42 protein-coding genes are annotated in these 45,541 nt (G+C 70.5%); 22 read left to right on the top strand and 20 right to left on the bottom strand.

All coding sequences use genetic code 11. The annotated features are described in order from the left end of the window. Positions 1–271: 271 nt before the first annotated feature. Positions 272–1,162 (bottom strand): sterol desaturase family protein, encoded by an 891-nt coding sequence (locus GGD88_RS14505; RefSeq protein ID WP_184436688.1) that lies wholly within the window; start codon positions 1,160–1,162, stop codon positions 272–274. A gap of 145 nt (positions 1,163–1,307) precedes the next feature. Between GGD88_RS14505 and coaBC the strand changes: the two genes are divergently transcribed. The 8 genes from coaBC (at position 1,308) to GGD88_RS14465 (ending at position 10,660) form a co-directional block, all read left to right on the top strand. Next, complete coding sequence (coaBC, locus tag GGD88_RS14500; protein ID WP_184436686.1) at positions 1,308–2,519, top strand: bifunctional phosphopantothenoylcysteine decarboxylase/phosphopantothenate--cysteine ligase CoaBC; 1,212 nt, start codon at positions 1,308–1,310, stop codon at positions 2,517–2,519. Then, positions 2,516–2,974, top strand: a complete 459-nt coding sequence (gene dut / locus GGD88_RS14495; protein ID WP_343056380.1) for a dUTP diphosphatase — start codon at positions 2,516–2,518, stop codon at positions 2,972–2,974. Before coaBC ends, dut begins: the two co-directional genes overlap by 4 nt. A 96-nt stretch (positions 2,975–3,070) precedes the next feature. Next, complete coding sequence (locus tag GGD88_RS14490; protein WP_184436684.1) at positions 3,071–3,841, top strand: TetR/AcrR family transcriptional regulator; 771 nt, start codon at positions 3,071–3,073, stop codon at positions 3,839–3,841. A gap of 176 nt (positions 3,842–4,017) precedes the next feature. Continuing rightward, complete coding sequence (locus GGD88_RS14485) at positions 4,018–4,491, top strand: phasin family protein (RefSeq protein ID WP_184436682.1); 474 nt, start codon at positions 4,018–4,020, stop codon at positions 4,489–4,491. Between the two features lie 285 nt (positions 4,492–4,776). After that, complete coding sequence (locus GGD88_RS14480) at positions 4,777–6,081, top strand: threonine ammonia-lyase (protein ID WP_184436680.1); 1,305 nt, start codon at positions 4,777–4,779, stop codon at positions 6,079–6,081. Between the two features lie 132 nt (positions 6,082–6,213). Then, positions 6,214–6,648 (top strand): tellurite resistance TerB family protein, encoded by a 435-nt coding sequence (locus GGD88_RS14475; RefSeq protein ID WP_184436678.1) that lies wholly within the window; start codon positions 6,214–6,216, stop codon positions 6,646–6,648. 5 nt (positions 6,649–6,653) lie between these two features. Next, complete coding sequence (locus GGD88_RS14470; RefSeq protein ID WP_343056379.1) at positions 6,654–7,571, top strand: NAD(P)-dependent oxidoreductase; 918 nt, start codon at positions 6,654–6,656, stop codon at positions 7,569–7,571. 455 nt (positions 7,572–8,026) lie between these two features. Then, positions 8,027–10,660 carry a sensor domain-containing protein gene (locus tag GGD88_RS14465; protein ID WP_221237165.1) on the top strand — a complete coding sequence of 878 codons (2,634 nt, stop codon included), beginning with the start codon at positions 8,027–8,029 and terminating at the stop codon, positions 10,658–10,660. Positions 10,661–10,676: 16 nt separating this feature from the next. Here GGD88_RS14465 and rnd read toward each other — a convergent pair whose 3' ends face one another. From rnd to GGD88_RS14450, 3 genes are all read right to left on the bottom strand, one after another. Next, complete coding sequence (gene rnd / locus GGD88_RS14460) at positions 10,677–11,993, bottom strand: ribonuclease D (RefSeq protein WP_184436674.1); 1,317 nt, start codon at positions 11,991–11,993, stop codon at positions 10,677–10,679. 137 nt (positions 11,994–12,130) lie between these two features. After that, positions 12,131–12,883 (bottom strand): substrate-binding periplasmic protein, encoded by a 753-nt coding sequence (locus GGD88_RS14455; RefSeq protein ID WP_184436672.1) that lies wholly within the window; start codon positions 12,881–12,883, stop codon positions 12,131–12,133. Between the two features lie 235 nt (positions 12,884–13,118). After that, on the bottom strand, positions 13,119–13,901 hold the full coding sequence (locus GGD88_RS14450; RefSeq protein ID WP_184436670.1) for a substrate-binding periplasmic protein: 783 nt from the start codon (positions 13,899–13,901) through the stop codon (positions 13,119–13,121). 365 nt (positions 13,902–14,266) lie between these two features. Between GGD88_RS14450 and GGD88_RS14445 the strand changes: the two genes are divergently transcribed. Next, positions 14,267–15,091 carry an NAD-dependent epimerase/dehydratase family protein gene (locus GGD88_RS14445; RefSeq protein WP_184436668.1) on the top strand — a complete coding sequence of 275 codons (825 nt, stop codon included), beginning with the start codon at positions 14,267–14,269 and terminating at the stop codon, positions 15,089–15,091. Positions 15,092–15,110: 19 nt separating this feature from the next. Here GGD88_RS14445 and GGD88_RS14440 read toward each other — a convergent pair whose 3' ends face one another. After that, positions 15,111–15,560: a MarR family winged helix-turn-helix transcriptional regulator gene (locus tag GGD88_RS14440; RefSeq protein ID WP_184436666.1), complete on the bottom strand. Its 450-nt coding sequence runs from the start codon at positions 15,558–15,560 to the stop codon at positions 15,111–15,113. A 450-nt stretch (positions 15,561–16,010) separates the two neighbouring features. Here GGD88_RS14440 and GGD88_RS14435 point away from each other — a divergent pair, with 450 nt between their 5' ends. Next, entirely contained in the window at positions 16,011–17,297 is a 1,287-nt protein-coding gene (locus tag GGD88_RS14435; protein WP_221237164.1) for an ATP-grasp domain-containing protein, read from the top strand. Continuing rightward, a complete protein-coding gene (locus tag GGD88_RS14430) occupies positions 17,294–19,327 on the top strand; it encodes a CocE/NonD family hydrolase (RefSeq protein WP_184436662.1) in 2,034 nt (677 codons plus the stop codon). Before GGD88_RS14435 ends, GGD88_RS14430 begins: the two co-directional genes overlap by 4 nt. 179 nt (positions 19,328–19,506) lie before the next feature. Here GGD88_RS14430 and GGD88_RS14425 read toward each other — a convergent pair whose 3' ends face one another. The 4 genes from GGD88_RS14425 to coxB all read right to left on the bottom strand — a co-directional run bounded on the left by GGD88_RS14425 (position 19,507) and on the right by coxB (position 23,492). Then, on the bottom strand, positions 19,507–20,319 hold the full coding sequence (locus GGD88_RS14425; RefSeq protein ID WP_184436660.1) for a cytochrome c oxidase subunit 3: 813 nt from the start codon (positions 20,317–20,319) through the stop codon (positions 19,507–19,509). A 72-nt stretch (positions 20,320–20,391) separates the two neighbouring features. Further along, a complete protein-coding gene (locus GGD88_RS14420) occupies positions 20,392–20,961 on the bottom strand; it encodes a cytochrome c oxidase assembly protein (RefSeq protein WP_184436658.1) in 570 nt (189 codons plus the stop codon). Positions 20,962–20,992: 31 nt separating this feature from the next. Continuing rightward, positions 20,993–22,624, bottom strand: coding sequence for a cytochrome c oxidase subunit I (ctaD, locus tag GGD88_RS14415; RefSeq protein ID WP_184436656.1), 1,632 nt, complete (start codon positions 22,622–22,624; stop codon positions 20,993–20,995). 34 nt (positions 22,625–22,658) lie between these two features. Then, positions 22,659–23,492 carry a cytochrome c oxidase subunit II gene (gene coxB / locus GGD88_RS14410; protein WP_184436654.1) on the bottom strand — a complete coding sequence of 278 codons (834 nt, stop codon included), beginning with the start codon at positions 23,490–23,492 and terminating at the stop codon, positions 22,659–22,661. 889 nt (positions 23,493–24,381) lie between these two features. On the opposite strand from coxB, the gene GGD88_RS14405 reads away from it, so the two are divergent. The 4 genes from GGD88_RS14405 to bchE all read left to right on the top strand — a co-directional run bounded on the left by GGD88_RS14405 (position 24,382) and on the right by bchE (position 28,984). Then, positions 24,382–24,813 carry a DUF420 domain-containing protein gene (locus tag GGD88_RS14405; RefSeq protein WP_184436652.1) on the top strand — a complete coding sequence of 144 codons (432 nt, stop codon included), beginning with the start codon at positions 24,382–24,384 and terminating at the stop codon, positions 24,811–24,813. Positions 24,814–24,928: 115 nt separating this feature from the next. After that, on the top strand, positions 24,929–25,807 hold the full coding sequence (gene cyoE / locus GGD88_RS14400) for a heme o synthase (protein WP_184436650.1): 879 nt from the start codon (positions 24,929–24,931) through the stop codon (positions 25,805–25,807). 4 nt (positions 25,808–25,811) lie between these two features. Further along, positions 25,812–26,921, top strand: coding sequence for a COX15/CtaA family protein (locus tag GGD88_RS14395; protein ID WP_343056378.1), 1,110 nt, complete (start codon positions 25,812–25,814; stop codon positions 26,919–26,921). A gap of 263 nt (positions 26,922–27,184) precedes the next feature. Further along, on the top strand, positions 27,185–28,984 hold the full coding sequence (bchE, locus tag GGD88_RS14390; RefSeq protein WP_184436648.1) for a magnesium-protoporphyrin IX monomethyl ester anaerobic oxidative cyclase: 1,800 nt from the start codon (positions 27,185–27,187) through the stop codon (positions 28,982–28,984). 84 nt (positions 28,985–29,068) lie between these two features. On the opposite strand, the gene GGD88_RS14385 is transcribed toward bchE, so the two are convergent. From GGD88_RS14385 to GGD88_RS14360, 6 genes are all read right to left on the bottom strand, one after another. Beyond that, complete coding sequence (locus tag GGD88_RS14385; RefSeq protein WP_184436647.1) at positions 29,069–29,275, bottom strand: hypothetical protein; 207 nt, start codon at positions 29,273–29,275, stop codon at positions 29,069–29,071. Between the two features lie 224 nt (positions 29,276–29,499). Beyond that, positions 29,500–30,222 carry an ABC transporter ATP-binding protein gene (locus tag GGD88_RS14380; protein ID WP_184436645.1) on the bottom strand — a complete coding sequence of 241 codons (723 nt, stop codon included), beginning with the start codon at positions 30,220–30,222 and terminating at the stop codon, positions 29,500–29,502. Then, a complete protein-coding gene (locus tag GGD88_RS14375; RefSeq protein WP_184436643.1) occupies positions 30,219–30,971 on the bottom strand; it encodes an ABC transporter ATP-binding protein in 753 nt (250 codons plus the stop codon). The genes GGD88_RS14380 and GGD88_RS14375 overlap by 4 nt, the downstream gene beginning before the upstream one ends. Then, a complete protein-coding gene (locus tag GGD88_RS14370) occupies positions 30,968–31,993 on the bottom strand; it encodes a branched-chain amino acid ABC transporter permease (protein ID WP_184436641.1) in 1,026 nt (341 codons plus the stop codon). Before GGD88_RS14370 ends, GGD88_RS14375 begins: the two co-directional genes overlap by 4 nt. Next, positions 31,986–32,900, bottom strand: coding sequence for a branched-chain amino acid ABC transporter permease (locus GGD88_RS14365; RefSeq protein WP_184436639.1), 915 nt, complete (start codon positions 32,898–32,900; stop codon positions 31,986–31,988). Before GGD88_RS14365 ends, GGD88_RS14370 begins: the two co-directional genes overlap by 8 nt. A 49-nt stretch (positions 32,901–32,949) precedes the next feature. Next, a complete protein-coding gene (locus GGD88_RS14360) occupies positions 32,950–34,170 on the bottom strand; it encodes an ABC transporter substrate-binding protein (protein WP_184436638.1) in 1,221 nt (406 codons plus the stop codon). A gap of 341 nt (positions 34,171–34,511) precedes the next feature. Between GGD88_RS14360 and GGD88_RS14355 the strand changes: the two genes are divergently transcribed. Then, entirely contained in the window at positions 34,512–34,961 is a 450-nt protein-coding gene (locus GGD88_RS14355) for a host attachment protein (RefSeq protein ID WP_184436637.1), read from the top strand. Positions 34,962–34,977: 16 nt separating this feature from the next. Here GGD88_RS14355 and GGD88_RS14350 read toward each other — a convergent pair whose 3' ends face one another. The 3 genes from GGD88_RS14350 to GGD88_RS14340 form a co-directional block, all read right to left on the bottom strand. After that, the gene (locus GGD88_RS14350) at positions 34,978–35,409 is read right to left on the bottom strand and encodes a hypothetical protein (protein WP_184436636.1); all 432 of its coding nucleotides are present in this window, start codon (positions 35,407–35,409) and stop codon (positions 34,978–34,980) included. A 69-nt stretch (positions 35,410–35,478) separates the two neighbouring features. After that, on the bottom strand, positions 35,479–36,288 hold the full coding sequence (locus GGD88_RS14345; protein ID WP_184436635.1) for an SDR family NAD(P)-dependent oxidoreductase: 810 nt from the start codon (positions 36,286–36,288) through the stop codon (positions 35,479–35,481). Positions 36,289–36,480: 192 nt separating this feature from the next. Then, positions 36,481–37,269 (bottom strand): alpha/beta fold hydrolase, encoded by a 789-nt coding sequence (locus GGD88_RS14340; protein WP_184436634.1) that lies wholly within the window; start codon positions 37,267–37,269, stop codon positions 36,481–36,483. A gap of 74 nt (positions 37,270–37,343) precedes the next feature. On the opposite strand from GGD88_RS14340, the gene GGD88_RS14335 reads away from it, so the two are divergent. Continuing rightward, positions 37,344–38,573, top strand: coding sequence for a glycosyltransferase (locus GGD88_RS14335; RefSeq protein ID WP_184436633.1), 1,230 nt, complete (start codon positions 37,344–37,346; stop codon positions 38,571–38,573). A 144-nt stretch (positions 38,574–38,717) separates the two neighbouring features. Here the strand turns inward: GGD88_RS14335 and GGD88_RS14330 are convergent, their stop codons facing one another. Beyond that, positions 38,718–39,467: a FadR/GntR family transcriptional regulator gene (locus GGD88_RS14330; protein WP_184436632.1), complete on the bottom strand. Its 750-nt coding sequence runs from the start codon at positions 39,465–39,467 to the stop codon at positions 38,718–38,720. A gap of 147 nt (positions 39,468–39,614) precedes the next feature. Between GGD88_RS14330 and acuI the strand changes: the two genes are divergently transcribed. Then, entirely contained in the window at positions 39,615–40,601 is a 987-nt protein-coding gene (gene acuI, locus GGD88_RS14325) for an acrylyl-CoA reductase (NADPH) (RefSeq protein WP_184436631.1), read from the top strand. Positions 40,602–40,669: 68 nt separating this feature from the next. Here acuI and GGD88_RS14320 read toward each other — a convergent pair whose 3' ends face one another. Next, positions 40,670–42,256 (bottom strand): sensor histidine kinase, encoded by a 1,587-nt coding sequence (locus GGD88_RS14320; RefSeq protein WP_184436629.1) that lies wholly within the window; start codon positions 42,254–42,256, stop codon positions 40,670–40,672. 394 nt (positions 42,257–42,650) lie between these two features. On the opposite strand from GGD88_RS14320, the gene GGD88_RS14315 reads away from it, so the two are divergent. From GGD88_RS14315 to GGD88_RS14300, 4 genes are all read left to right on the top strand, one after another. Continuing rightward, positions 42,651–42,911 (top strand): BufA1 family periplasmic bufferin-type metallophore, encoded by a 261-nt coding sequence (locus GGD88_RS14315; protein WP_184436627.1) that lies wholly within the window; start codon positions 42,651–42,653, stop codon positions 42,909–42,911. Between the two features lie 211 nt (positions 42,912–43,122). Continuing rightward, positions 43,123–44,010 carry an MNIO family bufferin maturase gene (gene bufB / locus GGD88_RS14310; protein WP_184436625.1) on the top strand — a complete coding sequence of 296 codons (888 nt, stop codon included), beginning with the start codon at positions 43,123–43,125 and terminating at the stop codon, positions 44,008–44,010. Then, positions 44,010–44,894, top strand: a complete 885-nt coding sequence (locus tag GGD88_RS14305) for an HvfC/BufC N-terminal domain-containing protein (RefSeq protein WP_184436623.1) — start codon at positions 44,010–44,012, stop codon at positions 44,892–44,894. Before bufB ends, GGD88_RS14305 begins: the two co-directional genes overlap by 1 nt. Continuing rightward, positions 44,891–45,409 carry a DoxX family protein gene (locus tag GGD88_RS14300; RefSeq protein WP_184436621.1) on the top strand — a complete coding sequence of 173 codons (519 nt, stop codon included), beginning with the start codon at positions 44,891–44,893 and terminating at the stop codon, positions 45,407–45,409. The genes GGD88_RS14305 and GGD88_RS14300 overlap by 4 nt, the downstream gene beginning before the upstream one ends. Positions 45,410–45,541: the final 132 nt, after the last annotated feature.

The raw sequence follows: 45,541 nt of genomic DNA, 5'->3' as shown, positions 1-45,541 counted from the left end.
AACGGGGCCTCCCTGGCAGTCTGTGTCGTGTCGCAACTACCAGTGTGTCAGACCGTCCCGTTGTCCGCCCCTCCCCGATTTTCCGTCATGAACCACTTTTTTCCCAATGAAGGAATGGTGCAAGCAGGACTCGCGGCCGGCCGTCACAGACGGCGACCGCGCCCCGACCGAGCGGGCAGATGAACGCGCAAAGAGCGTCGCACCGCTGCGGCGTCGCCGTCTTGGCGCCGGTTTTCCCGGGCGGGGACGCGCCCGCGCGGCCCCTCGGTCCTCATCTGTCCCGGTCGGGATCCGCATCGGCGCGACGACCCAACGCCCCCGGCGCGGCGGCCGTCACCCGCGGGGTCACGTCGGCGCGCGGGGCCGAACGCCACGGCTGGATCAGCAGGCGGTCGAGCCACTGCTCGCGCACATGGCGAAAGATGGGCAGCCCGATGGTCATGCCGTCGTGACCCTCCGCCGGCTGGGCGCGATAGGTCCCCAGCAGGCGGTCCCACCAGGGCAGGTTGAAGCCGAAGTTGCTGTGGGTCTCCTCCGGCCGGATCGAGTGGTGCACCCGGTGCATGTCCGGCGTCACCACGACCCAGCGCAGCACCCGGTCCACCCGCGCGGGCAGGCGCAGGTTGGCGTGGTTGAACAGGGCGGTGGCGTTCAGCAGCACCTCGAACAGCAGCACCGCCACCGCCGGCGGCCCCAGGGCCGCCACCACCGCCAGCTTCAGGACCATGGACAGCACGATCTCGACCGGATGGAAGCGCAGGCCGGTGCTGACGTCGATTTCGGTATCGGCGTGGTGCATGCGGTGCACGCGCCACAGCGCCGGCACGGCGTGGAACATGACGTGCTGAAGGTAGACCACCAGATCCAGGAGCAGAATCGACAGCACGACCGCCAGCGCCTCCGGCACCACCAGCACGTTGAGCAGCCCCCAGCCGCGCGCTTCGGCCTCCAGCGCCAGCCCGACCGCCAGCACCGGCAGAAGCAGGCGCAGCGCCAGCGTGTCCACCGCCACCAGCGCCAGGTTGTTGCCCCAGCGCAGCCAGCGCGGTTGCCGGCGCGGCCGGCGCGGCCGCACGGCCTCCCACAGCGCGACGCTCAGCAGGACACCGAGGAAGGCACTCAGGCGGACCAGCGGTTCCTGGCCCAGAAGCATGTCGGACATGGCTCTTCCGGCAACGAGTCGGGTCTGCGGGGCATATGAGCGCGGTCCGCGTCCGGGCAAGGGGCGGCGCGCCCAAGGCACCTTGCGCCGCACCCGCCGCCCCCCTACCCTGCGCGCCCACGGCCCCCCCATCCGGAGCCCCGCCATGCTGGACGGCCGACGCGTTCTTCTGATCGTCACCGGCGGCATCGCCGCCTACAAGACGCTGGAGCTGATCCGCCGCCTGCGCGAGCGCGGCGCCCGCGTGCGCTGCGTCATGACCGAGGCGGCGAAGCAGTTCGTCACCCCGCTGTCGCTGTCGGCGCTCAGCGAGGACAAGGTCTACGACGCCCTGTTCTCGCTCACCGACGAGCACGAGATGGGCCACATCGAGCTGTCGCGGGACGCCGACCTGCTGGTGGTGGCGCCGGCGACCGCCAACATGCTGGCCAAGATGGCGCACGGCCTGGCCGACGACCTGGCATCCACGGTGCTGCTGGCCACCGACACGCCGGTGCTGGTCGCCCCGGCCATGAACGTGCGCATGTGGCAGCACCCGGCGACGCAGGACAACATGGCGCGGCTGCGCCGGCGCGGGGTCGCGGTGGTCGGGCCGGACAGCGGCGACATGGCCTGCGGCGAGTACGGCCCCGGGCGCATGGCCGAGCCGGCCGCCATCCTGGAGGCCATCGCGCGCCGGCTCGGCACCGCCGACGGCCCGCTGGCCGGCCGCCGCGTGCTGGTCACCAGCGGGCCGACGCACGAACCCATCGACCCGGTGCGCTACATCGCCAACCGCAGTTCGGGCAAGCAGGGTCACGCCATCGCCGCCGCGCTGGCGGCGCTGGGCGCCGAGGTCACGCTGGTGACCGGCCCGGTCACACAGCCCGATCCGGCCGGCGTGCGGGTGGTGCCGGTCGAGAGCGCCCGCGACATGCTGGACGCCTGCCGCGCCGCGCTGCCGGTCGACGTCGCCGTCTGCGCGGCCGCGGTAGCCGACTGGCGGGTCGCCAGCAGCGCCGCCCAGAAGCTCAAGAAAGCTCCCGACGGCGACAGCCCCACCCTCACCCTGGCCGAGAACCCGGACATCCTGGCCACCCTGTCCGCCCCGGGACCGGACCGGCCGGCCCTGATGGTCGGCTTCGCCGCCGAGACCGAACACGTGATCGCCCACGCCCGCGACAAACGCGCCCGCAAGGGCTGCGACTGGATCGTCGCCAACGACGTCGGCGCGGCCGCTGGCACCTTCGGCGGCGACGCCAACACGGTCACCCTCCTCACCGGCGACGGCGAGGAGGGCTGGCCGCCGCTGGACAAGACGGAGGTGGCGGAGCGGCTGGCCCGGCGCATCGCCGAGACCCTGGGACCGGCGCCGTGACGGACACATCCCTGACGGTGCCGGTCGTGCGGCTGCCGCACGCTGCGGACCTGGCGCTGCCGACCTACGCGACCGCCGGGGCGGCCGGCGTCGACCTGCTGGCGGCGGTGACCGAGCCGCTGACGCTGGCGCCGGGCGCCTTCGCCACCGTCCCGACCGGGCTGGCCCTGGCCCTGCCGCCCGACCACGAGGCCCAGGTGCGGCCCCGGTCCGGGCTGGCCGCCCGCCACGGCGTCACGGTGCTGAACGCGCCGGGCACCATCGACGCCGACTATCGCGGCGAGGTCGGGGTCATCCTCATCAACCATGGGCCCGCGCCCGTGACCCTCGTGCGCGGTCAGCGCATCGCCCAGCTCGTCGTCGCCCCGATCGCGCGCCTCGCCTGGGCGCCGGTGGAGCGCCTGCCGGACAGCCCGCGCGGCGCCGGCGGCTTCGGCTCCACCGGGACCGGGTAACCCGGCCGGCGGTTGCGGCGCCCGGCCTTTGTCCCCAGATTCTCCCGCACTACGGCACGCGTGCCGAACCAAAGGCAGAAAACACGGAAGGCGAGCATGGCCGAGCACGACACCTCCCATCCGGAGTCTGCGGGCAGCGCGCCCGCCCCGGTTTCCGACCGTCTCATCGACGCCGCTCTGGGTCTGGCCGGCGAACGCGGCTGGCGCGGGCTGACCATGGCCGCGATCGCGGACCGGGCCGGCATCCCGCTGAACGAGGCGCTGAAGGTGCACGGCTCGCGCAACGCCGTGCTGCGCGCCATGGGGGAGCATGTCGACGCCGCGATGCTCGACGAGGCGCTGAGCTTCACCGAAGAGGACGGCGCCCGCGACCGCCTGTTCGACATGCTGATGCGCCGCTACGACGCCCTGGCGCGCTGGAAGCCAGGCCTGGCAGCGATCATCAAGGATCTGCCCTTCGACCCGGGCACCTTCGTTGTCTCCATGCAGGGCGTGCAGCATTCCATGGGCCTGGCGCTGGAGGCGGCCAGCCTGTCGGGGGATGGCCTCGGCGGCCTGGCCACGCGCCAGGGCCTGGCGGCGGTCTATCTGGCGACCATGCGGGTGTGGATCAACGACGACACCGCCGACCTGTCACAGACCATGGCGGCCCTGGACAAGAACCTGGACCGCGCCGACAGCGTCGCCAGCACGGTCTGTCGCGTGGTGCCGTGCCGGGAGCGACGCCGGCGCGACGACGGCGGCCGCGTCGAACCGGCCCCGGACGCGGATCCGGCCTGGACGGCGGGCGACGACGGCCCGGCCCCCGGCAGCGCGGAGGGCGGCGACGGCAAGGCAGGCCCGGGACCGGGCACCGCCCCCGCTTAGGTTCAGGGCCGCTCCGGGTTCCCGTGTGACGCTATTGTGCACTGCACAAAAAGCCGTTGACAGGCCGGATCGCTCTTTCTATCGTGAAGGCGGAACGAGAGGTCCGCCGCCCGCATGCCAGGGGTTGGGACGGACGTCGGACCGCCCTGCGCTCGCGCCACAGTTGGAGAGAGACCATGGCCAAGCAGCCCGAGTTTTTCGATTTCGATTTCACGAAGTACCTGCACGACATGAAGATCCCGGGCGTGGACCTGGACGCTATCGTGGAGAGCCAGAAGAAGAACGTCGAAGCCCTGACCAACGCCAACAAGCTGGCGTTCGAGGGCATGCAGGCGGTGATGCAGCGCCAGGCCGAGTTGCTGCGTCAGAGCATTGAGGAGTACGCCAAGACCGCGCAGTCCATGGGCGACATGAAGGACCCGCAGGAGGCCATGGCGCGCCAGACCGACCTGGCCAAGCATGCGTTCGAGCGCATGATCTCCAACATGCGCGAGATGTCCGAGTTGATGGCGAAGTCCAACAACGAGGTCTTCGAGCTGCTCAACAAGCGCTTCAGCGAGACGCTGGAAGAGATGAAGGGCATGATGGAGAAGGCCGAGGCCGCGCCGAAGACCGGCGCCGCGAAGAAGCCGGCCGGCTCCGCCTCCTGACCGCGCGCCGCGCGCCCGGGTCATCCCGCGCCGGAGCCCATCACGGATTCGGCGCCCGCCACGGCCGTCGTCCCCTTCCGGGGGCGGCGGCCGTTGGCGTCTCGGGGCGGCGGTGCCAGGCGACGGCCGGTGCGCAGGGCGGAGACGCCGCGCAAAAAACCGACTCGGGCGCTCGGAGTCTGCGGTCTCCCCCACCTGACCGCTTTTCAAACCGCGGGCCGCGTCCGTAAGGTGACGGGTGCGGTTCGTCCGTGCCCGCATCCGTCCCGACCGAGAGGCTCCGCCATGCCCCCCGCCATACCCCGCGCCGTGCCAGAGGCCGCCGTGTCCGAGGCCACCGCGCCCGCCGGCGCGCCCGCGCCGCCCTGGACCATCACCCTGGATGACGTGCGCAGCGCCGCCGCCCGCATTGCCGACGCGGTGCCGCCGACGCCGTTCCTGCACTCGCGCACCCTGTCCGACGTCACCGGCGCGGAGATCTTCGTCAAGTTCGAGAACCTCCAGTTCACGGCCTCGTTCAAGGACCGCGGCGCGCTCAACCGGCTGCTCGATCTGACGGAGGAGCAGCGCCGGGCCGGCGTTCTGGCGGTCTCGGCCGGCAACCACGCCCAGGGCGTGGCCTACCACGCCCACCGCCTCGGCATCCCGGCGGTCATCGTGATGCCGGTCAACACCCCGTTCGTGAAGGTCAACAACACCCGCACCCTGGGCGCCCGCGTCGAACTGGCGGGCGAGACGCTGGCCGAGTCCATGCCGCGGGGACAGGAGATCATGGCGCGCGAGGGCCTGACCTTCATCCATCCCTACGACGACCCCCGCATCATGGCCGGCCAGGGCACCACCGCCCTGGAGATGCTGGCGCAGGAGCCGAGCCTGGAGGCGCTGGTGGTGCCCATCGGCGGCGGCGGCCTGATCGGCGGCATGACGGTGGCGGCCCGCGCCCTGCGGCCCGATATCGACATCCTCGGCGTGCAGACGGAGTACTACCCCGCGATGGCCGACGCGCTCAGCGGGCGCAGCTCCCCCCTGGGCGGGCTGACGGTGGCCGAAGGCATCGCCGTCAAGGCCCCGGGACCGACCGCGCGCCACATCCTGGCCACCCAGGGTGTCGACGTGGCGGTGGTCAGCGAAGCCGCCATCGAGCGGGCCATCAACCTGTACCTGAACGTCGAGAAGACCGTGGCCGAGGGGGCGGGCGCCGCCAGCCTGGCCGCCGTGCTGTGCCAGCCGGAGCGGTTCCGCGGCCGGCGCGTCGGCCTGGTGCTCTCCGGCGGCAACATCGACCCGCGCATCCTGGCGTCCGTGATCCTGCGCGGCCTGACCCGCCAGGGCCGGCTCGGCACGCTGTCGGTGGAAGCCTCCGACACGCCCGGTCAGCTCGCCGCCGTGGCCGCCATCATCGCCGCCAAGGACGGCAACGTCATCGAACTGGCCCACAACCGGCTGCTGCCGACCATGTCGGCCAAGTGCACGGACCTGTCGTTCACGGTCGAGACCCAGGGGCGCGCCCACCTGGAGGACATCGCCCAGGCTATCCGCGATGCCGGCTACCGGGTGTGGCAGATCAGCGAGGCACCGGACCTGGGCTGACCCGGCCGACCCCGCGCATGCCGCGTTTCGCTTGAGCCCGTGTGCACGCCAAGGGTAAAGTCCGATCAGGCGCATGGCCCGAACCCGGCCGTTCGGGTGGCGGCGCCGACGGAATGCGGAGTAAGGCGGGTCATGACCATCGCAAGCGGCCTTGAGGTTACGTTGTCTCCCCAGGAAGCCCTCATCTACACCATGGTGCTGGCCTCGGCCGTCGACACCAGCGTCAAGGACGAGGAACTGCGCACGATGAGCGGCATCGTGCGCGGACTGCCGGCCTTCGACGGCTTCGACCCGGACGGCGTGCCCGGCGCCGTCGAGAGCTGCATGCAGCTCATCTCCTCGGGCGAACACGGGGTCGAGGAAGCCATCGCGGTGATTCGCAACAGCCTCCCGCCGAAGCTGCGCGAGACCGCCTACGCGCTGGCGCTGGACGTCATCGCGGCGGACGGCAAGGCCGAGCAGGAGGAACTGCGCCTGCTGGAGATGCTGCGTCACCGCCTGGACATCGACCGTCTGGTGGCCGCCGGCATCGAACGCGGCGCCCGCGCCCGTTGGACCCGGGCCTGACGCACGTGACCGACCCGGACGCCGCGGCGCGCCCGTCACTGGCGGGCCAGCGCCTGGGACTGATCGGCCTTGGCCTGATGGGGCGCCCGATGGCGCGCCACCTGAAGGCCGCCGGGGCCACCGTCACGGTCCACAACCGCAGCCCCGGGCCGGTCGCCGCGCTGGTGGCGGCGGGCTGCGCCGCGGCGCAGACGCCGGCCGCTGTCGCCGCCGCCGCCGACGTCATCGTTCTGATGGTGACCGATACCCCGGCGGTCGAAGCCGTGGTCGGCGGCCCCGACGGGCTGTTGGCGGCGCTGCGGCCCGGCACCGTGATCGTCGACATGGGCACCACCGCCGTGCTGGAAACGCGCGCGCTGGCCGAGCGGGTGGGCGCCGCCGGCGGGGCCTGGGTGGACGCCCCGGTGTCCGGCGGCCAGGCCGGCGCCGAAGCCGCCGACCTGACCATCATGGCGGGCGGGACGGCCGCGGACGTGGCGCGGGTGCGGCCCGTGCTGGCGGTGCTGGGCCGGCACCTCACCCACGTTGGCGGTGTCGGCGCGGGACAGGTCGCGAAGGCCGCCAACCAGGTCATCGTCGGACTCACCATCGGCGCCGTGGCCGAGGGACTGGCCCTGGCCCGGCGCGCCGGCGTCGACCCGGCCCGCGTGCGCGAGGCGTTGATGGGGGGCTTCGCCGCCTCGCGGATCCTGGAGGTGCACGGCCGGCGCATGGTGGAGGGCGCGTTCACGCCGGGAGGCCGCGCCACCACCCAGCGCAAGGACATGGACCAGGCGCTGGCATTGGCGGCGGCCCTGGACCTGGACCTGCCCGCCACGGCCCTGAACCGGGCGCTGTACGACCGCCTGATCGCGGCCGGCGATGGGGCGCTCGACCACGCCGCGCTGATCCGGGTGCTCGACCCCGACCCGCAGGCGGGCTGATCCGGTCGCCGCACGCGTCGCTCCGGCGAGCCGGCGCGCAATCGCACCAAAAAGGCGCATACTGGCACCGACTTTCTTATAGTGTGTGGGGTCCGGGGTCGGTCCGACGGCAATTGCGGACGAATGCAAGCTGAAATTATTTACGTTTTTCAGCAATTTATCCTATTGTTCGCAACAACTCCGCATGGACTACCTCGTAGGGCAATGAATTCGATTGATTTTTTCGGCAAGCTGGATGAAGTTTCATGGTTAGGGGCGTCGGCGTGACCCGCCCGCCGCGCCTCCACGAACCCGGCAGCATTCCGGATCCGGCAAGAATGCCAGAATACTAAAAGACTGGTCCTTGGGGGGACGCCGACACCCGCCGGCCGCGTGGGCGGAGGCAACCGGCGCGGTGGCCCGTGCGTCGCGTGACGACGGTCCGATCGGCGCCGAAGAGGATGGAGGAGTGTGCCGTGAAGCCGTGGGGCTGGCTCTTGGCGAGGTTCCTGCCGCCCAAGGGACCCGGGGACGGGGCCTCCGCCGCCCAGGACGGGCGCCGCGAGGTGCCGGGCCCGTCGCCGTCGTCGTTGCTGCCCCCGGACATCTCCCACCGCGACATCGTCGATCACCTTCACGCCGGCCTGGTCGTGCTGCGCGGCGGGACCATCGTCTACATCAACCGTGGGTTCTCCCGCCTAACGGGCCGCCGGCCCGACCGGCTGCTCGGCAGCGACCTGACCAGCCTGTTCGTGGATGACGACCGGGCCAGCGTGCAGGGTTGCCTCGACGACCCGACCAATTGCCACGACGACCGCGTGCGGCCGTCCGTCGTCTACCGCCTGCGCCGCCTGGACCGGACCGAGCCGATCAGCGTCACCCTGCGCGCGGTGCCGCTGAGCGGCAGCGCGGCCGACAGGGAGGCCGACAGCGGCGCCGGGGCGGTCGGGACCGCCGGGCTGCCGGAGCGGGCCAACGGCGAGCGGTTGTTGCAGGTCACCGTCAGCGACGCCACGCACGAGGCCGAAATGGCCCGCGCCCTGCGGGAGAGCGAGGCGCGCTATCGGGGGCTGTTCGAGAACGCCCTGGAGGGCATCTACCAGACCACCCCCTCGGGGCGCTACGTCAACGTCAACCCGGCCCTGGCGCGCATCTACGGCTTCGACAGCCCGGAGGCGCTGATCGCCGCCCGCACGGACATCGCGCGCCAGACCTACGTCGATCCCGAAACGCGCCTGACCTTCACCCAGCTCATGGACCAGGACGGCGTGGTCGAGAACTTCGAGGCCCAGGTGTTCCGCAAGGACGGCTCGGTGATCTGGATCACCGAGAACGCCCGCAGCATCCGCGACCAGGACGGCGAGATCCTGCTGTACGAAGGCACGGTCGAGGACATCACCGAACGCAAGCAGGCAGAGGCCGACCTGCGCCTGATGGCCAAGGTCGTCAACAGCGTGCACGAGGGCATCGTCATCATCGACCGCAACCGCCTGGTCTGGGGCGCCAACGAGGCCTACCAGCGCATGACCGGGCGCGACGCCGCCGACCTGCTGAGCCGGCCGGCGCGGCTGACCACGCCGGAACTGCACGAACCGAACTTCGAGGAGACCGTGCTGGCCCGGGTGGAGCGCGAGGGCCACTGGCTGGGCGAGGCGTGGGGACCGCGCCGCAACGCGCCCCCCTTCCCCATGGAAATGTCGGTGACCGCGGTGCGCGACCGCGACGGTGCGCTGACCCACTACGTGGCCGCCTGCACCGACATCACCAAGCGCAAGCGCGACGAGGAGCACATCCGCTTCCAGGCCAACTACGACATGCTCACCCACCTGCCCAACCGGTACCTCATCATGGACCGGCTGGAACAGGCCATCCTCAAGGCCCGGCGCGACGGCACCCGGGTGTGCGTGCTGTTCCTCGATCTCGACCGGTTCAAGAACATCAACGATTCGTACGGTCACGCCGCCGGCGACGAACTTCTGAAGCTGGTGGCGCGGCGCCTGCGTCAGGTGGTGCGCATGTCCGATACCGTCGGCCGCCTCGCGGGCGACGAGTTCATCATCGTGCTGTCGGACGTGGCCGACGGCAACGTCGGCGACCAGGTGGCGGAAAAGATCATCGACGTGCTGTCGGAGGCGTTCCAGATCCTCGATGCCGAACTGTTCTGTCTGCCGTCGATCGGCATCACCTATTTCCCGGACCAGGCCGAGTCCGTCGAGGAGCTGCTGCGCAACGCGGATGTGGCGATGTACCACGCCAAGCACTCCGGCGATCGCAGGTTCCTGACCTTCTCGGAGAGCATGGCGCATCGCTCGGTCGAGATGATGAACCTGGAGAACGATCTGCGCCACGCGCTCAATCGCGACGAGCTGGAGCTGCACTATCAGCCCAAGGTGGCGCACGACGGCCGCACCCTGGTCGGCGCCGAAGCCCTGATCCGCTGGCGCCATCCCCGCCTCGGGCTGGTGGGGCCCGGCGATTTCATCCCGCTGGCGGAGGAGTCGGGGCTCATCATCCCCATCGGGCGCTGGACCCTCGCCACCGCCTGTCAGCAGTTCATGGAATGGCGCGCCCAGGGCATCGCCCCGCCCAGCGTCTCGGTCAACGTCTCGGTGCGCCAGTTCAACGACTCCGCGCTCCTGGAGACGGTCCGGGAGGTGCTGGACCGCACCGGCGTGCCGGCCGGCTGCCTGGATCTGGAGATCACCGAAAGCGTGATGACCGGCGACGTCGAGCGCGCGGTGGCGACCCTTGGCGCGCTCAAGGCCATGGGGGTGACCCTGTCCATCGACGACTTCGGGACCGGGTACTCATCCCTGAACTACCTGAAGACCTTCCCGATCGACACCCTGAAGATCGACCAGACGTTCGTGCGCGACGTCAGCCGCGACAGCAAGGACGCCGCCATCATCGCCACCATCGTGTCGCTGGCCCGCAACCTCGGATTCAAGGTGGTCGCGGAAGGCGTCGAATCCCTGGAGCAGATGGAGTTCCTGCGCGACAACGAATGCTCGCTGTTCCAGGGCTACTGGGTCAGCCGCCCCCTTCCCGTCGCCGATTTCTGCATCTATCTCAGAGAGAACCACACCGTCGGCCCCGCCGAGCCGATCTGACGGCGCCGGCCGGAGGTTACGGATCGGCATCGGCGACGGGGATCGCCACGGACACACCGCCGGCACGCTCACCCGCGGCGTCACCGCCCACGTCGGGACCGTCACCGGTGGTCCCGGTGCCGGCGCGGCTGTCGTCCGTGTGGTCGCTGTTGTCGCTGTCGTCGCTGTCGTCGCTGACCTCGACCGCCAGAGTCTCCACGTGGCGGCCGTCCTCCGAGACCGCCAAGGCCAGCCGGCCGTGTTTGAGGGCCAGCGCGGCCTCGCCGAACAGCTCGCGGCGCCAGCCCTCCAGGGCGGGGACGGCGGCCCGGTCGTCCGCGGCAATGCGTTCCAGGTCGGCGCTGGAGGCCACCAGCTTCTGCGCCACGCCGGCGGCCTCGCACTTCATCTTCAGCAGCACCTTGAGCAGGTCAATGATGGGACCGAGCCCCTGCGGCAGGTCCTCCCGCATCGGCGGCCGGGGCAGGCTGTCGAGCGGCCGTGCCCGGGCCCGCTCCAGGGACTCCAGGATCTCGCGGCCGTAGCGTCCCTCCGCCTGGCCCCGCGACATGGAGCGGACCTGCGACAATGTCTCCACCGTCTCCGGGTTCTGGACCGCGATATCCAGCACCGCCTCGTCGCGCATCACCCGCTGGCGCGGCAGGTCGCGGGCCTGGGCCTCGCGCTCGCGCCACGCCGCCAGCTCGATGACGGCGGCCAGCACGCGCTGGGAACGGCCGCGCACCTTCAGCCGACGCCAGGCGTCCTCGGGATCGGTCTCATAGGACGACGCGTCGGTCAGCGCCGCCATCTCCTCGTCCAGCCAGCCGGCGCGCCCGTTGGCCGCCAGCATGGCGGCCAGCTTTTCGTAGACCACGCGCAGATGGGTGACGTCCGACAGGGCGTAGGACAGATGCTTCTGCGACAGGGGGCGACGCGACCAGTCGGTGAAGCGCATGGTCTTGTCGATGCGCGCCTTGGCCAGCTTGCTCGCCAGGGTCTCGTAGCCGACCTGCTCGCCGAAGCCGCACACCATGGCCGCCACCTGGGTGTCGAACAGCGGGCGCGGCAGCTCGCCGAGCATCTGATGGAAGATCTCCAGGTCCTGGCGGGCGGCGTGGAAGACCTTCAAGGTGCCGGTATCGCGCATCAGGTCCTTCAGCGGCTCCAGGTCGATGCCGGGGGCCAGGGGATCAATGCACCGCGCCTCCTCCGCGCCCGCGACCTGCACGAGGCAGAGTTGGGGCCAGTAGGTCTTCTCGCGCATGAATTCTGTGTCGACGGCGACGAAGCGCTCGCCATGCAACCGCTCGCGAAAGGCGGTCAACTCTTCCGATGTCTGGATCAGGGCCATGGTCGCCTTCTATCCTTCCGCGCCGGGGAAGGCAAGAACGGCGCGCCGGCGCCGGTCGGGCGCGGTGCTGGCACGCGTCCGCCCCCGCGCCCCGCCGGGGTCGATTGACCGACCCCGACCCCGGTCGGCTCAGCGCCCTACTTCAGGTAGGAATCGAGGATGTCCGTGTACGCGTCCGTCTCGCGAAAGGCTTTCAGCGTCTCGTCGAAGCGGGTCACGAACGCGTCATCGACCACCTGCGGAGAGAAAAACGCGAAGTACTCGGTCTCGGCGATCGGCTTGTCGATGTAGGCGTGGACCTGATCCTGAATACCTTGCTGCTTCATGATGTGCAGGCCGTTGATGAGGTCGCAGACAACATAGTCCACGCGGCCGGCCATCAGTTTCTTGAAGTTGGTCTCGTTGTCGTCCGCTTCGGCGAACTCGGCGTTCTCCTTGTAGAAGGCATCGAACTCCGGATCATAGGCGTAACCGCGCACCACGCCCACGATGCCCGTCTTGAGGTCGTCCCAGCTCGCGAACGGCGTTGCATCGCGGTCGGCCGCCCGCACGAACACCGCCCAGCTCGACTCCACCAGCGGCGTCTCGGGGTACAGCAGAATGGCCGCGCGCTTCTCGTTGTAGGCGCCGCTGTAGACGCCGGCGACCCGCCCCGCGTTGATCAGCTTGATGGCCCGGGTCCAGGGCACGGCGTCGATCGAGTCGATGGTCACGCCCATCTCGGCCATCACCGCCCGGATCACATCGGTTGACAGGCCGGTAACCTCACCGTCCTGCGTGTACTCGTAGGGGGGCCATTCGTCCGTGGCGAAGGAGACGGATGCGGTCTGGGCCGACGCCGCGACCGCGAAGGGAATGCTTAGGGCAATCGCAAGGATCAGCGCTCTCATAGGGGACCTCCGACAGAGTCCGTGGAAACACGAGAGGTGAGATCACGAAATCGGCGAGCGGATCCGCGCCTCACATCCGGCCCTCACTGACCGCCATACGCGAATAATATGCGAGACATTCATCTCATATTTCGCATTGGCTACACTGGCCAGTCGAAACGCCGAACAAACCTTGCGAAGTAGCAGTTAATATTTTGCGAAGGTCCGCGCCCGCTCGATCGGTTACGATCGCGGGTCAGGGGCCGACGGCATCGAACCGGGGAAAGTTCATGGCGATCCGCACCAGCCGGCGATAGCGCTCGGAGTCCTGAAACGCGCGCAATGCGGCATCGAAGCGAGCCACGAAATCCTGCCCGATGGTCCGCTTCGAGAACATCGCGTAGTAGCGCGTTTCCTGGATCGGCCGGTCGGCATAGACATGGACCTCATCCTCAAGGCCCATCACACGGAGCAGGAACAAACCGTTGCGATGGTCCGCGACGACGTAGTCGACACGCCCAGAGACGAGCTTGAGAAAATTGTGCCGGTTCTCGTTGACCACCTCGAAGTCGAGGTGGCGCTTGTAGAACAGATCAAAGTCGTCGTCGTAGCGGTAGCCCCGGACCACGCCCAGGCGGCCCTTGGTCATGTCGGCCCACGACTCGAAGCGCAGCCGCTCCTTGTCGGCCGCCCGGACGAACACGACCCACTGCGACGTCACGAGCGGCGTCTGCGGATACCACAGCGTCTCTTCGCGCGACCGGATGTGAGCGCCGCTGAACACCACATCGGTCCGGCCGGCCTCGGTCATGGTCACCGCGCGAGACCACGGGTAGACCGACAGGCTGGCGATCTCGACACCCATGGAGTCCAGGACCGCCTTGAGAATCGCGACCGACACGCCCTCGATCTTGCCGTTGACGGTATACTCGTAGGGTGGCCATTCGTCCGTGGCCACCCGCAGCGCGGTGCCGGAGGCTCCGGCCTGTGCCGTCGCGACCAGGATCAGACTGAACACAAGTGCAACGACCCAGCGCATTTAGAGCACTCCCTGGCTGTACGGCCATACCGCAAAAAGTCAGGCTTCCGTAATACTATCCTCGGACCAGAAATACCCTCAAACCGAAATGGCGCCGATTCTCCAGAACTTCGTGGCGCGGTTGAATGGTCATCCCAAGGCGCTCTTCGGCACCCTCGTGTCTAACGTCGACAGGTGAACAAAGCGTTGCCTGGCCTTTTCCGGAGCGTCGGCGAGGTTCGCCGCCGACCCGACTGCCGGCGACGACCCGGCGTGCCCTTGCCATGCCCGCCCACGCGCGGCCGGCCGGCCCGAAACCCTTGGTCGGATCAAACAGGTCCCAGTACCCTCCGTCATTTCGTTCAACCGCGACCGGAGGCCGCGCCATGAAACCCATCCACCGCATCCTGCTGACCGGGGCCGCCGGGGCGCTGGGCCGTCAGATGCGCCCGGCCCTGCGCCGGCACTGTACCCACCTGCGGGTGACCGACATCGCCCCGCTGGACCCGCCGGAGGCCGACGCCGCCGACCGCGAGGAGGTCGTCCAGGCCGATCTGGCCGATCCCGCCCCGGTGCGCGACCTGACGCGGGACGTGGACGCCGTGGTCCACCTCGCCGGCAAGGGCATGGAGGCCCCGTTCCAGGAGATCCTGCGCGGCCACATGCTGGGACTCTACAACGTGTTCGAGGGCGCGCGGCAGAACGGCGTGCGCCGGGTGATCTGGGCCAGCTCTATCCACGCCGTCGGCTACTACCCCTTCAGCCAGGTGCTGGACACCCGCACCCCGCCGCGCCCGGACACGAACTACGGCGTCGCCAAGGCGTATGGCGAGGGCCTGGCCCAGTACTACTGGGACAAGTACGGCATCGAGGCCGTCTCGATGCGGATCTGCTCCTGCTTCCCGGAGCCGCGCGACCGCCGCATGCTGTCCACATGGCTCAGCTACGCCGACCTGGAGCGCCTGATCGGCGCGGCCCTGACCTGCACGCGCCCCGATCACTCGATCATCTACGGCGTGTCGGCCAACACCCATGCGCCCTACGACAACCGCACCGCCGCCCACATCGGGTTCCGGCCGCAGGACAACGCCGAACTCTACCGCGAGGCCGTCGAGGCGGCCAACCCGCCGTACGGTCCGGGCGCCCCGGAGATCGCCACCCACGGCGGCGCCTTCGCCACCTTCGGCCACTTCGACGACGGAGACGATTGAGGGGCGCGGGGGCCTTCCGTCACGCCCGGCCGCCGTCGCCGGCCCGCATCGTCGCCAGCACACGGCGCATGAGGTCGAGGAACTGGCCCTGTTCGGCCGCCGACAGGCCCGCGAGGGCCTGCCGGTTCTGCGCCTGCGCGGCGTCGGTGGCGGGCGCCTGGAGCGCCCGCGCGGCGTCCGTCAGCCACACCTGCTGGGCGCGCGCATCCTGGGGGTGCGGCGTGCGCACCACCAGCCCGTCGCGCTCCATGCGCGCCAGCGTGTTGGCCATCGTGGCCTGTTCCACATCCAGGCGCTCCAGAAGCTGCTTCTGGGTCAACCCGTCCTCGGCCCACAGTTCCAGCAGGGTCATGAACTGGGCCGGCGCCAGGCCGAGCGGCCGGATGCGCCGGTGCAGGCCCTGGGCGAACAGGCGCGCCAGGTGGTTGGCGAGGTAGCCGGCGGACTGGGTCTTGTCGAAGGCGGACATCGGGGATGGCGGCGGACGGATGACGGCGCCCATCCTGGCCCACCGGGTCCCGCCGCTCCAGCCCCAAAAAAGGGTTCATCACGGAAAATCGGGGCCCGCGTCGATCACCGGCCGGACGCCTTCCCCCTTTATGGAGGAGACTGGGAGGGGGTCGGGCGGCACAGCGCCCCATGGACGGCGCCCGCCATGAACGCATCGGGTGTGCGGGCTGCGCCCTATGCACGGCTCCGGCAACACCGGGACTCGCCTCGCGCGTCGACCTCTGTCACCATGAAAGGGATGGGTGCACGACCGGCACCCGGCCCCGACGGGGTGTTATGGCGGCGGGACCAACCGGATGCCGGTCCGCGTGGTGCAGGGACACGCCGACCGATGACACACCAATCGCCGACACGCCAATCCGCGGCAGACGACCGCACGCCGAGACGACGCAAGACGAACGTCTTCGTCATGGGTCTGGACCCCTTCAACCTGAAGCTCCTGCGCGCGGTCCGCAATGCCGACGCCTACGCCTTCCACGAGCTTCTGACCCTCGACGAGATCGTGTCGTCGCCACGCTTCGACGTGCCGGCCCTGCTCGACAAGGCGCGGGCCACCCTGCGCGCGTTTCCGGACCCGGTCGACGCCATCGTCGGCTACTGGGATTTCCCCAGCGTGCTGATGATGCCGATCCTGCGCCGGGAATGGGGCCTGCGGGGGCCGAGCCTGGAGAGCGTGCTGCGCTGCGAGCACAAGTACTGGAGCCGGCTGGCACAGGCCGAAGCCGTGCCCGACCTGGTGCCCCCCTTCGCCCTGGTCGATCCGTTCGCGGTCTCCCGGCGCGATCCACCGCCGCTGGACTATCCGTTCTGGCTCAAGCCGGTGACCGCGCATTCCTCGCTGCTCGGCTACCGCATCCGTACCCGCGGTGACTTCGCCCAGGCGCTCGACGCCATCCGCGCCGGCATCCACCGGTTCACCGACCCGCTCGACGCGCTGATGGGGTACGCCGACCTGCCCGACGCGGTGGCCGGCCTCGACGGCCCCCAGTGCATCGCCGAAGCCATCATCTCCCAGGGCCGGCAGTGCACCCTTGAGGGCTACGTCTTCGACGGCACGGTGGAGATCTACGGCATCGTGGATTCGATCCGCGGCCGCAACCGCTCCAGCCTGGAGCGGTACGAGTACCCCTCCAGCCTGCCGGAGCGCATCAAGGGGCGCATGCGGGACGCGGCAACACGGGTGGTCGCGCATATCGGCCTGACCGATACCCCCTTCAACATGGAGTTCTTCTACGACCGCGACCGCGACGCCATCGCCCTGCTGGAGATCAACGCCCGCATCTCGAAGTCCCACAGTCCGCTGTTCGACAAGGTGGAGGGCGTGCCCCACAAGGAAGTGATGATCGACGTGGCGCTGGGCCGGCGGCCGGACTATCCGGCCCGGCGCGGCCGCTTCCGCTATGCCGCCAAGTTCATGCCCCGGCTGTACGGGAACCACGACGACTGGGTGGTCTCGCATGCGCCCGATGAAGCCACGCTGCGGCGCCTGGAGGCGCGCGTCCCCGGGGCCGAGATCGAACTGCACGTGAAGCCGGGGATGCGGTTGGCGGACATGACCATGCGCGACCCGTACAGCTACGAGCTGGCGACCCTCTTCCTGGGTGCCGACAGCCGCACGGCCCTCAAGCGCGACTTCGCGCGGCTATGGCGCCTGATCGACCTGCGCTTCGACGGACAGGAGGGAGTCGCGGCATGACCCCCCGCCTGCATCACCGCACCGACCTGCCGCACCGGGTCCGGGCCATCGAGACGGTCTGGATCCCGATGCGCGACGGCGCCCGCCTCGCCGGCCGCCTGTGGCGGCCCGACGACGCCGACGATCATCCGGTCCCGGCCATCCTGGAGTACATCCCCTACCGCCGGCGCGACCTGACGCGGCATCGCGATTCCATGATGCACCCCTACGTCGCCGGCCACGGCTACGCCTGTCTGCGCGTCGACCTGCGCGGCAGCGGCGACTCCGACGGGGTGCTGACCGACGAATACCTGCCGCAGGAGCTGGACGACGGCTGCGACGTGATCGCCTGGCTGGCCGCGCAGCCCTGGTGCAGCGGCCGGGTCGGCATGATCGGCATCTCCTGGGGCGGTTTCAACGGCCTCCAGATCGCCGCCCTGCGCCCGCCGACCCTGGGCGCCATCATCACCCTGTGCTCGACCGACGACCGCTACGCCGACGACATCCACCACATGGGCGGGTGCCTGCTGGGCGACTCTCTCTCCTGGGCCTCGGTGATGTTCTCCTACACCGCGCTGCCGCCGGACCCGGAGGTCGTGGGCGACCGCTGGCGGAGGATGTGGACCGAGCGTCTGGAGGGCAGCGGGCTGTGGCTGGAGACCTGGTTGCGCCACCAGCGCCGCGATGCCTACTGGCGCCACGGCTCGATCGCCGAGGACTACGGCGCCGTGACCTGCCCGGTGATGGCGGTGAGCGGCTGGGCCGACGGCTATTCCAATGCGGTCTTCCGCCTGCTCGCCAACCTGCGCGTCCCGCGCCAGGGGCTGGTCGGGCCGTGGAGCCACAAGTACCCCCACATCGGGGTGCCGGGCCCCGCCATCGGGTTCCTGCAGGAATCGATCCGCTGGTGGGACCACTGGCTGAAGGACCGCGACACCGGCCTGATGGACGAGCCCATGCTGCGGGTGTGGATGCAGGACAGCGTCCCGCCGACCGCCAGCTACACCCACCGCCCGGGCCGCTGGGTGGCGGAGCCGGTGTGGCCCTCGCCCAATATGCGGGTTCAGCGTCACGCGCTCACCCCCTGCGGCCTCCTGCCCGCCGGGACCAGCGGCGCCGACGTGGCGCTGCCGGTGCAATCACCGCTGACGCTGGGCCTGTTCGCCGGCAAGTGGTGCTCCTACGCCGCCGGCCCCGACCTCGCGCACGACCAGCGCCAGGAGGACGGCGGCGCCCTGGTGTTCGACAGCCCGCCCCTGACGGAGCCGCTGGAGATCCTGGGGGCCCCGGTGGCCACCCTGGAGGTGTCGAGCGACAAGCCCCTGGCCATGGTGGCGGTGCGGCTGTCGGACGTGGCGCCGGACGACAAGGCCACGCGGGTGACGTACGGCATGCTGAACCTGACCCATCGGCAGTCCCGGGAGCATCCCGAGGCGATGCAGCCCGGCCGGCGCGAGACCGTCACGGTCAAGATGAACGACATCGCCCAGACCTTCCCGGCCGGCCACCGGGTGCGGTTGTCGGTGTCCACCTCCTACTGGCCGCTGGCCTGGCCGTCGCCGGAGCCGGTGCGCCTGACCGTCCACACCGGGGGCAGCGCGCTGGCGCTGCCGGTCCGCCCCCCGCGCCCCGAGGACGAAACCCTGCGCGCGTTTCCGCCGCCGGAGTCCGCGCCGCCGGCGCCGCGCCGGGTGCTGGAGCCGGGCCATCACAATTGGATGGTCCACCGCGACCTTGCGGCGGACCGCTCGGTGCTGGAGGTCATCAACGACAACGGGGTGGTGCACCTGGAGGACGTCGACCTCACGGTCGAGAATCGCGCCTTCGAATGGTACGAGTCGGTGGGCGACGACGTGCTGTCGGCGCGCGGCGAGACCCACCTGGTGCGCGGCCTGCGGCGCGGCGGCTGGGCCGTGAAGGCCGACACCCGCACGGTGCTGACGGCGACGCCGACCACGTTCCGCATCACCGCCCAGCTCGACGCCTTCGAGGGCGACGTGCGGATCTTCAGCCGCAACTGGGACGTTACGCTACCGCGCGATTTCGTATAATAGAGCCGATTTCGAACGTGAATCGGCTCTACATTATTGATTTTCCAGCCGATTATCGCGACAAACCGAAGTCGTGCCGCGATTCCGGTTTGTCGCAATCGGCTGTAAGTGTCGGATCTTGCCCTGACCCGTCAGGACAAGATCCACGCCGCTTCGCGGCGCCATCCGGCGCGGCCGCCCTACAGTGCGACGTAGACGTAGAACCAGCCGAACAGGAACAGCCACACGACATCGACGAAATGCCAGTACCACTCGGCCGCCTGGAGCCCCAGGTGCTTCTCGGCCGAGAAGTGACCGGCGCGGGCGCGCACCAGGCACACCAGCAGGAAGCACACGCCAACAAAGACGTGGAAGCCGTGGAACCCGGTCGCCATGAAGAACACCGACGGATAGATGCCGTCGGTGAAGGCAAAGGCGGCATGGGCGTATTCGATGACCTGGAGCACCAGGAAGGCCGCGCCCAGCAGCGCCGCCCCCGCCAGGCCCAGCACCAGCCGGCGGCGGTCGCCGGTGTCCAGACCGCCGCGTCCCCACATCAGCACGCCGCCCGAGGTCACCAGCACGACGGTGTTGATGAGCGGCAGCCCCCAGGGATCGAACACCGCCATGTCGCCCGGCGGCCAGCGTTCCACCACCGGGCTGAACAGGAACGCGTTGTGGAAGTAGGCCCAGAAGAAGGCCACGAAGAACATGACCTCCGAGGCGATGAACAGCCCCATGCCGGTGCGCAGCCCGAACCGGACCGGCCGCGTATGATGCCCGCCGGCGCGCGATTCCCGCACCACGTCGCGCCACCACAGCGCCATGGTGAGCACCACCACCGCCAGCCCCGCCAGCAGGATCCAGGGCGGGCCGTCGTGCATGACCTCGACCCCGCCGTAGGCCATGACGAAGGCCCCGATCGCGCCCAGCACGGGCCACGGGCTGGGATTGACGAGGTGGAACGGATGACCGGGCGCGTGGCCGGCGGAACTGCTCTCGGGGCTGCTCATGGCGGGGTCTCCCTGCGGGCCGGCGGGGCGCGCCCTCGTCAGGTCGCGTCTTGGGTCAGGTCGCGTCTTGGGTCAGGTCGCGCCGTAGAAGGTGTAGGACAGCGTGATGGTGCGCACGTCGCGGGCGCGCACGTCGTCCAGCAACGCCGGGTCGATATAGAACAGCACGGGCATGTCGACCGCCTGCCCCGGCTCCAGGCGCTGGCGGGTGAAGCAGAAGCAGTCCACCTTGGTGAAGTAGCGCGCCACCTTGGCCGGCGTGACGTTGAAGGTGGCGGTGCCGGTGATGGCGCGGTCGGCGGTGTTGACCGCGTGGTAGCTGGACAGCGCCTGCTCGCCCAGGCTCACCGTCACGGCCCGGTCGTTGGGCCGGAACCGCCACGGCAACTCGGGGTTGACGTTGGCGTCGAAGCGCACCGTGATCGGCGGCGCGTCCGCGGGCACGGCGGCGCTCGCCCCGGCGTCGGCGCCGTCGGCCGCCACCTGCGGCGTGCCACCGTAGCCGGTCACCTGGCAGAACACGCGGTACAGCGGCACGGCGGCGAACGCCAGGCCCACCATGCCCAGCGCGACACCGCCGAGCACCAGGCCGATGCGGACGTTGGCGCGGGCGGCGGGGCGGCGATCGGCGGACGGGTCCATGGCGGCTCTCCTCCCTCCGGGGCGGTGCTGGTTACTCGGCGTGGGCGGTGCGGCCGCGGATGATCGGCGGCTGCTCGAAGGTGTGCATCGGCGGCGGCGAGCTGACGGTCCATTCCAGCGTGGTCGCCCCCGGTCCCCACGGGTTGTCACCGACGCGGCGGCCCCAGGCGAAGGCGTGCACCACCAGCACCACGAACACGAGGGTGGCGAGCAGCGCGATGCCGGCGCCGATCGACGAGACCATGTTCCAGGCCGCGTAGGCGTCGGGATAGTCCGGGATGCGCCGCGGCATGCCGGCGATGCCCGAGAAGTGCATGGGGAAGAAGGTCAGGTTGACGCCGAGGAAGGTCAACCAGAAGTGGAGCTTGCCGAGGGTCTCGCTGTAGGCCCGGCCAGTGATCTTGCCGAACCAGTAGTAGAAGCCGGCGAAGATGCCGAACAGCGCCCCCAGCGACAGCACGTAGTGGAAGTGGGCCACCACGTAGTACGTATCATGCAGCGAGATATCGACGCCGGCGTTGGCCAGCACCACCCCGGTCACGCCACCCACCGTGAACACGACCAGGAATCCGATGGCGAACAGCATCGGGGTGCGGAAGTGGATCGAGCCGCCCCACATGGTGGCGATCCAGCTGAACACCTTCACCCCCGTCGGCACCGCGATGAGCATGGTGGCGGCGATGAAATAGGCCCGCGTGTCCACGTCCAGGCCGACGGTGTACATGTGGTGCGCCCAGACCACGAAGCCGATCACGCCGATCAGCACCATGGCGTAGGCCATCGGCAGGTAGCCGAACACCGGCTTGTTGGAGAAGGTCGAGATCACCTGACTGATGATGCCGAAGGCCGGCAAGATCATGATGTAGACCTCGGGGTGCCCGAAGAACCAGAACAGATGCTGGTACAGCACCGGATCGCCGCCGCCGGCCGGGTCGAAGAAGGTGGTGCCGAAGTTGCGGTCGGTTAGCAGCATGGTCAGCGCCCCGGCCAGCACCGGCAGCGCCAGCAGCAGCAGGAACGCGGTGACCAGGATCGACCACACGAACAGCGGCATGCGGTGCATGCGCATGCCCGGGGCACGCATGTTGAAGATCGTCACCAGGAAGTTGATGGCGCCCAGGATCGACGAGATCCCGGCGACATGCAGGCTGAGGATGGTGAAGTCCACCGCCGCGTCGACATGGCTGACGGTGCCGGCGAGCGGGGGGTAGAGCGTCCAGCCGGTGCCGGGGCCGAAGCCGGTCAACTGGCCGATCACCAGCAGCGCGAAGGCCGGCGGCAGCAGCCAGAAGCTGATGTTGTTCATGCGCGGGAACGCCATGTCCGGCGCCCCGATCATCAGCGGCACGAACCAGTTGCCGAAGCCACCGATCAGCGCCGGCATCACCATGAAGAAGATCATGATGAGGCCGTGCGAGGTCACGAACACATTGTACTGCTGGTGGTTGTCCTGGAACACCTGGACGCCCGGCACCGCCAGTTCCAGGCGGATGACCATCGACATGGCGCCGCCGATCAGGCCGGCGACGATCGCGAACACAAGGTACATCGTGCCGATGTCCTTGTGGTTGGTGGAGAACAGCCAGCGCCGCAGGCCCCAGGGGGCGGCGGAATGGTCGTGGTCCGCGGGCTGGCCGGCGGCGGCGGTGGGATCGTCCCTCATGGATCGCTCGTCCCTGGGCTGTGAAGGGGCGGGGTCAGCGGGCGGCGAGCGCAACCGGCGGCGGCCCGCCGGGCGCGGGCGCCGCTGGCACCGGTGGCGCCGCGTGCGCGAACTCGGCCCGCGCCGACTCCACCCAGGTCTCGAAGTCGTCCCGCGGGACCGCGCGCACCTCGATCGGCATGAAGCCGTGGTTGACACCGCACAGTTCCGAGCACTGGCCGTAGTAGACGCCCGGCGCCTCGATCCGCACCCAGGTCTCGCTGATGCGGCCGGGCACGGTGTCGCTTTTCACCCCCAGCGCGGGCACCGCCCAACTGTGGATGACGTCGCTGGCGGTCAGCAGCAGGCGGACGGTGACCCCGACCGGGAGAACCAGGGGTTGGTCCACGGCCAACAGGCGCGGCTCGTCGGGCGCCAGTTCCTCCGGGTACTTCATGAAGGAGGTGAAGCCGAAACCGCCGTGGTCCGGATACTCGTAGGACCAGTACCACTGATGGCCGACGACCTTGACCGTCATATCGGCTTCGGTGGTCCGATCCATATAGTAAAGAAGATTGAACGACGGCACCGCCACGACCAGAAGTATGGCGATCGGAATCACCGTCCAGACGATCTCCAGCGGCGTGTTGTGGGTGCGTTGCGAGGGCACCGGGTTGCGACGGTGGTGGAAGCGCCACATGGCGAACCCCAGCAGGCCCATCACCAGCACGGTAATGCCCACCATGATCCAGGTGAGGAAGCCGTGCAGGTCGTCGATACGGGCCATGGTCGGGGTGGCCGCCGGCTGCGACCACATCTGCCAGGGCGTCGGTTGCGCCGCCAGGGCGGTCGCCGGCAGCACCGCCAGCAGGCCGGCCGCCGCCTGCATGACCCGCCGGACCCTGCCGGGCCGCCCGCGGCTCCACAGAGCGCCGGTCCGGAGTCCCCGGTTCTGGTCGCCGTCTCGGTCGCCGTTTTGGGCGCCGTTTCGGTCGCCATTTCGGTCGATCATGGCGGACCTCCCCTCCTGCGTGTCCTCCCGCGGACCTGCACGCCGGGACGGCGGGATCCGGTCACGGGACGGGGGCGGCGAGCCGACAGGATTGATTCTTCGTTCTGCGCCGTTGCGCGCCCGTGCCCTCACCGACCGAGGGGGGCACCCCATCCCGTGACCCCGTCATCATGACGACTCCGTCATAGTCCGACAAGGCCGATCGGACATTTTTGTTCCGACCCCGGGCTCATCAAAACGGGATGCGACCGCCTATCCCTCTCCATATCGGGAGCGATTCGCCTCCGCGCTGAACATTGGACGCAGTCTCATGTCATGGTTATGGCCGAAGAAAACTTTAGGAAACCGTGGTTCACCGCGACTCCTGCCCGAACGAATGGGGCGCCGCGCGACTCGACCCACCCGTTCGGGCGGCCCCGACCGCGAGTCGCCGTCTGACCAGCCCGCTCGGACACCGTGGTTTCCCGTCCGCCGAGCGGCCGCGCGACGCTGACGGTTGCGCCCGGCATCCATCCCGCGTTGACTGCGCCAAGCGGCGCGCGCGTCCGGCCGGCGCCTCGCACCGCCCGGTCCACGGACCCGCGCCCTCCCCGCCCCCGAGGAGACCACCGCCCATGCGACGCCTGAGCAACACCAAACTGGCCCTGCTTCTGGTCGCGGTCTGCGTCCTGCTGTACCTGTCGATGGTGGGCAAGATCCTCACCTTCGGGTTCTGAGCCCGCGCCGCCCCGCCGCGCGCCGCGCCACGTCAGGGAGTCCCGCCGCCATGGACACCGCCGCCGTCCTGCCCCACGTCAACGCCGGCCTCAACGCCCTGTCCACGGTGCTCCTGGTCGCCGGCTATGTCTTCATCCGCGCCGGCCGGCGCGACGCCCACCGGGCCGCCATGCTCGGCGCCCTGGGCGTCTCGGCGGCCTTCCTGGTCAGCTACCTGACCTATCACTTCACCGCGCCGATGTTCGTCTTCCCCGGCACCGGCCTGATCCGGCCGGTCTACTACACGATCCTGACCGTGCATGTGGTGTTGGCCATCGCCATCGTGCCGCTGGTGATCCTGACCGTGTTGCGGGCCTGGCGCGGGGTGTTCGCGCGCCACAAGGCCATCGCGCGCTGGACCCTGCCGCTGTGGCTGTGCGTCACGGTCAGCGGCGTCGTGGTCTACCTGATGCTGTACCAGCTCTACGACCGGCCCGCCTGACATGCCCCGCGAAACTTCGGGGTTAATCGAGCCTATCCTTTCGGGTGAGGATCAGGGTGGGACGGCCGCGCAACGGTCTCCCCAAGGATCACCGCCCAGGCAGGGAGGGCACGTCATGACGCTGGCCCACTACATGGAGCTGTGCAAGTTCCGCATCGGCACCATCATCGCGCTCACCGCCGTGATCGGCTACATGGCCGTCTCGGAGACCGGCAGCGTCGACGCCGCCACCGTGGCCGTGCTGGCCCTGGTCATGGTGCTGGGCTCGGCCAGTTCGTCGGTGTTCAACCACCTGTACGACCGCGACCTCGACGCCCTGATGAAGCGGACGGCACGCCGCCCGCTGGTCGCGGCCAGCGCGGCCGACCGCCGCCGCGCGCTGGCGTTCGCCGCCCTGCTGCTGGCCGCCGGCGTCGGCCTGGCGGCGGTGGCGCTGAACTGGGTGGTGGCGGCGCATCTGTTCCTGGGTGCTTTCGTCTACGCCATCGTCTACACGGTGTGGCTGAAGCGGCGCACCTGGTGGAACATCGTCGTGGGCGGCGCGGCCGGGTCGTTCGCGGTGCTGGCCGGGGCGGCCGCCGTCGACCCCGGCATCTGGCTGCTGCCGCTGCTGATGGCGATCACCCTGTTCCTGTGGACGCCGCCGCACTTCTGGGCGCTGGCGCTGCTGCTGCGCGACGACTACCGCGCCGCGGGGGTGCCCATGCTGCCGGCGCTGGTGGATGGGCGGCGCAGCGCCGTCGCGATCCTGGCGAACGCCGTGCTGCTGGTCGGCTCCGCCGCCCTGCCCTGGATCCTGGGGGAGCTGGGCGCGGTCTACGGGCTGCTCAGCCTGCTGTTCGGACTGCACTTCCTGCATACCGCCGTGGCCCTGCTGCGGGATCCGGACAACCGGGCGCTGGCGCGGCGCACCTTCTTCGGCTCCATGGTCTACCTCATGGGGGTGTTCCTGGCCGTGCTGCTGGACCGCCACCTGCCGATGCTGTGGAGTTGAGCCGGTGCGGACGGCCCTCCTCCCCGCTCGCGGACCCGCCGGCGCCGGCGCCGGCGCCGACGCCGACCGCACCCGGCCGCGTGCGGTGGCGCTGTGGCTGCTGGCCTGCGCCGCCCTGGTGGCGCTGATGGTGGGGCTGGGGGGCCTGACCCGCCTGACCGAGTCGGGCTTGTCGATCGTCGACTGGCGCCCGATCACGGGCATCCTGCCTCCCCTCGGCGAGGCCGACTGGCAGGCGCTGTTCGCGCGCTACCAGCAGTCCCCCGAGTTCCGCCTCGTCAACACGGACATGACCCTGGACGGCTTCAAGGGCATCTTCTGGCTGGAATACCTGCACCGCCTGCTGGGCCGCCTGATCGGCCTCGCCTTCCTGGGGCCGCTGGTGTGGTTCTGGGTCCGTGGGGCGATCCCGGCGGGCTATCATGGCCGGCTCGTCGCGCTGTTCGGTCTGGGCGGACTGCAAGGCGTGCTGGGCTGGCTGATGGTGCAGAGCGGCCTGGTGGACCGCCCGGACGTCAGCCACCTGCGTCTCGCCGCTCACCTCGGCCTCGCGGTGGTCATCTACGGCGCGCTGCTGTGGGTGGCGTTGGACCTGTGGCGCGGCCCGCCGCCCGCGACCCACCCCCCGGGTCGCGCGCCCGCGATCACGGCGACCCGACGGCTGGCCCGGCTGGCGCTCGCGCTGACGGCGGTTACGGTGCTGGCCGGGGCGCTGGTGGCCGGGCTCAAGGCCGGCCTGAGCTTCAACACCTTCCCGCGCATGGCCGGGCAGTGGGTGCCGGACGGCCTGGGCCACCTGGCGCCCTGGTGGCGCAACCCGATCGACAACGTCATCACCGTGCAATGGCAACACCGCCTGCTGGCCCTGCTCACCCTGGCGGCGGTGCTGGCCACCGCCTGGGCCGGACGCCGGGTGCCGGCCGCCGGCGCCGACCGCTGGCCGCTGCGCCTGCTGACCCCGGCCGCGCTGCTCCAGGTCGGGCTGGGCATCGCCACCCTGCTGCTCCTGGTGCCGATCCCGCTGGCCGTCGCCCACCAGGCCGGCGCCCTGGTCCTGGTCACGCTGCTGGTCTGGACCCTGCACGTCGTGCGGCCGGCGCCCGGCCGGGCCTGACCGCGGCCCCGGTGTCGCGGTCCAGCGGTCCCCTGTCATCTTCTCTTGACATTGACCCCCACGGCGCGGTTGACACGTCTCCAGGCACCGCGGATAATGTGCGATCAGGAATCATCCAATCTCAAGGACTTATCCGGTTGGTCGCAGGGGATTGGCGCACAGACCCCGGTCCTGGCTGATCGCGGCGGCGACGGGCTCCTGTCCGCCGCGCAGTGTCTGTTGCCTGCGCCCGTCATCTCTCATCTGCGTTGGGGAGGCCGCTCATGCGGATCGTTCTGGTCCAGCCCAATTATCACTCCGGCGGGGCCGAAGTGGCCGGCAACTGGTCGCCGGCCTGGGTCGCGTATCTGGCCGGGTACCTGAAGGAAAAGGGCGGCTATACCGACATCCGGTTCATCGATGCGATGACCGACGACATGACCGAGGAGCAGCTCCGCGCCGCGCTCGCCAAGGAACAGCCCGACATCGTCGGCACCACCGCCAACACCCCGGCGATCTACAAGGCCGAGGAAGTGCTGAAGATCGCCCGCGACATGTTCCCGGGGGTGGTCACCGTGCTGGGCGGCATCCATGGCACCTTCATGTACCAACAGGTGCTGCGCGAGGCCCCCTGGATCGACGCCGTGGTGCGCGGCGAGGGCGAGGAGGTGTTCCTCAACCTGGTGCGGTCCGTGGACGCCGGCGAGTGGCCGGGCGCGCGCGGCCAGGTCAAGGGCATCGCCTACGCCGAGGGCGACAAGGTCATCGCCACCCAGGCCGAGACGCCGATCCGCAACGTCGACGACATCGTCGCCGACTGGAGCGTGCTGGACTGGGACAAGTACATCTACATCCCGACCGGAACCCGGGTCGCCACCCCGAACATGGCGCGCGGCTGCCCGTTCACCTGTTCCTTCTGCTCGCAGTGGAAATTCTGGCGCGACTATCGGGTGCGCGACCCCAAGAAGGTGGTCGACGAGATCGAGACCCTGGTGAAGGAGCACAAGGTTGGCTTCTTCATCCTCGCCGACGAGGAACCGACCATCAACAAGCGCGCCTTCGTCGCCTTCTGCGAGGAGCTGAAGGCCCGCAATCTTGGCGTGTTGTGGGGCATCAACACCCGCGTCACCGACGTCTTGCGCGACGAGGACCTGCTGCCGTTCTACCGTGAGGCCGGGCTGGTGCACATCTCGCTTGGCACCGAGGCGGCGGCCCAGCTCAACCTGGACCTGTTCCACAAGGAAACCACGGTGGCCCAGAACAAGAAGGCCATCGACCTGCTGCGCGCGAACGGCATCGTCACCGAGGCCCAGTTCATCGTCGGGCTGGAGAACGAGACGCGCGAGACCATTGAGGAGACCTTCCAGCTCTGCATGGACTGGAACCCGGACATGGCCAACTGGTCCATGTTCACGCCCTGGCCGTTCTCCGACCTGTACCGGGAGATGGGCGACAAGGTCGAGGTCCACGATTTCTCGCAGTACAACTTCGTCACCCCGATCATGAAGCCCAACGCCATAGACCGCGGCGAGCTGCTGGACGCGGTCATGTCGTGCTACCGGCGCTTCTACTCGAAGAAAGCGCTATTCAGCTACCCGTGGGTGCCGGGCGACAAGGTGCGCCGCAAGTACCTGCAGGGCTGCCTCAAGGCCTACATGCTCAGCGCCTTCAAGCGCCAGTTCTACAACCTGGGCAAGGTCGGCTACTGGGGGCCGCACACCATCAAGAAGGTCAAGTTCGCCTTCGACTGGTCGCGCAAGCTGGAGGCCACGCCGGACGCCACCGCCACTGACGGCTGGAAGACCGCCTCCAAGAAGAAGCAGGAGGAGATCGAGGCCGGCATCCGCGCCTATACCGAGGCCGGCAAGCCGCTCGACCGTACCCAGAACCAGGACACCGGGACCAAGGTCATGGCCTGCGGCGGCGGCGACGAGCAGATGAGCGAACACGCCATGCTGTCGGCCATGGGCGGCTGCGGCGGCGGCAACGACCAGCAGCTCTCTGAACACGAGATGGCGGCCGCCATGAAGCCCTGCACCAGCGGCAAGGAACCGGAACTGGAAGAGGCCGGGGCGCGGCGGTAACCCCCCCCAACGGCCCGCGACAACGCCCGCCCCGGTGTCCCGCGACGCCGGGGCGGTTGGCGTTTGGGGTGGACCACAGCGCCCCTACTCCAGCTTCAGGGTCACCCACACCGTGCCGGCGGCGGCCACGAAACAGGCCACGGCCGAGAGGGCCGCGATGATCCCGCCGCCGTCGCCCGGATCGGCGCCCGGATCGGCGCCCAGGGCGGCGACGGCATGCCAGCCCTGCTGCACCCCGAGCACGGCGAACAGGACGGCGACGGCGTAGAAGCTGAGGCGGATGGCGAGCATGGGGACGGACGGGCTCCGGTACGGCGGGTGGCTGCCGCAGGGTTAGCGCGGATCGCGATCAATCGGAACCACGATGTGGTTCGGATTGATCGCGTGACTCCGCGCGACCTATATGAGTCTCAGCCGATTTTTGCGGCAAACCGAAATCGCGCCGCGAGTCCGGTTTGTCGCAATCGGCTGTAATACCGGCCGACGAATGAACCGACTTCATTCAGAGGCCGGTATCAAACCCCCAAATGCCGATGCTGCACGTCGGGCGCGGCCAGCAGGGCCGCCGGCGTGCCGGTCCAGACCACGCGGCCCTTCTCCAGGATCGCCATGCGGTCGGCCACCCGGGCCAGGGCACTGACGGTCTTGTCGATCACCAGGATGGACAGCCCCTCGGCTTTCAGCCGCCCCAGCACGGCCCAGATCTGGTCGCGGATCACGGGCGCCAGGCCCTCGGTGGCCTCGTCCAGGATCAGCAGCGCCGGATTGGTCATCAGCGCCCGGCCGATGGCGAGCATCTGCTGTTCGCCACCGGAGAGCTGCCCGCCCAGGCTGTCGGCGCGTTCGGCCAGGCGCGGGAACAGGCCGTGGACGCGGTCCAGCGTCCAGGGCTCCCCCGTCGCCGAACCGGGCGCAGGCGGCCGGGCGGTCGCCACCAGGGTTTCGCGCACCGTCAGGGTGGGGAACACCCGTCGGCCCTCCGGCACCAGCCCCAGGCCCAGGTGGGCGATGCGGTGCGGCGCCAGCCCCGCCAGGTCACGGCCGCGCCATACGACCCGCCCCGCCGTCGCCGGCATCAGGCCCATGATGGTGCGGACCGTCGTCGTCTTGCCCATGCCGTTGCGGCCCATCAGCGCCACGACCTCCCCCGCCGGCACGGTCAGGTCGACGCCGAACAGCACCGGGGTGCGGCCATAGGCGGCCGCCACCCCCTCCAGGGCGAGCAGCGGCGCGGTCATGTCCCCGCCTCCTCGCCGAGATAGGCAGCGATCACGCGCGCGTCGCCCCGCACCTCGGCCGGCGCGCCGGAGGCCAGCACGCGCCCGCCGTCCAGCACCGTGACCCGGTCGGCCAGGGCGAAGACCACGTCCATGTCGTGCTCGACCAGCAGCATCGCCACCGTGCCCTTCAGCGACCGCAACAGGTCTACCATGCGGTCGGAATCCTCCGCCGCCATGCCGGCCATGGGTTCGTCGAGCAGCAGCAGACGCGGCTCGCCCGCCAGCGCCATCGCCAGTTCCAGCTTGCGCTGATCGCCGTGCGCCAGTGTCGCCGCCGGCCGGCCGGCCAGCGCCGCCAGCCCCACCCGGGCCAGCACGGCGCGCGCCGGGTCGCGCAGGCGGCGGTCGCGGCGCGCATCGGCGAGGAGGCGGAAGCTGTGCCCGGCGTGCGCCTGCACCGCCAGCGCCACGTTGTCCAGGACCGAGAACTCCCCCAGCACCGAGGTGATCTGGAACGACCGCCCCAGCCCCAGCAGCGCCCGTCTGTGCACCGCCAGCCCGGTGATGTCGCGGCCGTCGAACAGGATACGGCCGGCGTCCGGGCGCAACTCGCCGGCGATCTGGGCCACGGCAGTGGTCTTGCCCGCCCCGTTGGGGCCGATGAGGGCGTGCACCTCCCCCGGCATCACGGTCAGCGACAGGCCGTCCGAGGCGGTCACGCCGCCGAAGGACTTGACCAGCCCGACCAGCTCCAGCAGCGGCGTCATGGGTTGCGCTCCGGCCCGCCCGGCGGCCGCTTGCCCAGCAGCAGGCCATGCAGCCCGGCGCGCGCGTACAGCACCACCAGCACCAGCGCCGGCCCGAACACCACGCGCCAGTGCTCGGTGATCCCGGCGAGCAGGTCCTCCAGGCCCACGAACGCCAGCGCCCCCAGCACCGGCCCTACCAGGGTGCCCATGCCGCCCAGGATCACGATCACCAGCAACTCGCCGGAGTGGGTCCAGTGCAACAGGGTGGGCGAAGCGAACTCGGCGTGGTTCACCGCCAGCGCGCCCGACAAGCCGGCGAGCGCCCCGGCCAGGGTGAAGGCCGCCAGACGGTAGCGCGTCACCGGCACCCCCAGCGCCCGCATGCGGCGTTCGTTCTGGCGCGCGCCCTGCAACACCAGGCCGAAGCGGCTGTCCACCAGCCGGCGCAAGGCCAGCAGCACCACCGTCAGCAGGCCCAGGCAGAGATAGTAGAACAGGGTGCGGTCCCCCAGCACGTCGGCCCCGGCCAGGGTGTTGCGGCCCCACAGGAGCAGACCGTCGTCGCCGCCGTAGGCCTCCAGCGAGACCATCAGGAAGTACAGCATCTGGGCGAAGGCCAGGGTGATCATGATGAAGTGCACACCCCCGGTGCGCAGCGACAGCGCCCCGATGACCAGCGCCGCCAGCCCGGAGACCGCCATCGCCAGCGGCCAGACCAGCAGCGCCTCGTTGCTGCCCGACAGGGTGAGGCCGAACAGCACCAGCGGTTCGCCCATGAAGGCGTGATGGGCCAGGATACCGACCACATAGCCCCCCACGCCCACGAACGCGGCATGGCCGAAGCTGACCATCCCGCCGTAGCCCAGGATCAGGTCCAGGCTCACGGCGGCCAGGGCCAGGATCAGCATACGGGTCGCCAGGATGACGTAGAACGGCTCGCCGATCGCCGTCAGCAGCGGCGGCAGCAGCGCGAGCACCAGCAGGGCGACGGCGTAGACGATCAGACGCGGCCGGGCGGAGAGGGGACGACGCTCAACCATGGGCCGGGAACAGTCCCTTGGGCCGCCACACCAGCACGGCCGCCATCAGGATGTAGATCGCCATCGCCGCCAGGCTGGCGCCGGCGCCGTCCGCGGTGGCGTCGTCGGTCACCAGCCGCAGCACCTGGGGCAGGAAGGCGCGGCCCAGGGTGTCCACCAGCCCGACCAGCAGCGCCCCGGCCAGGGCGCCGCGGACGGAGCCGATCCCGCCGATGACGACGACGACGAAGGTCAGGATCAAGATGCTTTCGCCCATGCCGGCCTCGACCGCCAGCAGCGGCCCGGCCATGGCCCCGGCGAGCGCCGCCAGCGCCGCCCCCAGCGCGAACACCCCGGTGTACAGCAGGGCGATGTTGACCCCCAGGGCGTCCGCGGTCTCGCGGTCGCTGGCGCCGGCCCGAATGCGCATGCCCAGGCGGGTGCGGGCGATCAGCCCCCACAGCCCCAGCGCCACCAGCAGCCCCACGGCGATGATGACCAGACGGTAGACCGGATAGGGCACGCCGGGCAGGAGTTCGACGGTGCCGGACAGCGCCTCCGGGATCGCCATGAACAGCGGCTGGCGGCCCCAGAGGATCACCATCAGCTCGTTGAAGAACAGAATCAGGCCGAAGGTCGCCAGCACCTGATCCAGGTGGTCGCGGTCGTACAGGTGGCGCATCACGCCGCGTTCGATGACCGCGCCGACCAGCGCCGCCGCCGGCACGGCTGCCAGCAGGCCGAGCAGGAAGCTGCCCGTGAAGGCGGTGACGGTGGCGGCGACGTAGGCGCCGATCATGTACAGCGAGCCGTGGGCCAGGTTGATGAGGCCCATGATCCCGAACACCAGGGTCAGGCCCGAGGCCATCAGGAACAGCATGACCCCGAGCTGAAGCCCGTTCAGAACCTGTTCGATGAAGAGGAGCATTGGAAATCGAAAGATGGTCGCGGGTCGGTGGTGATCGGAGATCCCTCCCTCACTTCATCGCGCATGCGGCCGCGTAGGCGTCCACGTGATCCTCGAAGATCACGCCTTGGACTTCGTTGCGCAGGGTGCCGTCGGGGTCCATCACCGCCTTGCGCAGGTAGATATCCTGCACCGGGAAGTTGTTGGTGCCGAACCGGAAATCACCGCGCGGGCTGGCGAAGTCGGCCTGCTTGAGCGCGGCCGCGAAGGCGTCCAGATCGGACAGGTCACCGCCGGTGGCCTCCAGCGCGGCCCCGATGGCGAGGGCCGCGTCGTACCCCTGCTGGGAATAGATCGTCGGCACGGCGTCGTATTCCGCCCGGTAGGCCGCGACGAACGCGGCGTTGACCGGCGTGTCCAGGTCCGGGCTCCACTGCGCCGAGTTCAGCATGCCGTCGGCCGCCGCGCCGACGGCGTTGAGCAGCTTGTGATCGGCCGAGAAGCCGGAGCCGATGAGCTGGACGCTCTCGCCCAGGCCCGCCTGGTGGACCTGCTTCATGAAGTTGATGCCCATGCCGCCGGGCAGGAAGAAGAACACGGCGTCCGGCTCCGCATTGCGGATCCCGGCGATCTCGGCGGCGTAGTCCGACTGGCCCAGGGTGGTATAGACCTCGCTCACCACCGTGCCGCCGGTGTAGAAGCGCTTGAAGCCGGCCAGGGCATCCTTTCCGGCCGGATAGTTGGGGGCCAGGATCACCATGCGCTCGAACCCGGCATCGGTGGCGTACTGGCCCATGGCCTCGTGCAGGTTGTCGTTCTGCCAGGCGACGTTGAAGTGGTACGGATGGCAGCCCTTGCCCGCGAGCTGCGACGGCCCGGCATTGGGGCTGACGTAGATCACGCCGTCCTTCACCACCTTGGGGATCACCGCCAGCGCCACGTTCGAGAAGATGATGCCGGTCATGATCTTGACGTCGTCGCGGGTGACGAAGCGTTCGGCGATCTCGCGGCCCTTGCCGGGATCGCGGTCGTCGTCCTCCACCAGCAGGTTGACCGGCACGCCCCCCAGCGCCCCGCCGCCCTGCTTGATCGCGAGCCGGAAGCCGTCGCGCACGTCGGCGCCCAGGTAGCCGGCCTTGGTCGACAGGGTGGTGACCATGCCGATTTTCACGGGGCCGACCTTCGCCGGATCGTCATCGGCGGCCCAGGCGACGGAGGCGGCGGGCGCGGCCAGGGCCAGCGGCACGGACAGCGCGGCCGCCAGGGCGGCGCGCAGAGCGGGCATCGTCATCGGTCGGAGTCCCCCTGTTCGGTCGATCGTGGCGGGCGGCGCGGCTCCGGGGATCCGGGGCCTTGCCGTCCGCGCTGCGGCCAGACATACCGGAAAGCCAATGAGGATGCCAGGGGGCGCCCGCGAGCCGGACGCCGCGCCATGCACGATTGCGGCGCGTCATGGACAACGCCTGGCCGTCGCGTCCATCATGAAGGGTTCGGCCCCAGCCCACGGCCCTGGATCAGTGCACGAGGGCAGACCGTGATCAACCTGACTCACGCCGTGTTTTGGATTGATGATGTGACTCTGCGCTGAATCAAAGAGTTTGGGCGGAGTCACGCCCCGCACGGAGGACGACCATGAGCACGTCGACCACATGGGTTCTGGTGGCGGACGCCACGCGCGCCCGCGTGTTCGAGGCCACGGGACAGCCCCTCGACCTCGCCCGCACGCCGGTTCACGAGATGACGGCCGCGGATCCGCCCAGCCGGGACATCGCCAGCGACCGCCCCGGCCGCACCTTCGAGAGCGTCGGCGATCTGCGCCATGCCAAGGAACCGCCCACCGACCCGCACCGCCACGAAAAACGCCGCTTCGCCCATGCCATTGCCGGGTTGCTGGAGCGGGGCCGCACCACGGCGGCCTTCGATCGGCTGGTGATCGTCGCCCCGCCGCAGATGCTGGGCGACCTGCGCGATGAACTCAGCGACCCGCTGCGGGGCTTGGTCATCGCCGAGGTGGACAAGGACCTGTCGATGCTGCCGCCGCACGACCTGGCCCCCCATCTCGCGGCGCTGATGGCACGCTGAGGGACCGCGCGGCGGCTCACTTCCCAAGCAGGCGGTCGACCTCTTCCTGCGTGAGGCCCGGCCCGCCCTCGGCCGCCGGGTCCACGCCCGCGGGCGCGGCGGCCGGGCTCTCGATGGGCGTTTCGCTGACCCGCAGCGTGCCGGGCGCCAAGGTGGTCAGCCGGGCCAGAAGCGCCCGCACCTTGCGCACGCGCTGGCCGCTGATGTCCTGGAAGGCGCAGGACTCGATGATGGCCTCGATGCGCAGCCGCATGGCGTCGTCCGGCGCGCGTTCCAACAGCAGTTCGGCCAGCCCCAGGATGCGCGTCGCGGCGCGGTCCTGCTCCGCCAGCACCGCATCGAGCTGAGTCACGGCCGCACGCAGTGCCCCATCGACCGCACGCGGGTCCGTCAGGGCGGGCGGCGGCCGCCGCCCCGCAGCATTGAGCCGGTCCGGCCCCCGGGCCATGTCTTGCTCCCCGTGCCCCGGCGTCAGTGGTGGGCCGTGTCGTTCCACGGCCCCTGGAAAGGCAGCACCCTACTGCGCGGTCCAGCCGCCGTCCACGGGGAGAACGACCCCAGTGATGTTATGGGCGACGGGATGACACAACCAAGTCGTAACCGCGCCGATCTCTTTCGGGTCAGAGGTGCGAAGCGAAGGTTGCTTTTCACTCAACAGACTGCGTATTCCGGCTGCTCTGTCACCGCCCAGTTCGGCCGCCCGCGCCTGAATCTGCGGCTCGATGATCGCGGTCTCGGTCCAGCCCGGGGCGATGCAGTTCACGGTGACCCCGCCGCGGGCGCGATCCCCGGCGTCCGCGTACTCCAGCGCCGCCACCTTGCTCAGGCCCACCAGCCCGAACTTGGCCGAGACATAGGGCGCCTTGTGCTTCGAGGCGACCAGGCCGTGCACCGACGCGACGTTGACCACTCGACCATAGCCGCGCTCGGCCATCGTCGGCAGCGCGCGACGCAGGGTATGGAACGCCGCCGACAGGTTGACGTCGAGAATCGCGGACCAGGTCTCGGGCGGCACCTCGGCCAGCGGCGCGGTCTTCTGGATGCCGGCGTTGTTGACCAGGACGTCGGCACCGCCCCAGCGCGCCACCCCGTCCATCAGGGCGTCGATGCCGGCCGCCGCGCGCAGGTCGTGATCGAAGAAGCACACTTCGGGCGCCCCGGCCGCCGTCACCGCGTCCATGGCGGCCTCGGCGGTGGCCGAATCGGCCAGACCGTGGACCGCCACGCGGGCGCCGGCCGCGCCCAAAGCCTCGGCGATGGCCAGCCCGATGCCCTGCACCGACCCGGTGACCAACGCGGTCTTGCCTTCCAGATAACGTTCGCTCACGGCGACGGATCCTCCTCAAGGGTGTTCAGCAGCGCCGGCGCGTCCGGCCGCAACCGGACGCTGCGCCACAACCATGTGGCGACAGTCAAAGGTGTCGTGTCCTCCCGGCCTTGGTGGTCGTGAGGCGGTCCGTTCGCACCGGCCGGCCGGCATGATGCGGCAGCGTGCCGCGGGAAGGCAACGGTGCGGCCGTCACGGCACCCCGTGCAGCGCCCCGTCCAGCACCCGCTCCAGGCGGGCCAGATCGTGCGGCTCGGACAGGCGGTGGTCGCCCTCCTTGACCAGAGTCAGGTCCACGTCCGGGCTCTCCAGCCGGTCCATCAGGCGCCGGCCGGTCTCCCACGGCACCGAGTCGTCCTTCATGCCCTGGATCAGCCGCACCGGGCAGCGGATCGGGATCGGTCCGCCCAGCAGCAGGTGGTCGCGGCCCTCGTCGATCAGGCGCTTGGTGATCGGGTAGGGCGCATCGCCGTAGTCCGAAGGCACCTGCAGCACGCCGTCCCGCGCCAGGGTCTCGCGCGCCGCGTCGTCGAACACCGACCACATCAGGTCCTCGGTGAAGTCCGGCGCCGCGGCGATGCCGACCAGGGCCGCCACCCGGTCCGGCCGGGCCAACGCCGCCAGCAGCATGAGCCACCCGCCCATCGAACTGCCCACCAGAACCTGTGGCCCCTCGGTGAGGTGGTCGAGCACCTGCACGACATCGTCGGCCCAGGCCCCGATGGTGCCGTCCTCGAAGCGACCGTCGGACTGCCCGTGGCCGCGCTGGTCGAAGCGCACGAAGGCGCGGCCGGTGCGGCGCGCCCAGGCCTCCAGGAAGGTGGCCTTGCCGCCGGTCATGTCCGACATGAAGCCATGGATGAACACGACGCCCGGCCCCTTGCCGGACACGGAGTGATAGGCGATGGTGGCGCCGTCCGGCCGGGTCAGGCGGCGCGGCGCGGCGGCGGCAGCGGCGGCGGACGGGGATTCCTGAGACATGGACGCTCCTTTCCGATAGCGGGACCGGGGGGCGGGACCGGGGGGCGGGACCGGGGGGCGGGTGCGAGGGTGGCGTGGCGGCGCACGGTAACACCGAGGGGACGGCGGGCCAAACCGCGGCCGCGCGCACCGGCGCGCCGGTCGTCCTTCAGGTCGTGCCGGCCCTGGAGACGGGCGGCGTCGAGCGCGGCACCGTGGACATCGCCGAGGGCCTGACGGCCGCCGGCTGGGGCGCCCTGGTGGCGTCGTCCGGCGGGCGGCTGGAGCGCGACCTGGACCGCTGCGGCGCCGCGCATGTCTCAGTGCCGCTGGCCACCAAGCGCCCGCTGGCCCTGCGCCGCAACGCCGGCCGTCTCGCCCGCCTGATCGACAGCCGCGGTGTCTCGCTGGTCCATGCCCGCAGCCGGGCGCCGGCCTGGAGCGCGCTGTGGGCGGCGCGCGCCGCCGGCATCCCGCTCGTCACCACCTTTCACGGCACCTACACGCGCGGGCCGTTCGGGATCAAGACGCCCTACAACCGCGTCATGACCCAGGGCGACCGGGTGATCGCCATCTCCCGCTTCATCGCCCGCCACATCCGCCAGCACTACCACACCCCGCCCGAGCGCCTGCGCGTCATCCCGCGCGGCGTCGACCTGCGCCGGTTCGCGCCCGAGGCGGTCAGCGAGCACCGCATCGCCCGACTGGCGACCCAGTGGCGTCTTCCCGACGACGCCCCGGTGGTGCTGATGCCGGGCCGCCTGACCCGGTGGAAGGGCCAGACCCTGCTGATCGAAGCCATGGCGCGACTGAACCGGCCCGGCGTGCGCTGCCTGCTGGTGGGCTCGGATCAGGGCCGCGCCGGCTACCGGCGGACGCTGGAGGAGCTGATCGCCCGTCACGGCCTGGGCGGACAGGTCCACATCCTGGAGCAGTGCGACGACATGCCGGCGGCCTACCGGCTCGCCACCGTGGTGGTCTCGGCCTCGCTGGAGCCCGAAGCCTTCGGCCGGGTGCCGGCGGAGGCGCAGGCGCTGGGCCGCATCGTGCTGGCGCCACGCCACGGGGCGGCGCCGGAAATCGTGGAGAGCGGGGTGTCGGGCTGGCTGTTCGAACCCGGGAACGCCGTCAGCCTGGCCGATCACCTCGCCCTGGCCCTGGACCTGGACGAGGCCACCTACGACGCCATGGCCTGGCGCGGCATGATGCAGACCCGGCGTGCGTTCTCCAAGGAGGCCATGATCCGCCAGACCCTGGCGGTCTACCGCGAGCTGCTGGACGGGGAGCCGCCGGCCGCGGAGACGCTGTGGCGCGACCCGGCCTGACCCCGGCGGCGGTGCGCGGCCCCGACCGCTGCCACCGCCCCCTTCGTCTCGTACTGCACGGCAGACCGCCGACCGGCCATGCCACCCTGCGGGCCACCCTGCGGAGCGGTCCATGCAGTGGGGGCCGCGTGCCAACCCAAGGCTTCACCGATCCGGCTCTCGGCCCGGCCGTCGTCGCATCTGGGCCTCGCCCGCCCGCTCGCCGACATAGGCCATGAGCGCCCCCATGGCGGCTTCGGCCGCGTCCGCGTCGCCGGCCTCGATGGCCGCCAGAATCGCCGCGTGATGCGCGACGATCCGTGGCCGCGCCCGGACGCGATGGATGATCATGTTGAGGACCGGCTGCAACGCCTCGACCACCCCGACCATCTGCACGCCGAGCATGGCATTGCCCGTGGCTTCCACCACGGCCCGGTGAAACCGCACGTCGGCGGCACAGAAGTCCTCGTCGGACAGGGCCGGATCGCGCTGCTCGGCCAGGGCCGCCCGCAACGCCTCCAGGTCGGCCGGACCGCGCCGGGTAGCCGCCAGGCGGGCGCAGACCCGCTCCAGCACGTCGCGCGCCTCGGCCACGTCGGCGAGCGTCACCGCATCCATGCCGACCATCAGCGTGACCATCATGCGCAGGCTGTCGCGGGCCTCGGTCAGGCCGATTCGGTTGACGAACGTCCCGCCGGCGGGGCCGCGCCGGGACCGGATCAGGTTCTGCGCCGCCAGCCGCTTGAGGGCCTCGCGGATGGTCGGGCGCGAGACGCCGTAGCGCGCCGCCAGGTCGGTCTCGGTCGGCAGCCGCTCGTCCACCGACAGGTCGCCGGTCAGGATCGCCGTTCGCAGCGAGTCCGCGATCTGGCGGGCAAGGCCATCGCGGTTCAAGGGCTGATAGTCGAGCGCCATGGCGATATCCTCTCCCGGGTCCCACCCCATCTGGCCAGCCGGCCACACGGACCGTCAATCGGCATTCCCGTATTTGTTTGACAAATAGAGGGCCGGTGCGCACCGTCGGGACCGTGCCCGGCACCACACAAGGAGGGAGGTTGCGCGATGTTCAAGGCCATTCTGCTGACCCGGACCGAGGACAAGGCGACCCAGGCCGCCGTCACCGAGGTCGACGAGGCCGACCTGCCCGAAGGCGACGTCACGGTCGCGGTCAGTCACTCGACGCTGAACTACAAGGACGGGCTGGCGATCACCGGCAAGGGACCGGTGGTGCGATCCTGGCCGATGATCCCGGGCATCGACTTCGCCGGCACGGTCACCGAGAGCGCGCATCCCGACTTCAAGGCCGGGGACGCCGTGGTCCTGAACGGCTGGGGCATCGGCGAAACCCGCTGGGGCGGGCTGGGCGCGGTGGCGCGGGTACCCGGCGACTGGCTGGTGCCGCTGCCGGCCGCCTTCACGCCGGCGCAGGCCATGGCGATCGGCACGGCGGGCTACACCGCCGCGCTGGCGGTGCTGGAGTTGGACCGCCAGGGGGTCACACCGGACAAGGGGCCGGTCCTGGTGACCGGCGCCAGCGGCGGCCTCGGCGGCGTCGCCATCGCCCTGCTGGCGAAGCGCGGCTTCGAGGTGGTGGCGCTGACCGGCCGCACCCAGGAGGAGGGCTATCTCAAGAGCCTGGGGGCGGCCGCCGTCATGGACCGCGCCGAGTACGCCGGCCCGGCCAAGCCGTTGGCCAAGGAACGCTGGGCCGGCGCCGTGGACGCCGTGGGCAGCCACACCCTGGCCAACGTGCTCTCCCAGGTGAAGTACTTCGGCACCGTCGCCGCCTGCGGCCTGGCCGGCGGCATGGACCTGCCCACCTCGGTGGCGCCGTTCATCCTGCGCGGCGTCAAGCTGTGCGGCATCGAGAGTGTCTACATGCCCAAGCCGGAGCGGCTGGCGGCCTACGAGCTGCTGGCGCGCGACCTCGATCCGAACCACCTGACGGCCATGACGGACGAGATCGGCCTCAGCGAGGCGATCCCGGCGGCGGCGCGCCTGATGGAGGGGCAGGTGCGCGGGCGCCTGGTGGTCGACATCGCCCGCTGAGCCGGGACCGGCCATCGCGACCGGTCGTCCGCCCGGCCGGGCGGCCCCTCTGACGGAGGGGCCGGTGCTCACGACTCCGCGGCCGGGGCGGCATCGGTGCCGGCGGCGCCCTCGGCGTCGGTTTCCATCCCGTCCGGCATGGCCAGGCTGAACGTGAAGGCGGCGCCGCTGCGGCCGTCAGAGGTCACGGTCAGGGTGCCGCCGTGCCGCTCGACGATGCGCTTGCACAGGGCGAGGCCGATGCCCGTCCCTTCGTAGTCGGCCGGCCCGTGCAGGCGCTGGAACACCCCGAAGATCCGGCCCTGGTACTCCGGCGCGATTCCGATTCCGTTGTCGACGACGCTGATCCGCCAGCGAACGCCGACCTGGACAACCTCAATCCACACGTCGGGCTCCCGCGCGGGGTGCCGGTACTTGATGGCATTGCCGATCAGGTTCTGGAACAGGACCGTCGCCTGGGCCGGATCGACGGCGACCATCGGCAGGTCGTCGGGCACCTGCACGCGGGCCCCGGTCTCCTCGATCGGACCGCGCAGGTTGGCGACGGCCCCGGTCACGATCCGCGTCAGCGAGACGGCCGTGACGCTGCGTTCCGCGGTCGTCAGCCGGGAGTACTCCAACAGCGCGTGGATCTGGCGGCTGAGTCGCTTGGCCCCGTCGATGGAATAGGTGATGAACTCGCGGGCCTCGTCGTCGAGGCGGGGCCCGTAGCGGGTCTGCAACAGCCCGAGAAAACCGGAGATGGTCCGCAACGGCGCCTGAAGGTCATGGGAGGCGGCATAGGCGAACTGCTCCAGGTCCTGGTTGGATCGGCTCAGGTCCTGGTTCATGGATTCCAGTCGCCGGGTGCGCTCGGCCACCGCCCGTTCAAGCTGCGCGTGGCTGTCGCGCAGCACCGCCAGGCGGTGCGCGTCGGCCCGATGGCTGAACCAGAGGGCCGTTGCCAGCCCGATCAGCAGCAGGCTGATGATGATGGCGCCCAGGACCTCGTGTCGGAAGGTCTGCGGAACCCGAAAGACCTCCAGGATCTGCGCCTGCGGCGTCGACAGGCCGATGGTCCAGGCTTCGTCATGCACCCGCACCGAGGTATAGGCGGCGTACTCGCGCCCCTTCTCGGGCAGCCAGATATACCAGGTGGTGCCGCTGCCGGCGTTCTGGACCGCCGCGACCAGCTCTTCGTAGTGGGCCGCCCCGTATCGGGCCTGAAGCGCGAAGACCTCGGCGATCTCCTTGCCGAAGTAGCTGCGGGGGAAATCCAGGCTTTCGTCGAACACGACGTAGTTCCGGTTATAGATCCAGGCATCGCCATCGGCCCCGAGCTGGATCGGGTCGATGAACAGGCGCAGCGCCTCGCGCTCCGCCTGCTGGACGCTGATCCCGTCCTCGTTGATGCGTTCGTCGAGCCACGCCTGCGTCGCGCGCGCGGCCGTGTCGACGATCTGGCCTTCCAGCGCCAGCCACGAGTCGATCGCCGCCCGCCGGCGCTGGGCGTCCCGATCCAGGACATGCAGCCAGAGGGCCGAAATCACCATCAGGAGAGCCAGGACCAGGCAGACCGCCAGGGCGCGACTGCCGAGGCGGAAGCCGCCGCGCCAGCGCCCCCCGTCCGGGTCGGCCCGTCTGCCCTCTGCATCCTGCCCCGACGCCTTGCCCATTGCTCCCAGGCTCTTCCAGCACGACGGCGCCGCCGCCCTGCCCGCCCCCCTTTGCCGTCACGACACCGATCCTGCGGGTACTGTGCGGGTCGGGACAACGCTGCACAAGCGCAGGATGCACGCCTGTGTCGGCGGTCACACGTCGGTCGCTGTCCCCGCCCGCACCGGTCGCCCGGCGATCTGCAAGAAGCATGGCAGCCATGCCCTCAGGCCATGCCTTCCGGCTATGGAAAGGATGGCGCATCGGCATTTCCGTCTCGCGCCGGCGTCGCGCAGGGTGAAGGCGTGATCGGTGGCGGCCGCGACCGGACCCGCCGCACCGCCGCCAAGGCCCCACGACGCGGGGCGTATCCCGCCCGGATCGCCTCCCCGTCGCACCCAGGAGAGACCGACCATGACGTCCACCGACAAGTTCGCCCTCGTCGCCGCCGCCATGACCGCCGCCGTCGCCCTGGCCGCGCCGACCGCCGTCAGCGCCGCCGAGATGGAGAAGTGCTACGGCGTGGCCAAGGCCGGCCACAACGATTGCCAGACCGCCTCGTCGTCCTGTGCCGGCTCCTCGAAGGTGGACGGGCAGGGCGACGCCTTCGTGGCCGTGCCCGAGGGCACCTGCGACAAGCTCGTCGGCGGCAGCCTGGAACCCAAGAGCTCGTAGCGCGGATCGCGATCAATGTCTGGATCGCAGCCGATTATCGCGACAAACCGAAATCGCGCCGCGATCCGTCTCCTCCTCGCATCGTGACCCCGCGCCCCAGGGCAAGGCCGGGCGGGGCGGGCCGCTGTCGCGTGGTCCGCCCCCCCTCTTCACGCCCCCCTTGCCGCCCCCTTTCCACGCCTGGGGCGCCGCATCGCGACCGGAGCCCGCCATGCCCATAGCCTCGCCCACCCCGTCGTACCCCGAGGCCGTCCTCCCCCGGACCGCCGTGGGCGTCGGACTCAAGCCGAGCCACATCGCCGCGCTGCTGGACGACCCCGGACCGGTTCGGTGGGTCGAGGTGCACGCCGAGAACTACATGCAGGACGGCGGCCCCCTGCACCGGGCGCTGGAGGCGGTGCGCCGCGAACACCCGCTGTCGGTGCACGGAGTCGGCCTGTCGCTGGGCGGCGCCCACGACCTCGACACCGCCCACCTGGCCCGGCTGGCCGGCGTTGTCGCGCGGTATGAGCCCGCCCTCGTGTCGGAGCACCTGGCCTGGTGCGGCGTGCCCGGCGCCTTCCTGAACGACCTGCTGCCGGTGCCCTGCACCACCGAGGCGCTCGACATCGTCGCGCGCCACGTGGACCAGACCCAGGCGGCGCTCGGCCGTCCAATCCTGGTCGAGAACCCGTCGCGTTACTTCGCCTTTCGCATCCAGGACATGGACGAGCCGGCGTTCCTGTCCGCCCTGGTGCGGCGCACCGGCTGCGGCCTGCTGCTGGATCTGAACAATGTCGTCGTCAGCGCCCGCAACCTGGGCTTCGACCCGAGCGCCTATGTGGCGGCGCTGCCGCTGGAGGCGGTCGGCGAGATCCACCTCGCCGGTCACGCCGTGCGCGTCGTCGACGGCGTCGAAATCCGCATCGACGACCACGGCAGCGCGGTCGGCGACGCGGTCCTCGCCCTGTACGCCGAGACGCTGCGCCGGACCGGACCCCGCCCGACGCTGGTCGAGCGCGACACCGACATTCCCCCGTGGCCGGACCTGGCAGCGGAGGCCGGCCGCGTCGCCACCGTCATGACGCAGGTCCTGGCGGCGCGTCCGGACCCGGTGTGATGCCGTCGCTGGCCGACATCCAGCGCACCCTCGCCGGTGCGGTGCGCGGGGAGGACGACACCCCCCTCGCCGGTCTTGTCGCGGGCCATGGGCTCGACCCGGCGCAGCGCGTGCAGATCCATCGCAACACCACGCACCTGACACTGACGGAGGCCCTGGGCGCCAATTTCCCGGTGGTGCGCGCGCTGGTGGGCGAGGCGTTCTTCGCGCAGACCGCGCGGGCCTACATCCGCCAGACCCCGCCGAACTCGCCCGTGGTGTCGGCCTATGGGGACGGCCTGCCCGACTTCCTGGCCGGCCATGAGCCGGCGCGGTCGCTGCCCTATCTGCCCGACGTGGCGCGGCTGGAGTGGGCCCGGCTGGGAGCGCTCCAGGCGGCGGACGCCGCGCCGGTCGCCCCGGCCACCCTTGGCGCGGTGCCGCCCGCCTTGGTCCCGATGGCCCGCTGCGCCGTGCACCCGTCGTTCCGATGCGTGGTCTCGCCCTGGCCGGTGGATCGCATCTGGGCGATGCACCAGCCGGACTGGCCCGAGGGCGAGACCGTCTCGCTCGACGAGGGCGGCGCCACGGTGCTGATCTGTCGCCCGCGCGGGCAGGTGCTGATGGCGCGGGCGGACCGGGGCACCCTGTCGCTGCTGTTCGCCCTGGAGATGGGCCAGACGCTGGCGACGGCCGCGCAGGCCGCGGCCCACGCCGCAGCCCACAGCGCCAGGTCCACACCGGATGGGGCCGCGGACGGCTTCGATCTGACCGCCGCCCTGGCCCGCCTGGTGTCGCTGGGGCTGCTGACCGAGGTGGCGGTGCCGCAGACCGCCGACGGATCCACGCCCTGCGACCCGCTCATGAGCCGTGCCACCCCGCCACCGGAGCCGCCGTCGCCATGACCAGCCCCCAGCCCCCTGCGCCCGCCTCCCCCGCCGGCAGCGCCGACGGTCGCGCCGTCCCGTCGCATCCCCTGGCCGCGGTCTGGTGCGCCACAACGCGCGGCGCCGACCGGGTGCCCGCCTGGACCATCGGCCTCCTGGCCCGCCTCGGTCTGGCCGGCGTGTTCTGGCGCTCGGGCCAGACCAAGGTGTCCGGCTGGGAGATCACCGACACCACCTACTTCCTGTTCCAGGACGAGTACGCGGTGCCGCTGCTACCCCCCGACCTGGCCGCCCAGCTCGCCACCACCGCCGAGCATGTGTTCCCGGTGCTGCTGGTCCTGGGTCTGTTCACGCGCCTGTCGGCCCTGGGCCTGCTGGTCATGACGGCCGTGATCCAGGTCTTCGTCTACCCCGGCAACTGGCCGGAGCACGCCCTGTGGGCCACCGCCTTGCTGTTGCTGATTCTGCGCGGGCCGGGGCCGCTCTCGCTGGACCATCTCCTGGGCCGCTGGTGGCGGGCGCGGCGGCGCTAGCGACGATCGCGGTCAGTGGATGAGTCGCGGCCGATTATTTGGTTCATGACGGAAAATCGGGGAGGGGCGGACAACGGGACGGTCTGACACACTGGTAGTTGCGACACGACACAGACTGCCAGGGAGGCCCCG

It is taken from the genome of Roseospira goensis (assembly GCF_014197795.1).
GTDB classification, from domain to species: Bacteria; Pseudomonadota; Alphaproteobacteria; order Rhodospirillales; family Rhodospirillaceae; genus Rhodospira; species Rhodospira goensis.
The sequence above is the reverse complement of the archived record's forward strand: the minus strand, read 5'-3'. Positions and strand labels throughout refer to the sequence as shown.

What these genes read in the sequence shown, in the direction of transcription:
- GGD88_RS14490 (WP_184436684.1), top strand. Translation starts at nt 3,071, where the DNA reads ATGGCCGAGCACGACACCTCCCATCCGGAGTCTGCGGGCAGCGCGCCC.
- GGD88_RS14330 (WP_184436632.1), bottom strand. Translation starts at nt 39,467, where the DNA reads ATGGCGCTCGACTATCAGCCCTTGAACCGCGATGGCCTTGCCCGCCAG.
- GGD88_RS14485 (WP_184436682.1), top strand. Translation starts at nt 4,018, where the DNA reads ATGGCCAAGCAGCCCGAGTTTTTCGATTTCGATTTCACGAAGTACCTG.
- GGD88_RS14440 (WP_184436666.1), bottom strand. Translation starts at nt 15,560, where the DNA reads ATGTCCGCCTTCGACAAGACCCAGTCCGCCGGCTACCTCGCCAACCAC.
- GGD88_RS14480 (WP_184436680.1), top strand. Translation starts at nt 4,777, where the DNA reads ATGCCCCCCGCCATACCCCGCGCCGTGCCAGAGGCCGCCGTGTCCGAG.
- GGD88_RS14420 (WP_184436658.1), bottom strand. Translation starts at nt 20,961, where the DNA reads ATGGACCCGTCCGCCGATCGCCGCCCCGCCGCCCGCGCCAACGTCCGC.
- GGD88_RS14360 (WP_184436638.1), bottom strand. Translation starts at nt 34,170, where the DNA reads ATGACGATGCCCGCTCTGCGCGCCGCCCTGGCGGCCGCGCTGTCCGTG.
- GGD88_RS14315 (WP_184436627.1), top strand. Translation starts at nt 42,651, where the DNA reads ATGACGTCCACCGACAAGTTCGCCCTCGTCGCCGCCGCCATGACCGCC.
- rnd (WP_184436674.1), bottom strand. Translation starts at nt 11,993, where the DNA reads ATGGCCCTGATCCAGACATCGGAAGAGTTGACCGCCTTTCGCGAGCGG.
- GGD88_RS14305 (WP_184436623.1), top strand. Translation starts at nt 44,010, where the DNA reads ATGCCGTCGCTGGCCGACATCCAGCGCACCCTCGCCGGTGCGGTGCGC.
- bchE (WP_184436648.1), top strand. Translation starts at nt 27,185, where the DNA reads ATGCGGATCGTTCTGGTCCAGCCCAATTATCACTCCGGCGGGGCCGAA.
- GGD88_RS14340 (WP_184436634.1), bottom strand. Translation starts at nt 37,269, where the DNA reads ATGTCTCAGGAATCCCCGTCCGCCGCCGCTGCCGCCGCCGCGCCGCGC.
- GGD88_RS14380 (WP_184436645.1), bottom strand. Translation starts at nt 30,222, where the DNA reads ATGACCGCGCCGCTGCTCGCCCTGGAGGGGGTGGCGGCCGCCTATGGC.
- GGD88_RS14350 (WP_184436636.1), bottom strand. Translation starts at nt 35,409, where the DNA reads ATGGCCCGGGGGCCGGACCGGCTCAATGCTGCGGGGCGGCGGCCGCCG.
- GGD88_RS14505 (WP_184436688.1), bottom strand. Translation starts at nt 1,162, where the DNA reads ATGTCCGACATGCTTCTGGGCCAGGAACCGCTGGTCCGCCTGAGTGCC.
- GGD88_RS14365 (WP_184436639.1), bottom strand. Translation starts at nt 32,900, where the DNA reads ATGCTCCTCTTCATCGAACAGGTTCTGAACGGGCTTCAGCTCGGGGTC.
- cyoE (WP_184436650.1), top strand. Translation starts at nt 24,929, where the DNA reads ATGACGCTGGCCCACTACATGGAGCTGTGCAAGTTCCGCATCGGCACC.
- GGD88_RS14455 (WP_184436672.1), bottom strand. Translation starts at nt 12,883, where the DNA reads ATGAGAGCGCTGATCCTTGCGATTGCCCTAAGCATTCCCTTCGCGGTC.
- ctaD (WP_184436656.1), bottom strand. Translation starts at nt 22,624, where the DNA reads ATGAGGGACGATCCCACCGCCGCCGCCGGCCAGCCCGCGGACCACGAC.
- GGD88_RS14435 (WP_221237164.1), top strand. Translation starts at nt 16,011, where the DNA reads ATGGGTCTGGACCCCTTCAACCTGAAGCTCCTGCGCGCGGTCCGCAAT.
- GGD88_RS14385 (WP_184436647.1), bottom strand. Translation starts at nt 29,275, where the DNA reads ATGCTCGCCATCCGCCTCAGCTTCTACGCCGTCGCCGTCCTGTTCGCC.
- coxB (WP_184436654.1), bottom strand. Translation starts at nt 23,492, where the DNA reads ATGCAGGCGGCGGCCGGCCTGCTGGCGGTGCTGCCGGCGACCGCCCTG.
- GGD88_RS14320 (WP_184436629.1), bottom strand. Translation starts at nt 42,256, where the DNA reads ATGGGCAAGGCGTCGGGGCAGGATGCAGAGGGCAGACGGGCCGACCCG.
- acuI (WP_184436631.1), top strand. Translation starts at nt 39,615, where the DNA reads ATGTTCAAGGCCATTCTGCTGACCCGGACCGAGGACAAGGCGACCCAG.
- GGD88_RS14425 (WP_184436660.1), bottom strand. Translation starts at nt 20,319, where the DNA reads ATGAGCAGCCCCGAGAGCAGTTCCGCCGGCCACGCGCCCGGTCATCCG.
- GGD88_RS14475 (WP_184436678.1), top strand. Translation starts at nt 6,214, where the DNA reads ATGACCATCGCAAGCGGCCTTGAGGTTACGTTGTCTCCCCAGGAAGCC.
- GGD88_RS14405 (WP_184436652.1), top strand. Translation starts at nt 24,382, where the DNA reads ATGGACACCGCCGCCGTCCTGCCCCACGTCAACGCCGGCCTCAACGCC.
- GGD88_RS14355 (WP_184436637.1), top strand. Translation starts at nt 34,512, where the DNA reads ATGAGCACGTCGACCACATGGGTTCTGGTGGCGGACGCCACGCGCGCC.
- GGD88_RS14430 (WP_184436662.1), top strand. Translation starts at nt 17,294, where the DNA reads ATGACCCCCCGCCTGCATCACCGCACCGACCTGCCGCACCGGGTCCGG.
- coaBC (WP_184436686.1), top strand. Translation starts at nt 1,308, where the DNA reads ATGCTGGACGGCCGACGCGTTCTTCTGATCGTCACCGGCGGCATCGCC.
- GGD88_RS14445 (WP_184436668.1), top strand. Translation starts at nt 14,267, where the DNA reads ATGAAACCCATCCACCGCATCCTGCTGACCGGGGCCGCCGGGGCGCTG.
- GGD88_RS14370 (WP_184436641.1), bottom strand. Translation starts at nt 31,993, where the DNA reads ATGGTTGAGCGTCGTCCCCTCTCCGCCCGGCCGCGTCTGATCGTCTAC.
- GGD88_RS14450 (WP_184436670.1), bottom strand. Translation starts at nt 13,901, where the DNA reads ATGCGCTGGGTCGTTGCACTTGTGTTCAGTCTGATCCTGGTCGCGACG.
- GGD88_RS14300 (WP_184436621.1), top strand. Translation starts at nt 44,891, where the DNA reads ATGACCAGCCCCCAGCCCCCTGCGCCCGCCTCCCCCGCCGGCAGCGCC.
- bufB (WP_184436625.1), top strand. Translation starts at nt 43,123, where the DNA reads ATGCCCATAGCCTCGCCCACCCCGTCGTACCCCGAGGCCGTCCTCCCC.
- GGD88_RS14375 (WP_184436643.1), bottom strand. Translation starts at nt 30,971, where the DNA reads ATGACGCCGCTGCTGGAGCTGGTCGGGCTGGTCAAGTCCTTCGGCGGC.